Origin of the sequence: Leisingera sp. S232 (genome assembly GCF_049800895.1) — a bacterium.
GTDB lineage: Bacteria > Pseudomonadota > Alphaproteobacteria > Rhodobacterales > Rhodobacteraceae > Leisingera.
This window is the reverse complement of sequence record NZ_JBNAFX010000034.1, coordinates 1-48,144: the sequence shown is the minus strand read 5'-3', so window position 1 is coordinate 48,144 and position 48,144 is coordinate 1. Positions and strand designations below refer to the sequence as shown.

The following is a 48,144-nucleotide window of genomic DNA, read 5'->3' as shown; positions in this document are numbered from 1 at the left end:
CGAGATACTGCGCGCTTCGCAACGCTTCGGCAGGGCGCTGTGGAAACGATGGAGTGGTTATCACATCCGAAGTCGCGTGGAGGCCAAAATGCTATGCCTCAAGGCATTCGGCGAACGCATCATGGCGAGGGACCCAGACAGACAAACCGCCGAAATCCACATCCGCATCGCTCTCATGAACCGATTCTCGGCCCTCGGCACCGCCGAGATCGTGTGTGATGGATGAATCCGCCGCGGAAAGGGGAAGCTCGTCCTCAAAACGAGTTGCGCAACAACGCCGCCCCGATGTCTCGTTGCACGCGCGGGCCGCCGGACCGTCCTTCTTTCACAACCGTCCATTCCGCCGGCCAGGTCCAGGAGGCTGACGATTTCACCCTCTTTCACGTCCTGGGCAATGCCTATCAGCGCGAGAAAAGCTTCCGAAAGCTTTCCAGAAGTCGCAAATATTCAGGTAGGACTCATTTGGCACGGTCAAAGTAAGGCACGTCACTAGACCGTTTCTTATGCCGACATGCGCCCAGTGAATGCGGCCACCGGAGACGGCATATGGCAAAAGGCCGCCCCCTTTAACACCGCTGCTGTGAACCTCTCCTTTGGGCTGCGCCTCCTGTCTTCAAGGTGTTGTCCGCGCAGTTTTCCTGCAATTTTTTCCCCAAGCTTCCCGCCGAGGCCTGAAGGAGCAAAAGACAAAAGCCCTTTGTTGCGTCATTCGCGCGATTGCCTTCCGGGCGCAGCCATGCTGAGGTGCGCGCAATAGACGTTTTTCAGGGAGACATACTGATGACCGACGCCCCTTCCTATGGCTTTGATACCTTGCAAATCCATGCCGGCGCCAAACCGGACCCTGCCACCGGTGCGCGGCAAACGCCGATTTACCAAAGCACGGCATATGTTTTCCGGGATGCCGAACACGCAGCCGCACTGTTTAACCTGCAGGAAGTCGGCTTTATCTATTCACGCCTGACCAATCCCACTGTTGCAGTGCTGCAGGAACGCCTGGCCACGCTGGAAGGCGGCGCTGGCGCTGTCTGTTGCTCGTCCGGCCACGCTGCGCAAATCATGGCCTTGTTCCCACTGATGGGACCCGGCTGCAATGTTGTGGCTTCGACCCGGCTTTACGGCGGCACCGTCACCCAGTTCAGCCAAACCATCAAGCGCTTCGGATGGTCTGCCAAATTCGTCGACACCGACGACCTGGACGCGGTCAAGGCAGCCATCGACGAAAACACCCGTGCAGTATTCTGCGAGTCCATCGCCAATCCGGGCGGCTATGTAACGGACATCCGGGCACTGGCAGATGTTTCTGACGCGGCGGGAATTCCGCTCATTGTCGACAATACGTCTGCAACGCCCTACCTGTGCAATCCGATTGCGCAGGGTGCCTCTTTGGTCGTCCATTCAACCACCAAATACCTGACCGGAAACGGGACAGTAACCGGCGGCTGCGTGATCGACAGCGGCAATTTCGACTGGTCTGCAAATGACAAGTTCCCGTCCCTGTCGGAACCTGAACCTGCCTACCATGGCCTCAAATTCCATGAGACTTTCGGCCCGCTTGCCTACACATTCCATGGCATCGCCATCGGGCTGCGGGATCTTGGCATGACAATGAACCCGCAAGCCGCGCATTACACGTTGATGGGCATTGAGACACTGTCTCTCAGGATGCAGCGCCATTGCGAAAACGCCCGCAAGGTTTCGCAATGGCTCGAGAATGACGACCGGGTCGACTACGTGACCTACGCCGGTCTGCCATCGTCACCATATTTCGAACGCGCCCAAGCCTGCTATCCTAAGGGTACCGGCGGATTGTTCACCTTTGCCGTCAAGGGGGGTTATGAGGCCTGCATCAAGCTGGTGGATTCGCTGGAGATCTTCAGCCATGTGGCCAATCTCGGCGATACCCGTTCGCTGATCATCCACTCTGCATCCACGACCCATCGCCAGCTGACACCGGACCAGCAAGAGGCGGCAGGCGCCAGCCCGAATGTTGTGCGCGTGTCAATCGGGATCGAAGACGCGGACGACCTGATCCGCGACCTGGATCAGGCGCTGGCCAAGGCCTGCGGGTAAACACCCGCCGCATCAGCAACAAAAAGCCCGGGTGACCGCCCGGGCTTTCTTCATTTCCACCTTAATCGCCGCCTGGAACCAGCAGGTCGAACACGACAGTGACATTCTGGGAGAACGTCAGTTCCCCGGCCTCTATTGGCATCGCATCGCTGCGTGCCATTTCCATTGCCATCATCGGGCGCCCGCCGCCGCCATGCTCTGAGATTGAGCGTACCGGCCCCAGCTCCATGCCGGCTGCTTCAGCCAGCTGCTGTGCTTTGCGAATGGCATCCCTGACCGCTTCGCCCCGGATTGCATCTGCTGCGGCTTCGGGATCTTTGACGTCGAATCTCAGACCATGGAAACGGTTCGCCCCGGCCTTCAGAACCGCATCAAGCACCGGTCCCAATTCCCCAAGTTCACGAACCCGCACCATCAAAATATTGGACGCCTCGAACCCGGTGATCTCGCGCCGGTTGCCGCTGTCATATGAGCGGTCCTGCGACCAAACCGGATGCATGGCTATTTGCTGGGTCTGCATGTCCTCTGCAGCAATGCCCGCATTTTTCAACCGGGCAATCACGGACCGCATGCTGTCAGCCACCGCCGACATGGCAACGGCAGCGTCTTCAGCCTCTTCTGTCACACCCAAGGTGATGGCGGCCAGTTCGGGCGCCATTTGCACTTTGCCTTCTCCAGTCACGGTTATCTGGCGCAGGTTTGCCGCTTCGCTGGCCACCACAGCGCCTGCGCTCATGGACAGCATGAGGGCGGCTGCCAGCAGTATCCTTGCCTTCATACGCAAATGCTCCTTTTTTCGAATGCTTGTTACATGGGGATGGCGCACTGCTGCCCGCAAGACCTGTGGTCTGTCTTTTCCTTTAACTCGGCGGGTTCCTGCTTTAAGGTTCGCGGCAAAACACCGGGCGCAGCAGCGGCCCCGGGCAGTATGGATTTGGATGGTTTGACCCAAAGCATGAAACCCGCTTTTGCTCTTTTACTCTCCGCTGACGGCATCGGCCTCCTGCACCGCGCCCCAGACGGCTGGCGAGACGTGGCAACTACGCCATTTGATACCGAAGATCTGCCCGCCGCGCTGGCCGGCATGCGCGCCAACGCATTGCTGCTGGAACCCAGCGGCATCCACAGCAAGCTGGTCCTGCCAGACGACCAGATCCGCTATCTGAGCCTCGAAACCGGCAACATACCTGCGGATGAGCGGATAGAAGCAGCACGTCAGGCTCTGGATGGCGCAACGCCTTATCCGGTGGACGAACTGGCCTTTGATATCTGCGCCCAGGACAAAGTGACCCACGTTGCTGCCGTTGCACTGGAGACACTCGACGAGGCCGAGACCTTTGCCGCAGAGCACGGCTTCGGGCCGGTCAGCTTTGTTGCAGCACCGCAGGATAGCGATTTTCAGAGGGAGCCGTGCTTTGGCACCACCCGGTTGATCCGGGGAACCGAGGTCGAACCAGACAGCGCCGTGGTCAAGGCGATTGGCCCGGCACAATTGCCAGCGGCCACCGCCGGAGATGTGTCTAAAGAGGAGGCCTCAGTCTCCGCGCACCCGGATCTTCAGGACCCGCAAGCCCGGCAGGAACCGCAGGACGCTGAACTTGAACCAAGCCACCCAAGGCCGAAACCCGCGGCCGTGCCACCAGCCCCGCCTGCAACCTCCAGTCAAGCTGCAGCCCCGAAACCGGAAACGCCCTCCGACACCACAAACGAAAAGCCGGGAACCGCTGCCGCCGCAATCCAACCCGCAGCGCCGCCGTCCCCTGAGCCGCTGATTGCTGGCCCGGCATCCTCGGAACAAAGTGGACCTGTAAAACCGCTGGGCACCGCCAGCCCTGCATTGGCAAAGGATGAGGCTGGTCAGCAGCGGGCCATTCCGCCCGCACCCGCAGCCCTGCGCGCGCACGCGCCTGCGGCCGCCGCTTTGCCACCGCAGGCCGATCCTGGCCATCAGCCGATGCCCTCCGGCAAGCCGCGCACCTATGGCTGGGCCCTGGCAGCAGTAGTTCTGCTGAGCCTCGCTGCAGTTTCGGGCTGGGCTGTTTTTGGCGAGGATGGCTTTCTTGCCGCCCGCAAGGATGCAGACCGCAATCTTTCCGCTGCCCCCGACGTTGTTGCCGACGACGCATCGCCGGACATGTCCGCCCCCCCTGCTCCGGCTCAATCTGACACCCAGGCTGAGGAAATCGCACCTCAAGTCAGCGTGCTGGCCGATCAGCCTGACCCGGTTTCCGGCGACGCTGACGGGACAGGGATGGAACCGACAGTAGAAGATGAAGCCGCCGCCGACGGCGTCGACCCACCCGAGGAAGGAACGGATACTGCCTTTCTTGATCCTGCGGCCTTGCAGCCAGGTGCCACAGAAATACGCACAGCAGACCCGCAGGATGAACTGGCGCAGGCGGCACGCTATGCGGCCACCGGTATTTGGCCTGTCGCCCCGGAACCGGATACCATTCCAACGGCCACCGGGCTGGACGAGCTTTACACCGCCTCCGTTGACAGCACCGAAATTGCGGCTGATGCCGTGGCTCTGCCGAAAGCGGAAACCTTTGCTGGCGACGAAGCTCCCGGCGTCATTGCTTCGCCCGCTCCAGCAAGTTCCACCTTTGACCTTGACGAGCGCGGATTGGTCAGGGCGACGCAGGAAGGCGCGATCAATCCCGATGGCATCACGGTCTATCTTGGCCGCCCCGCGAAGGTGCCGCCACCCGCACCGGGCCGCCGCGACCCTGCTGCTGCGGCACTGGAAGAGGAAGCGGCCCGCAATCAGGTTCTGTCGCGCAAACGACCCAAGGCCCGGCCTACGGACTTTGCAGAACAAGTGGAGAGGGCTCAGAACGGCGGCTTCAGTCGCGCCGAATTGGCAAGCCTTCGCCCGCGCAAGCGTCCGGCCAGCCTGAAACCCGCTGAGAATGAGCTGCCAGTCACCGCTCAGGCCGTCGCGTCGTCGGTTGTGCCCCGGAACCGGCCAGCGAATTTTGCCAATCTGGTAGACCGTGCCCGCCGCAACTCACAAAATCAAACGCAAACGCAAACGCAAACGGCCGCTGCTGTGCCCGCAGCCGCTGCAGCCGCTGCGCCACGCATTCCGACCAGCGCCTCAGTCGCCCGCCGCGCCACGGTCAATAATGCCCTCAACCTGCGCAAGCTCAACTTGATCGGCGTCTATGGCACCGCTGCCAACCGCCGCGCACTGGTGCGCCTTCCCTCTGGCCGCTACAAAAAGCTGCAAGTCGGCGACCGCATCGACGGCGGACGTGTGATAGCAATCGGAGAAGGCCAGCTGCAGTACCAGAAGGGTGGACGCAACCGCACTTTGACAATGCCCAAAGGGTAAGCTCTCCTGCAAAGCCTTTGCCCTCACGGTGCCTGTTGAGGGCCATCCTCTTCTGCGCAGGGGCAGTCAAAAAATGGCCGGGCCTGCATAGCAGGTCCGGCTTTGGTCAATCCAGCTGCAGCGCTTACTCTGCAGCCTGAATCTCACCGCTTTCGATCTGTTCGCGTTCGATCGATTCAAACAGCGCCTTGAAGTTTCCTTCGCCGAAACCGTCATCGCCCTTACGCTGGATAAACTCAAAGAAGATCGGCCCGATCACGGTTTTCGAGAATATTTGCAGCAGGATGCGGGTTTCGCCGCCGTCCACCACGCCTTCGCCGTCAATCAGGATGCCATGTTTCTTCATCCGGTCCACCGGTTCATCGTGCCCTCGCACCCGCTCCTTGGACAGCTCATAATAGGCGTCATTGGGGCCCGGCATGAAGTTCAGGCCTTTTTCGGCAATCGCATCGGTGCTGGCATAGATATCCTCGGTGCCGACCGCGATGTGCTGGATGCCCTCTCCGTTATATTTCTTGAGGTAGGACACGATCTGCCCGGTCTCGCCACGGTCTTCGTTGATTGGGATGCGGATGCGACCGCAGGGCGAGGTTAGCGCACGGCTGAAAAGGCCGGTGTACTTGCCCTGGATATCGAAAAAACGGATCTCTTTAAAGTTGAACAGCTCTTCGTAGAACTTGAACCACTTGTCCATGTTGCCCGTGTAGACGTTGTGTGTCAGATGATCGAGGTAATAGAACCCCTCGCCGCGCGGCTTTGACTGCTTCAGCCACTCAAATTCTTCATTGTAAGGCGAGGTGTCGTAATACTGGTCAATGAAGTAGATCAGCGAGCCGCCAATGCCCTTGATGGCAGGCACATTCATAACCTTACCTTCCCCCTCATAGGCCTCAGCCCCTTTTGACACAGCATGGTCAAACGCCAATTGTGCATCCGCAACCCGCCAGCCCATTGCCGGAGCGCAAGGGCCATGCTCCTCGACGAATTTTGCTGCAAAACTTTCGGGATCAGCGTTCAGGATATAGGTGACATCGCCCTGCTGCCACAGCTCTACCAGTGGCCGGCCTTTGCGATGGCCCACCAGCTCATAGCCCATACGGGTGAACAGCGCCCGCAGCTGCTCAGGCTCCGGGCTGGCAAACTCAACAAATTCAAATCCGTCAGTTCCTGCAGGGTTTTCGAGGGTAATTTCGGATTTCGGGGCGTTATGCGGGAAAGGACCCATTGCGTGTCTCCTTGACGTCATTCCGGGAATAATTGAATTCTTGCATCAAGAATACCGCATATATCCTGCAAACTATCCGCATTGTTTCGCAGATTTCCGTTGATGGGCGCGAAAGATTCGCGAAAATATGCCAAAAAAGGATCATTTCACGCATGCTGGACCCTACCGACACCAAGCTGCTGGCGGCTCTGCAGAAGAACGCCCATCTTACGGCTCAGGAACTGAGTGAAGTCCTGAACCTATCCCCCAGCCAAGCCGGGCGGCGGCGGCAACGGCTAGAGACGGAGGGCTATATCGAAGGCTACGCTGCCCGATTGAACCCAGCCAAGCTGGGGCTCACCGTGCAGGGGTTTGTGCAGGTGCATCTGGCCAGCCACGGCCCGGAACAATCCAAAGGATTCGCCCGGCTGGTGGCCAACCAGCCAGAGATCACCTCGGCCTGGACCATGACCGGAGAAGCCGACTATCTGCTGCGCGTCTACTGCGCCGATTTACAGGCGTTGAACACGCTCATTCATGAGGTTTTACTACCGCACCCCGGTGTTTCCAGGGTTCAGAGCCAAATCGTGATGGCACAATTAAAACGCGATGCGCCGCTGCCGACTTAACCAAGCAGGAAGGATTTGAACGTACAGATTAGGGCAGCAAAATTCTGTAACCCAAAGTGGAATTGTTACGTGTCCTTTGTAGACCGCCGTGTTGAACCCCGCCCAACCAGCGGCGAGGCTCCGTTTGGCCTCAATGAGGTGTTCTTTTCCCGCACCGACAGCCGGGGGGTGATCCGGGCCGGCAACTATGTTTTCCGCCGCGTCGGCGCCTATACCTGGGAAGAGCTGATCGGCGCTCCGCACAAGGTGATCCGCCACCCGGACATGCCCAAAGGCGTGTTCTCGCTGTTCTGGGAGACGATCCAAAATGGCGAAAGCATTGGAGCCTATGTCAAGAACAAGGCCAAGGATGGCTTGTATTACTGGGTCTTTGCCGTCGTGGTGCCGTGCCAGGACGGCTACTTGTCAGCCCGCATCAAACCCAGCAGCAAGCTGTTCGACGAAGTGCGCGCGGTTTACGGAAACCTCCTGAAGCGAGAAAAAGAAGAGGGCATCAAGCCGGAAGAAAGCGCACAGCATCTGCTCGACTGGCTCAAAAGCCAGGGTTACGAAGACTACCATCAATTCGCTGCTCACGCGCTCAGCCAGGAACTGATCGCGCGCGACGAAGGCTTGGGCAACCAGCAAAATGCCAGGATTCAGGAACTGCGGCGCATGCTAAGCGACGCCGAAACCCTGGCGGGCGAAACAGACGGTCTGATCGCAGATTTCGACGCCATGCACACAATCCCGCATAACCTGCGGGTGCTGGCATCGCGCATCGAACCTTCGGGCGGTCCTGTCACCGTTCTGTCACAGAACTATGGCGCCATGTCCCGGCAGATGTCTGACTGGTTCGGCGCTCATGTCATGGGTGAGAACAGCAATTTTGCCAAGATCAAGTCGTCGGTGAACGGCAGCCTGTTTGTCGAAGGCATGGCACGCATTCTGATTGAATGCGATAATCAGCTGCAGAAAGAACGCCGAGACCTGGGCAGCGCCGACATGGAAAATGAACGCCAGATCCTCAGCGAGCTGGTGAAGGATCAAGTCAAACGGTCTGAGGAAGGCATGAAGGAAGTGGACGACGAAGCCATCCGCATCACCAATGCCTGCCAGATCATGCACCGCCATTTCCTGGGCCTCAGCTCGACTCGCGTTCTGCTTAAAATCGAAAGCGCGCGCCTGACCGATTCCGGCGAAACCCTGGCCGATATCATCGATCAGCTTGGTGGCTTTCAGGAGCGGATCTCGCAACGGCTGGACCGGATTGGCAAGCTCAGCGAAGACATCCGGATGCTGGAACAATAAAGCCCGAGCGAGCGCTCTTTTGCCGCAGCAATTGACCCTGCCGCCGTAAAGCCATTGCCAAAGCCCGGGCAGGCTTGCGATACCTGTTTCATGGAAGAGTTTTTCTATCAAGCAACCATTTACCTTGGCGCCGCAGTCATCGCTGTGCCGCTGGCTGCACGTCTCGGCCTGGGCTCGGTTCTGGGATATCTTGCGGCAGGTATCGCCATTGGCCCGGTGCTGGGGCTGACCGGGTCAGAAACCGAAGAGTTACGCCATTTCGCCGAATTCGGCGTGGTGATGATGCTGTTCCTGATTGGCCTGGAACTGGAGCCACGCGCGCTATGGGCGATGCGGGACAAGCTGATCGGCCTGGGCGGCTCGCAGGTCGCCGCCTCAACTGTCGTGCTGATGGGGGCCGCAATAGCCGCGGGCGAGCCTTGGCATGTCAGCCTCGCTGTCGGACTGGCGCTGTCCTTGTCCTCCACCGCAATTGTCCTGCAGACATTATCTGAAAAAGGGCTGATGCAGACCGGTGGCGGCCGCGCGGCTTTCTCTGTGCTGCTGACCCAGGACATCGCTGTTATTCCGATCCTTGCCTTCCTGCCGCTTCTTGGCGTCTACGCCATCCCGCAATTTGCGTCTGACGGCTCCATTAGCCGGGAAGGTGCATCCGGTCATGGCGGCGGCCATGGTTCGCTGTCACTGGTCGACGGATTGCCCGGCTGGGCTGTCGCATTGGTTACGCTGGCCACGATTGCCTTCATCATCCTCGCCGGCATTTACCTGACCCGTCCCTTGTTCCGCTTCATCCATGCCTCCAACCTTCGCGAAATGTACACCGCACTGGCGCTGATGATCGTGGTTGGCATTTCCTTTCTGATGACACTGGTCGGCCTGTCACCGGCGCTCGGCGCCTTTCTGGCAGGTGTGGTGCTGGCCAACTCTGAGTTCAGACACGAGATGGAAAGCGACCTGAACCCCTTCAAAGGGCTGCTGCTGGGTCTGTTCTTCATCACCGTGGGCGCCGGTATTGATTACCGCCAGTTCCTGGCCGATCCAGGTGATCTGATTGGCCTGGCGCTTCTGGTCATTCTCGCCAAGGGAGCTGTGCTGTATTTCGTTGGGCGGGCCTTTGGCCTACGGCGTCGCCGGCTTTGGCTATTCACCCTTAGCCTCGCACAAGCCGGAGAATTCGGTTTTGTGCTGCTGGCGTTTTCCACTCAGCTTAGTGTCATTCCCGCTGCCCTGTCAGAGAAGCTTTTGCTGGTGATCGCGCTGTCAATGCTGATCACGCCCCTGCTGTTCATCGCCTACGACCTTCTGTCCAAACGCATGGGGGAACCGCTGCAAGCCCATGAACCGGACGAAATCGACGAAGAAGGACCGGTGATCATCGCAGGCATCGGCCGCTTCGGACAGATTGTGAACCGGCTGGTGCAGGCCAGCGGCTTCAAGACTGTGGTACTGGATCACGACATGGAAGCTGTGCAGCTGATGCGGCGCTTCGGGGTCAAGAGCTTTCTTGGCGACCCGACACGTCCCGAACTCCTGAAGGCTGCAGGCATCGCCAAAGCCAAGGTGTTTGTGGTGGCGCTGGATGACCCGGAAGGTGTGGTCAAAATGGTCACTTATGTGCGCCGCTCTTACCCTGACTTGCACATCATTGCCCGCGCCAAGGACCGCAATCACGTCTATGAACTGTTCAAGGCCGGAGCGGACGACATTGTGCGGGAAATGTTCGACAGCTCATTGCGCGCTGGCCGTTACGTGCTGGAGAATGCCGGGCTCAGCGAATATGAAGCCGCCCAGGCAGCGCAGACTTTTTACAGCCACGACCGTCAGAACCTGCGCGACCTGGCCCAGCATTGGATACCCGGCGTGCCCGCCAGCCAGAACCCTGCCTATATTCAACGCGCACAGGAACTGGAGAAATCCATCGAAAGTGCAATTTTTGACATGGCCGAGCGCAAAAGAAAGAGATCTTCGGAAGCAGCAGAGTAAAACACTCCCTGCCCTGCAGATCCGGCCTGCTCCATGGAGGAAGATTTTCAGGCAAAAGCTGTTTTGCGAACAAAGCACATCTTTGTCCGCAAACTCCCGCACCAGCATCGGCCGCCCTTTGCCCTGCCGCCCCACCCCGGAGCGCCGAAAACTGGCGTTTTCCAGCTCTGTCACGATGGCGAATTGGTGGCGCCACCTGGACAATGCATGGCAACCGGGACGTTCTTTCCAGTTGGGCTGAGGGCGCTGTCCTATTTGCAGTGCCGACGCAGGTCCCCCGGCTTTTCACAGGTCTCCGTATGGCTCATGAACAAATGCGCGCTCAGGGCTTCTGCCCGAAACGCGCTGTTAAGCGCCTCAATAAAGCCAGTGTCCTCGGGGTTTCCGGAGCGTGAGAACACGAGGCTAACGCCGTTGGCGCAGGCCCACAAAGCCTAGCCCCGCGTGATGAACGCGCTGCGGTTATCAGCTCTGATCAGCTTCCCGAAGGAATTTCACAGCTCTTTGCATCGAACCAGAAGGACAGAGCGATTTTTTCAGATTACGCTTGCCGATCCGCTGCAGGCAGCGCAAGGCTCGGGAACCTCGGCCATTTTTCGGCACAGCCGCCACGCTGCGTCGCACAAAGCACCGACACACTTGGCGCAACAGGAAATGGCAAATCGTCAGGACAGGCCAGCCTGTTGCCCCTGCAGCCAATTTGAAAACGCTGTGACACTGTCCCGGGACGCAACCTTGCGCGGGCGGACAAGAAAGTAGCCGTAATCCTGCAGGCTATCCGGTGAGAGGCGGAACAGCTTGCCCTCTTCCAGCTCTTGTTCAACCAGCGCGTCCATCAGAGCCACTCCCTGCCCGTTGACAACCGCCTGAACCCGCACGTTGGGGTCAGGGATGATCAGCGTGTCTCGTCGGGTCTGATGCGGCAATCCCGCGACAGTCAGCCAGTCCGTCCAGGCGTCGCTGTCATCGTGATCCCGCAACAAGGTAAAGGTTGAAACCGCCTGCTCCCAGCCGAGCCGCTCTACCGTTTCCAGTGCCGCAGCATTGCCTGCGGGAAATGCCGGGCACGGCAGGAACGGCGTAACGTCGCCATCCCCCCATTGCCCGCTTCCCCAGCGGATGGCGAGATCAACACCTTGCGCCTCAAGGTCGATCAGCCGGATCATCGGCTGCAACCGCAATTGGATGTCCGGGTGTTCCTGCATGAAGGACATCAGCCGCGGCGACAGCCAGCGGGCCGCGAAATACGTGGAAACACCCACTGTCAGGGTTCTGGTGGACAGCCCCTTGAGGGCCAGAATTTCGCCCTCGATTTCTTCGTAGTGGCTTTGGCAGGCGGCCAGCAGCTTGAGCCCGCCGGGCGTCAGCTCCACCCCACGGGCGCTGCGTTGAAACAGAGAAAACCCAAGATCCATTTCCAACGTTTTGACCTGATAGCTGACCGCGCCTTTGGTCATATTCAGAGCTTCCGCCGCATCAGAGAAACTCCGGTAGCGGGCGATCTCGGCAAACAGGCGCAAGCTGTCGTGGTGGCGAAATTCTACAGGCATGAGGTCAAGCGTATAATTTTCCTGAACATCGTGAGCAAATAAAATCGATTGCTGGCGGAACGAATTCCCAAAATATGGAGTCCGGGAAACACTTCAGGAGCCGCAACGTTGGGAAATATGAACGCTCAAACCCATATCACCCAGCGCGGCAGGTCGCGCCGGGGCAGGCTGACCCGGCATAATGCGCCGCAGGTCATACCGGTATACCAGCGCCGCAAGATCCCGGCCTACACTCTGCTGGACGAGGCCGCCCTTGTACGCATCGAAGCCCAGGCGGACTGGATCCTGGAACATGTCGGGGTCGAATTCCGTGGCGACGACACGGCGCTGGCGCTCTTTGCCGAAGCCGGCGCGCAGGTTGACGGCGTCCGGGTCCGGTTCGAACCGGGTCATGTCCGGCAGCTGTGCAAAACCGCCCCGACGGAGTTCCGGCTGCACGGTCGCGCACCGGCCCGCAGCGTCACGCTCGGCGGCGATAATCTGGTGCTGATGCCCGGCTATGGCTCACCCTTTGTCAGCGACCTGGAGCAAGGCCGCCGCTATGCCACGCTGGAGGACTTTGAGAATTTCGTGAAGCTTGCCCATATGTCGCCCGCGCTGCACCATTCGGGCGGGACTGTGGTCGAGCCTACGGACGTGCCGGTGAACAAGCGTCACCTGGACATGATGCTGGCCCATCTCACCCTGTCGGACAAACCCTTCATGGGCGGCGTCACCTCGGCGCAGGCCGCAGAAGACAGCGTTGCGATGGCGCGGCTGGCATTTGGCGGGGAATTCCTGGATCAAAACGCGGTGCTGCAGGCCAATATCAACGTCAACTCGCCACTGATCTATGACGACGTGATGTCGACATCCTTGCGCATCTACGCGGCGGCGAACCAATGCGTCTGCATCTCGCCCGCCATTTTTGCCGGCGCCATGGGGCCGCTTTCGCCAGCGGCTGTCGCCGCCCAGACGCTGGCCGAGGCGATGGCAGGAATTGCGCTGTCGCAGCTGGTGCGCCCTGGCTGCCCGGTTGTGTTCGGGAGCTTTCATTCTTCCATGAACCTGCGCACCGGTGCGCTAACTTTCGGCTCGCCCGAGGCGAACCTGACCACCATGGCGCTGAGCCAGCTGGGTCGCAGGCTGGGGGTGCCGGTGCGCTCCGGCGGCGGCCAGATCACGGCCTCGAATGCCGCTGACGGTCAGGCGATGCAGGACAGTGCAGACGCCATGTGGGCGACGCTGCTGTCTGGCGGCCATCAGATCTGGCACGCGGCAGGCTGGCTCGAAGGCGGGCTGGTGATGTCCTATGAGAAGTTCGTGATGGACCTCGACCACTGCGGAGCCATGCTGAAGATGCTGCAGGGGTTCCCCACCGATGATGAGGCCTTTGGCCGCGACTCCTACGCCGAGGCGGGACCGGGTGAGAACTTTCTCTCTACCAGCCACACCCTGCGCCACTACACGACCGCCAATTTCGAACCGCAGGTGCCCAGAGGCGGGCCCTTTGAAACCTGGGACGAAAACGGTCGCCGGGCCGCTGATCAGCGCGCCACGGCCCGGTGGCGGCAGATGCTGGCAGAGTATCAGCCACCGGACATGAACGACAGCGTACGCGCAGACCTGAACACCTATGTGGCAGAGCGCAAAGCCGCCATGCCTGACGAATGGTATTGAGAAAGGACCAACGAGAATGGCAGAAGAACTAAGCCGCACATCGGCACTTGCTTCCCGCCACACCGCCCTGGGCTCGGGGCTGGAGGACTGGAACGGCATGGGCACCGCCTGGAGTTACAGCACCGATCCAAACGACGAACACGACGCGGTGCGTGAGCGCGCCGACATGTTCGACATGTCGCCGCTGAAGAAGGTGTTTGTCCGCGGCAAGGACGCGCAGGCCGTGCTGGATCACCTGACCACCCGCGAGCTTTGCGCAGGTGAGCGTTTGCTCCGGACGCTGTTAGTAGCAGGCTAAGCAGCCAATGTCGGCGCTCACATGCGGATCTGCGGTTTCCAGCTGAGGAAAAGCTCGCCCGCACCGGTGCAGAGGCGGCCGCATTGAAGGCAATTCTCAAGCGACGCGGCGCTCTTTCTTTTTTGCCCATGCAATGAAGTCTTTGACACTGAGAGGTCGGGAAAACGCAAAGCCCTGGAGCGTATCAGCGCCGACTTCCGCTGCCGCATCTGCTTCTCCAAGGGTCTCGACACCCTCTACGATTGTGCTAACGGAAACGCGATTGGCCATATCAACGATGCCGCGAAGAAGGTCTTTGCGCTGGTCATCCTTGTCGACGCCGGTCACAAACATTCTGTCAATTTTCAACCGGTCCGGTTTCAGCGCCAGAACCGAGGCAAAGCTTGCGTGGCCCGTCCCGAAGTCATCGACTTCGATTTTTATCCCCATGTCCTTGAGCGCAGTTATGGTCAGTTCCAGCTCGCCTGAAACGTCATCTAGAAACGCTGTTTCGAGAACTTCAAAGGCCAGTCCGCTTTGCGGCAGATCAGGGCGCCGTCTGAGTTCTTCAAGCAATGTTGGCGACGTCAGCCGGTTTGCGGAAACATTGACAGACACCTGCGGTGCGCGCCCCAGTTCAGCCTCTATGGTCTTGCGGGCTTCAAGAGCCAGGTCCAGCACGCGGCGGTCAAGGTCCGCCTGCAGCTTCAGCTCCTCGGCGATTTCGACAAACACAGCAGGTGATTGACGGCCTCTTTTGGGGTGATCCCATCGCGCCAGCACTTCAACGCCTTGCAGCGCATAGGTTTTGGCACAAACTTGGGGCTGCACTTCGATGCTGATTTCATCCCGTTCCAGAGCTGTCTTAAAATCGTTGATGAGCTTCAGTTTGGCGTCATGCGCGGCCCCAAGAGTTGCGCTGAAAGCAACGGCCTGATTGCGGCCTCTGTGCTTTGCCTCATACAATGCCAGATCGGCGCGTTTCAGAGCATTCAACAGCTGCTCCCCCGGAGACAGCAGCGCCAATCCTATTGAAGCCCCAACACTCAATTCGACTCCTTTGTATTCCGTGGGGCACAACAATTCGTCCAGAAGCTGATCACAATACCACTGCGCATGCGTTTCGCTTCCGTCAAAATCGAGGACCAGAACAAACTCATCACCCCCGATGCGGAAGGCAGAACTTTGACCGGATACGGCACGGCTGATCAATCGCTGACCACAGGCTGTCAGAACGGCGTCCCCGGCCGCATGACCATACGTATCGTTGACGTCCTTGAAGCGGTCCAAATCGATCGCAAGCACCAATGTTCCGGAACTGTCCGGCTGGTGCCCCGCCATTTTTTGGGACAGTTCTTCAAGCAAAGTCCGGTTGCCCAGCCCGGTTAATGTGTCATGACGCGCAGCCAGAGCAGTTTCCTCTTGTGCTTCGCGCACAGCGTCCAGAGCGTCCCTGGTGCGCCGCTCCGCTTTGCGGGCGTGATCGGCGGCTTCCTGAGCCTTGCGATTGCTTTGTTCAAGCCGGGCGGCTTTGTCGGCAACCTCGTCAAAGGCCGTAATCAACCGGTTCTGCATCTCTGCAAACTCCCGCCCAAGCTGCCCAAACTCATCCGCCCTCTGCCAGGCCTCTGCGCTGAGAGGCTGCTGCAAAGTTGCGCCCGCGACATCATGGGTCAGATCTTTCAAAGGCCGCAGCGCTGCTTTGCGAAAGCCCAGCCAAAGCAGGGGAACCCCAAGTATCAGCAAGCCGATGGTTGTCCAGACGGATGTTTGAAACACGCGGGCAGCCTGGCTGCGGCTGGCGGCTGAATTTTCAACCAAACGATCCGCCAGTTCAGTCATTTGCTGCAGTTTGGCAACCAGCCGCCCGATCTGAATGCGCCGGAGCTGCGGCGACGTGCTGCCGCCGTCAAAGGTTATCTTGGAAAACGCTTTGGAAAGCTCGGTTGTGATCAGTTCCAGCTGTTGAGCATCCCCCCCCGATACCGCCTCTCTGTCCGCAAGCATGTCACGGACCCTATGAGTTTCATGGAGCCATTGCTGCTGGATTCTATCCGACGGGCGCTGCATCGCTTCCATCGCAAGCGCACCAAACGCTGTAACATGGCTCTTGATCACATTTGCCCGGTCATAAGCTTTGTAGGCAGAGGCCTGCTTCAGGTCACTCCACAATAAAAGCCCAATGACCGACGTCAGCAGGCAACCGCACAAGACGGCGACAATGCTGGACTTGTCGACGAGACGCATATCAATTCAAGCCAATAATGCTGATCGCAGCCGGATCTGCCTCTTTCAGTGCGTCTGCCGCGATGAGGTCAAGATAGTTCGGAACAGTGCCCTCGGATAACCCCAGATCGATCCTGAACCAGGCTTCATCCTCCATCAGGCGCAAAAGCGCCTGTGACAAAGTCAGTTTCAATGTGTGTTTGGGCCAAAGATATTCCATTGTCCCGGCATCCAGATCCAGCTGCCTGCCAACGATCTTTTTGGCTGTCTGAGGGTCAGAATCCGCAAGCTGCGCAGCCTGGAAAAGCATGCCCACGATATCATTTGCAACCTGCTGATTGGCAGATATCCAGCCGCCTGCGCCGTGCAGGACAAATTCGTAGTCATGCCATTCCTGATGCGGCAGCGGAATGAATTGATCGCCCAGTGCCGTTGCGGCCTTGCGCAGATAAGGATCCCACACGACCCCGGCATCAATGGAACCATCTGTAATTTCCGAAACGATCTCCGGCGGCAGCAGCGGCTTCATTGCACCTAGCTTGACACCGCTTTCCAGAAGTGCGCGGTGCAGTACGAAATGGGCAAAGCTGTTCTGAACAACACCCACCGTTTTACCTGCCAGATCCGCATAGCCCCGGATACCACGATCCGCGCGTGCAAAGACATCAATGGTCCGCGAACGCGACAAAGAGGCCAGAATTCTAAGGTCCGGACGGTCAAAAGTGACCGACACAAAGGCGAATTCCGAGCTTGTCGCAAGGTCGAGCTTGCCGCTGACCAGATCCTTTGCGGTCTTGGTTCCAGAAGTGTATTTAACGAGCTCGATGTTATGGCCACTGTCGCGGAGCAGGCCCATACCTTCTGCCAGCCAAACCAGCACCGCCGTCGGCGTCGCCCCGAGCCGTATGGGTTGGGCGGCGCTCAGCAAGCCAGGTGAAGACAAAGCAAGCGCGGTGCTGCCAGAGAGAGCAATTGCTTTCCTGCGAGTAAATCCAGACATGGCGAAACCTCCAAACCGTTGGCGCCGACAGCCACGAAGGCCCGCAAACCAAAACAACCTATGGGAATGCAAATTACCTGGATAGCGTACCGGATTGGTAAACCGATCTGGCATACAGCCGCCACAACCCGTTAATTCACCATAATTCCGGGCCTCATTTTGATTTTCCTTTTAACAACACCCTATAGGTGTTTTCCCACTGCCGGTGTGGATGCGGGATCGGGCGACCGGGTTCTTTCAGATGGGGAAACTGCAAGTTCATTTCCCTGCGGCGTGCCGTTACGGGCCATGCAAATGTTTTCCAGCCCCACCCGATCGGGCAAAAGTCTCCCTTGCCACAGGTAAGATCAGATCGTCGGCATCAAACAATGCCGCCCCGAGAAGGGATCCGCACGTCGGGGAAATGGACACAACATGCCGGCCAAGCGCCGTGCACAGGCCGCACGCCGGGGCCCGTGGGAACCCGGGGCAATTCAACCATTCGGAAGATACTGGCTGCCCCAGCTGCGATTTGGGCCAGCGGCGGCCCCAACAGCGCCGGAACGTTCAGCCGTCGGTCACTCCTGCCTCAGCAAAAGTGGCCATGCCGCTGTGGCAGGCAACGGCCCCCTTCAGCACTTGGATTGCCAATGCCGCCCCGGACGCCTCTCCCAGCCGCAGCCCAAGGGAAAGCAGCGGCTCCTTGCCCAGTTTCTCCAGCAATGCGGCATGCGCTCCTTCGGCACTTTGATGGCCCGCAACCGTATGGTCCAGCGCACCGTCTGCGGTCTGCAACAGGCACGCAGCCGCTGCACAGCAGATGAACCCGTCCAGGATCACCGGGATACACAAAACCCGTGCCGCTGCGATCGCACCCGCCATAGCGGCAATCTCGCGGCCGCCGAGACAAGCCAGCGCATCCAGGCCATCGCGGACCACATCACGGTGCAGGGCAACGCCTTCGGTGACCACCCGGGTTTTGTTTGCAAGCCCCGTATCATCTACACCTGTGCCACGCCCGGTCCAGTCTGCTGCCTCGCCGCCGAACAAAGCGCACGCCAGCGCGGCAGCAGGTGTCGTATTGCCGATGCCCATCTCTCCGACCACCAGCAAATCCGCACTCGGATCAACTGCATCCCACCCCGCCTTCAGAGCCGTCAGGAGTTCCTCCTGGCTCATGGCAGGCCCTTGGGTGAAATCAGCGGTGGGGCGTTCCAGATCAAGCGCATGCACATCCATGCGGGCGCCAGCCAGTTTGGCCAGCTGGTTGATGGCCGCACCACCATGTTCAAAGTTGATCACCATCTGCGCGGTGACTTCCGGGGGGAACGCGGACACCCCCTGCGCTGTAACTCCATGATTGCCAGCAAAGACAATCACCTGCGGCGCACAGATTTCAGGCCGTTCGCTTCCGCGCCAGCCTCCATACCAGACAGCCAGGTCCTCCAAACGCCCCAACGCTCCCGGCGGTTTTGTCAGCTGGCCATTGCGCGCAGCAGCACCGGCAACAGCCGCCGGGTCCTGTACAGGCGCGCCGACCAGTGCGGCGCGAAAATCATCTAGAGAGGAAAGCTGGGGCAGCATGTGAAAGCCTCGTTGCATCTGAGTGGCGGACGCGGATAAAGCGGGTTGTCCCTGTTTACCCGCTGGCGCTCCTGCCGCAAGCACCGCAATAGGCCCGTTATGCAAAAAAACGACATCCAGGCAAGAGACTTTCTGCTGGCGCTGGTTCTGCTGACCCGGCTGCCGCTGCCGCATTTGCCGCCGCAAGCATTCCAGCGCCAGGCCAAGTCTGTCTGGGCCTTTCCACTGGCGGGTCTTGCAGTGGCTCTGCCTGCCGCGCTGTGCGCGGCCTTGGCGTTGACCGTCGGCCTCCCTGCCGCAATAGCGGCCGGTCTTGCTCTGACGGCACAGGTTCTGCTGACCGGCGCCATGCACGAAGACGGGCTGGCCGACACTGCCGATGGCCTGTGGGGAGGATTCACCCGCGCGCGGCGCCTGGAAATCATGAAGGACAGCCGCATCGGCGCATACGGGGTTATTGCATTGATTCTAGGGCTAGGGTTGCGCTGGAGCGCATTGTCAGCACTGCTTGCAACGGCTGGCGTCTGGCCGCTTTTGGCGCTGGCAATGCTAAGCCGGGCAGTGATGCCGGTGCTGATGGCTGCGTTGCCCAACGCCCGCACCACGGGGCTGTCACAGGGCGTAGGGCGCCCCCGCGCCCTGCCCTGCCTGCTGGCCTCCGGACTGGCCATCCTTCTTTCGCTGCCACTGATTGGCAGCGCAGTCTTCGGCACGGCGCTGGCGATGGCCGCAGCCACCCTTGGCCTCGGCGCCCTTGCCAAGGCCAAGATCGGAGGCCAGACCGGTGATATCCTAGGGGCGTCGCAGCAAGTGGCCGAAATTTCCGGGCTTCTGGCTCTGCTCATCATCTGCGGCTAACCGGCCCGCCAGAAAAAAGGCCGCGCCCTAACAGGCACGGCCTCTCGAACTTGGTTCTGCGCCAGGATCAGGCAGCGCGGGAGGTCAGGACCTCATCCACCTGCTTGGCAGCGGCGATCTCATCGTGGCCGGACACAGCAGCCACTTCACGTGTCAGACGCTCCAGTGCGGCTTCATACAGCTGACGCTCGGAATAGCTCTGCTCGCGCTGATCGTCGGTACGGTGCAGGTCGCGCACCACCTCCGCAATCGAGATCAAGTCGCCGGAATTGATCTTCTGCTCATACTCCTGCGCGCGGCGTGACCACATGGCGCGCTTGACCTTCGCCTTGCCCTTGAGCGTTTTCATCGCTTGGGCGATCACGTCCGGAGAACTGAGGGAGCGCATGCCCACCTCGGTTGCCTTGTTGGTCGGCACCCGAAGGGTCATCTTGTCCTTTTCAAAGGTGATCACGAAAAGCTCCAGCGCAAAGCCAGCCACTTCCTGCTCCTCAATCGAAATGATCTGGCCAACGCCATGCGCCGGGTAGACCACATATTCATTGGGGCGGAATTCGAGCTTCTTCGATTTGGTCATACAGGTTCTTCCTCACTCATAACCGGGCGGCACCGGCGTTATGGCAAACAAACATCCAGATCCGGTCACATGAGTCTGACCAGCCTTCAGGACATTTTCTCTGCAGAAACACCGCCCATTACGCGCGCCACTGCTACGGCGCGCCGGGGGCGGACTCCGATTGTTTATGTCATTTGTCGGCTAAGTATATCATAAAAAAGGGCCGCCCGAAAGGCGGCCTGCTGGCAGTGCTCTGAAAAAACCCAGAACATTGCGGCAGATTTCCGCAAGAATGCGGCACCGCCGTGGAAGGTAGAGAATCAGCCGCCTTCGCCTGGCGCCTCAGAGAAATACTTCTCCATTTTGCCCTCTTCGCCATCACGCTCTTCATAACCCGGCATCGGGTCTTTCTTAGAAACAATCACCGGCCACAGCTCGGAGTACTTGCGGTTGAACTCAACCCATTTATCCATGTCCGGCTCTGTATCCGGACGGATCGCATCGGCCGGGCACTCCGGCTCGCAAACACCACAGTCGATGCATTCGTCAGGATGAATGACCAGGGTGTTCTCACCCTCATAGAAACAGTCCACCGGGCATACCTCGACACAGTCGGTGTATTTGCAGGCGATGCAGTTTTCCGTCACGACATAGGTCATAGTACCGAGTCCCGTTTTCCGTTTGCGCCTAGCTAATCCAGACGCGGCAACACTTCAAGGCGTCAAAAGCCCTGTGACTTGCGGGTAAGATCAAGCGCCCTGCGGGCTTTTTTGTCCGGGCGGCCTTTTCCTTCGAATTTGGGATTGGCTGGAATTTTTTCCTGCTTTTCCGTCATATCGAAGTACAGTTCCTGCGCTTCCGGTGCCGGACCGCGGCGCTCGCCGATGGCTTCAACCCGCACCACGCGGATCACTTTGCCTTGAGCAAAGGTCAGAACGTCGCCGGGAGTGACGTTCTGAGCCGGTTTCAGAGCCTTGGCACCATTGAGGCGCACATGACCCGCACTGACTTGTTTGGCGGCCAGGCTGCGGGTTTTGAAAAACCGTGCATGCCATAGCCACTTGTCGATGCGGATCTTGGGCGCCCCATCAGTCATGGCGGAATCAGTCGCCCTGCTTCAGCCCCATCAGCGCTGCAGCAAAGGGATTATCCGGGTCGATCTGCTTTTCCTTCTTGGCAGGACGCGAAGAATAGGTCTTGGCCCCCTGATCCTGGCGCGGACCGCCTTTGCGACCCGGCTTGCCCCGACCACCATCACGGTCACCGCCTTTGGCACCGCGCGGCTTGCCCTTGCCGCCAGGCTTACCGTCGCCCTGCGGACGGCGGTTTTGCTGGCGCTGGCCGCCGCCTTGGCGTCCGCCGCGGTTGCCACCCCAGGTAAAGGTGTAGAAGATCTCAACCTCAGGCTCCGCATCGGCAGGCGCTTCGGATGTGGCCTCAGCAATCTCTTCTGCAGGTGCTGCTTCCACTTCAGCAGCAGGAGCTTCCGCAACGGCGTCTTCAGCAGGAACTTCCGCAGTTGCATCCGCAGTTGCATCCGCAGTTGCATCCGCAGAGGTCTCCTGCGCGGGTGCTTCGGCCGCAACCTTGTCTGCCGCGGGTGCTTCCTCTGCAGTTTTGGCGGGTTTAGCTTCGGGGTCAGCCGCTGCCGGCTTTACCTTCTCGCGCTCCCCCTTTTCGGCCTTGTAGCCTAGCCCCTGCATCAGGTCTGCAAACTGCTCCAACGTCATGCCGGTGATCGACAGCATATCCGCCTTGGCTTCAAAACCGCCACGGCTGTCTTCACTGCGCAGCATATCGGCAAGACGCTCCAGCATATCGATGCGGATCATCCGCTCGCCCGCTGCACGGTAGCCCGACATAGTGTCGTAGCCCTCAGGCGCATCCTTGACAGACGGTACAGTGACCAGACCCGGCGGTGGTGATTCCGGGAAATCCTGCAAGCCGTTTGCCAAAGACCACAGCACCAGACGCAGACGGGTCGGCGCGGGCTTCAGCAGCAGCGGCATGAAGATAGTGAACTGGCCAAAACGGATGCCATGCTTACGCAGCGCGCCACGGGCGTCCTGGTCCAGGTCCTTCACCTCTTGCACGACGCTCGCACGGGGCAGCACGCCAAGGTTCTCGACCATCCGGAAAGCAAAACCGCGCGCAAGACCGCTCAGTTCTTCATCCTTCTGCAAATTCAGCAAAGGCTCGAACAGCGCATTGATCTTACGGGTGATAAAATGCAGCAGGCGGCGCTCGACCTTCTGGGCCACATCCGGTCCGGCGGCATCATCCACAAAGACCTCGATCTGCGGGTTCAGCGCGTCCGAGCCGGCAACCAGCTTGCCGATCGCATGCTCACCCCACATCAGGCCGCCTTGCTCGGTAAAATCGATCTCGGTATCAGGCGCATTATAGAACCGGTCCGCACGCAGATGGAATTGCGGTGCCAAAGCCTGCAACGAGGCGGCCTTGAGAGCTTTCGCCTCAGTGCCTTGCGCAGCTTTGTCCGGGCTGAACCGGAACCCTTCCAAACGGCCGACGAATTCACCTTCGACCGTCACTTCACCCTTGTCATTCACTTCGGCCAAAAGGGCCTCCTTCTGTTTGAGCCGGCGCAGCAGCACAGACGTGCGCCGGTCCACAAATCGCTGAGTCAAACGCTCATGCAGAGCATCCGACAATCTGTCTTCTACAGCGCGCGTCTCTCCGCGCCAATGGCTTTCGTCACGAAGCCAGCCATTCCTTTGCGCGACATATGTCCACGTGCGGATAAATGCCAATCTTTTCGACAATGTGTCGATGTTGCCGTCGGTGCGGTCAATTCGCTTGATCTGGCGAGCCATCCAGTCGTCCGGAACCACGCCGCCGCCGTGCAGATGCTCAAAAATCACCCCCAGCAATGACGCATGTTCCGCATGAGAAATGCCCCGGAAATCCGGGATCCGGCAAACATCCCACAAAAGCCTTACCGACTGCGCATTGGTCGTGCGCGAGATGATGGCAGATTCGCGCGACAGCATTTTCAGAGCACCCAGATCATCCGCCTCACGTGCCTTGACCAAATTCTCATTTGCGGGACTTGCTTCGAGCGAGTTGATCAAGGCCTCAACCGTGCCGAACTGCAAATCTGCAGAGCGCCAGTTGAGCTTTTTCAGCGGCGTGAACTGGTGGTTCATGATGGCTGACGCGGTGCCCTCGTCCAGCGGCCGTGCGTCGCCGGTGACCCCAAAGGTACCATGGCTCATCCCGCGGCCAGCGCGGCCTGCGATCTGCGCCAGCTCGTTGGGCGCCAAGGGCCGCATGCGCCGGCCGTCGAACTTGGTGGTGGAGGAAAAAGCCACATGATCAATGTCGAGGTTCAGCCCCATGCCAATGGCATCGGTGGCCACCAGATAGTCCACTTCGCCATTCTGATAGAGTTCCACCTGCGCGTTACGTGTACGCGGGCTCAGGGCCCCCATCACCACAGCAGCTCCCCCTTTTTGGCGGCGGATCAGCTCAGCAATGGCATAGACATTATCAACAGAAAACCCGACGATCGCTGACCTCGGCGGCATTCTGCTTATCTTTTTCGAACCTGCATACGCCAAGTCGGACATCCGCTCGCGCCGAACGAATTCGACCCCCGGCGCCAAGGCCGCGATCGGTCCGCGCATCGTGTCTGCGCCCAGAAACAGCGTCTCCAGCGTTCCGCGGGCGCGCAGCAAACGGTCGGTGAAGACATGGCCGCGCTCGGGATCGGCACAGAGCTGGATTTCGTCGATCGCCAGGAAGTCGCAGCCCATGCCTTCGGGCATCGCTTCCACAGTACAGATCCAGTACTGCGCCCGCGGCGGCACAATGCGCTCCTCGCCGGTGACCAGCGCCACCACCGACGGCCCGCGAGCCGCCACCACCTTGTCGTAAACCTCCCGCGCAAGCAGGCGCAGCGGGAAACCCATGACACCAGTGCGGTGGCCCAGCATCCGTTCGATGGCGTAATGGGTTTTGCCCGTGTTGGTCGGGCCCAGAACGGCCACGATCCGCGATGCGTTTGCCATTGCTTCAGCCCCCGCCCCCAAAAGAGGGGTTTACAGTTCCCTGCCCTCGACAGAGGACCTCAGACGTTCGAGGGCGCTGCTTACTTCTTCATGATGCGGATGTATAGCCTTGGCGCGCTGGTAGACCTCAAAGGCGCGTTCTGGCTGGCGGAACTGCTCAAACACCACGCCCAGCGCGTAGATGGCATTGTAATCCTGCGGGTTCAGCGCCAGAGACCGCTCCAGATCCGCAACCGACGGGCCGAAAAGCCCGATTTCAAAATAGACCCGCGCACGTTCGTACCAGCCCCGGGCAAAACCAGGCGCATGATCTGTCAGTGCGGTCAGATGCTCAACCGCCTCCTGCAGGTCGCCCCGTTCCACCGCGTCCCGCCCCCGTCGCAGCAGCAGGTCCATCGACGCAGAACCGCTCCTGGCCCACAGCGCCTGCAGCTCGCGGTCAATTGCCGCGGCCCCGGACGCATCAGACTGAGCCAGGTCCCGCAGCAGCACATCAGCAGACAGCGCCTGCGCAGCACCGCTGCCAGGCAAAGAAACTGTGGCAATAACAGCCGTTGCCGCCACGATAGCTTTGAGCTTTGGAAATTTTGCAACCATGATACCCCCAGTTTAAACCTGCGCGCCGCATTTACCAGTAATAGCTGCCATAGCTTCACAGGTTTGTGCTAAAGACGCGCGAAACAGATTGAGGATCAAGATGAGCGTAACCCTTGAACAGGCGGCAGAAGCCCTGAACGGCAAACTGGATGCCGGTGACTTCGCCGCAACTGCCAAATTCCAGATCGAAGGCCTGGGCGCCATCATGCTGGACAGTTCCGGTGCCCGTATTGCCGACGAAGAGGCTGATGTCACCATGTCCGCAGATGCGGATACGTTTCAGTCGATTCTGGCGGGCGAACTGAACCCGACCGCAGCCTTCATGTCCGGCAAGCTGACCATCGACGGCGATATGGGCTCGGCGATGCAGCTCGCTTCAGCGCTAGCCTGATGGACGGCGCTCCGGTGGAACTGCAGCCCGCCCCCCTGTTTGCGGATATCGCGCAAGGGCCGGCCAACGGTGCAGCTCACTGGGTGCACACGTCCGACGGCCTGCGCATCCGTGCAGGCCACTGGCGTCCAAAGGGAAAAGCCAAGGGAACAGTTCTTCTGTTTCCTGGACGCACAGAATACATCGAAAAATACGGGCCAGCCGCGGCCGAGTTTGCTGACCGGGGCTTTGCCACTGTGACCGTAGACTGGCGCGGCCAGGGACTGGCCGATCGGATGCTGGCAGAGCGCCGATTGGGCCACGTTGAAAAGTTCACAGATTTCCAGAAGGATGTTGACGCTGTCGTCCGTCTGGCAAAACAGCTCGATCTGCCCCGGCCCTGGTTCCTGGTCGGCCATTCCATGGGCGGCGCCATCGGCTTGCGCGCCTTGATGCAGGGGCTGGATGTAAATGCCTGCTGTTTCACTGGCCCGATGTGGGGCATCCAGATCCCGGCCTTGCTGCGCCCGCTTGCCACATTCCTTGGCAGCATTGCCCCCTATCTGCGACTGGATGACAGGCTGCTGCCGACCACCACGCTGGAACAATACGTTCAAACCACCCCGTTTGAAGGCAACACGCTGACCACCGACCCTGGGATGTACAAACTGATGCACGCTCAGCTGGCAGCCCAGCCCGATCTTGCACTTGGTGGGCCCACCATCCAATGGCTGCGGGTCAGCCTTCAGGAATGTGCCGATCTGGAAACGATGCGCTCGCCCGCTCTGCCCTGCGTCACATTCCTGGGCACAGACGAGCAGATCATCGACGTTGATGCTGTTCACACCCGAATGGACCGCTGGCCGGGCAGCGAGCTGGAGCTGATCAAGGGGGGCCAGCACGAAGTGATGATGGAAGCCCCGGAAATCCGCACCCAGGTGTTTTCCCGCATGTGCCAGCTGTTTGATCAGCACCCCGGATAAGACCCTCTGTTGCGTGCCAGGCGCCCGGTATCTTTACGTCTCTCTCACGCTCATTTGAGAAACTGCCGACGACCTTCCCCCGGTTGGCTTGTGATCCCGCGGGCTGCCGCTTAGATGTTGGATCAAAGCATTTCTCATGACAGGAGCCCCAATGTTCCAGCTTCCCTTCCCCGTCCGCGACGCAAACGCCACTGCCGGTTCCGGCGGTCTTGGCAATCTGCCGGAATGGGATCTCAGCGATCTCTATGCGTCTGACGACGCCCCCGAACTGGCCCGCGATCAGGACTGGCTGCAAGAGGAATGTGCCGCCTTTGCCGCCGATTATGAAGGCAAGCTGGCCGATCTGGATGCGAATGGTCTGCTGAACTGCGTCCAGCGCAACGAAAAGATCAACAATATCGCCGGTCGCATCATGTCCTTTGCGGGCCTGCGCTATTACCAGCTGACCACTGACGCGGACCGTGCTGCCTTCCTGTCCAATTGCCAGGAAAAGGTCACAGTGGCCACCACCCCGCTGGTGTTCTTCACACTGGAGCTGAACCGAATCGAAGACAGCGCGATGGACGCGCATCTGGCTGCCAACGCGGAACTGGCGCGATATGACAGCGTCTTCCGCCGCATCCGCGCAATGAAGCCTTATCAACTGTCTGATGAGCTCGAAAAATTCATGCATGACCTCGGTATCGTCGGCGATGCCTGGGAAAAGCTGTTTGATGAAACCATTGCCGGCTTGCAATTCACCGTCGACGACAGTGAGCTGAACATCGAAGGCACCCTCAACCTGCTGACTGACCCGGACCGGTCCAAACGTGAAGCGGCTGCCCGCGAGCTGGCGCGCGTTTTCTCCGAGAACATCAAGACCTTTGCCCGCGTTCACAACACGCAGGCAAAGGAGAAGGAAATCATTGACCGCTGGCGCGGTATGCCCAGCCCGCAGACTGGCCGCCATCTGTCAAACGACGTCGAACCTGAGGTGGTAGAGGCGCTGCGCGAGGCGGTGGTTGCCGCCTACCCCAAGCTGTCGCACCGCTATTACGAGTTGAAGCGTAAATGGCTGGGGCTTGACGTGATGCAGGTCTGGGACCGCAACGCGCCGCTGCCGCTGGAAGACACCTCTGTTGTCAGCTGGGAGGACGCCGAAAAGACGGTGATGGATGCCTATAACGCCTTTGATCCCCGTATGGGCGAGATCGCCGCGCCTTTCTTCTCCGACGGCTGGATCGACGCAGGCGTGAAGCCCGGCAAAGCCCCCGGTGCCTTTGCTCACCCAACCGTTACCAACGTGCACCCCTATGTGATGCTCAACTACCTGGGCAAGCCGCGCGACGTGATGACGCTGGCGCATGAACTGGGACATGGGGTGCATCAGGTGCTGGCAGCCGAACAGGGCGAGATGCTGTCCTCCACCCCGCTGACACTGGCGGAAACCGCGTCTGTGTTCGGCGAGATGCTGACCTTCCGCAAGATGCTCGACACTGCTGAAACCAAGGAGCAGCGCAAGGTGCTGCTGGCCGGCAAGGTCGAGGACATGATCAACACGGTGGTCCGCCAGATCGCCTTTTACGACTTTGAATGCAAACTGCACGCCGCCCGTGCCGAAGGCGAGCTGACGCCGGATGACATCAACGCCATCTGGATGTCAGTACAAGCCGAATCCCTGGGTGAAGCCTTTGAATACATGGAAGGTTATGAAACCTTCTGGGCCTATATCCCCCACTTCGTGCATTCGCCCTTTTACGTCTACGCCTATGCTTTTGGCGATGGTCTCGTTAACGCACTTTACTCGGTCTATGCCGAAGGCGGCGAAGGGTTCGAAGACAAGTATTTCGAAATGCTCAAGGCTGGTGGCTCCAAGCACCACAAGGAACTGCTGGCGCCCTTCGGACTGGACGCCACCGACCCCAAATTCTGGGACAAGGGCCTTTCGATGATTTCCGGCTTTATCGATGAGCTGGAAGCAATGGAGGACTGATGCCAATCAGCCTGCGTCCGGTGGCCCGCAGCGAATTTGATCTGGTTTCCCATATTCAGGTGGAATCGGATCAGATCCGCTTTTCCGGCACCGTGGCGCAAGCCTTTGAAGAGAACGAGGACGGCGTGGATTTTCACGCCATCCTTGACGGCCCGCGCCCGGTGGGGTTCTTCAAGATCGACCGGCTGTATCACGAAACCTATGCCTTTGCCGCACCCAGCGAGCTGGGCCTGCGGGCCTTCATGATAGACCGCCGTGCACAGGGCAACGGTTACGCCACCGCGGCAATAGGAGTGCTGCGAACCTATCTGACCGGGACTTACCCGGACCGCACCGCTGTACTGCTGACGGTCAACATGCAAAACACTGTTGCAGCCCGTTGCTACCGCAAGCACGGGTTTCAAGACACCAGCGGCATTCACCCGCACGGTCTTGCCGGCCCGCAGTTCATTCTGCGGATGGAGCTTCCCAACACACATTGACCTCTAGCTTCGCAGGCAATGTTCCTTGGCCCAAATGAATTGATCAACATCTTGGTGCTTTTCATTGCAGGGACTGCTCTTTACTGGAGCAAATCAGGCCAAGGAATGCACAGCCGTCAGCTTCCATGTGCACTGGCCGTCAATATCAAAATAATCTGCAGGTCTGTTTTATTGGTGAGGCCGCAGGTTTTCTGACCTGCCCCGCAAAGTCCGCAGTTCGCAGTACGCTCTGCTCAGGGTCTGATCCTCTCTTGGCCTTTGGCGTTCACCAAAGGCTTCGCGCAGTTTGCCGGTATCAGCCGAAACATATTCCCCCCTTATGCCGTCCCCAATGTCGAGAGCCGACGCAGGTCACCATTGCGGCAACCGGGGCTGCAGCTTGGAAAACAACTCCAGAAACTTTCAGCACTGCTGCTTTGGCACATCGCGAGGTCATGAGAGGCGTCCGCCTCATCGGTTTCTCCCGTGCCTTCAGCCCTGCAAACTGATCGCCTTGGCTTCAACGTGACGCAGACATCTACGTGCAGTTTTCGAAAATCCGCAAATGTTGCTACGCAACTCCGGGAACACTGCAAACATCTCCTCGCGGGATGCGTCATCCAGTGCTTTCAGAGCAGTGTCTCCGGGAAAGAAGCTTTCAGTTGCCGCACCGTTGGCAAAGATGATTTCATGCTGATCAAACATGAGATGGACGTAAGTAATCTGACCACAGAGGTGGCGGGACAGGCCTGCATTGCCAATCAAGTGCCTTGCAGACACGAGAACTTCAGATTGACCAAAATAGTATTCTGCCTGCCACCCCGTGACCAGCATCTTATGCTGGGGGGAAACAAGGAGCCGTTGGGTGTTTCCCAGAGTACCTTTTGAAATCGCTATCGGAGCCAGAGAACCTCTGCCGGTTACCGTCCTCTTTCCAATCCAGCGCAAAGGCTGCAGCCCGTGATCACGGGTCACAACCAGGTCATCGATCATAAGGTCTTCCACGGGGCGGCTTCCCTGCTCCGTCAGGATTTCCGTTCCGGCGGCAAAACAGATGATAGTTTCGATTCCGCTGAAGTTGACAAGCGTACCATCCAGAAGCAGCGCGTTGCCGGTTTGACCCCCTGTTATCGGATCTGTCGACGTTATGGTGACACTGCCCAGCTGCAAATTGCCGTTAAAATCCAAGGTGTCGCCTGCGGTCTGGTTCGTTCCGCCACCAGTGATCGTGATCGTGCTACTGCCACTCTCGCTGTAGTCCTGGATCACAAAAAGATCATCACCGCCGCCCCCGGTAGCGGTATCGCCTTCTGCAACATTCAGCGTATCATCGCCTTCGCCACTGGTCAGACTGTCTGCGCCGGTGCCGCCATCAAGGAGATCGTCGCCGTCTCCGCCGATAAGCGTGTCATCGCCTGTTTCACCATACAGTTCATCCGGGCCGCCGGCGCCATCCAGGTAATCGTTTCCGCCTCCGCCATAGAAAATATTAGTCCAGCTGTCGCCTGGCGTTGTGCTGTGAGTGTCATACCCGACCACAGTGTCATCGTAGGCCGACCCATAGAAACCATCCATGCCCCACAGCGTGTCACCGGTGGCATGGCCGCCCGTCACAGTGTTTGCATCGAGATCAAGATTTACTCCAGCGTTCGAAGCCGTATAGTCCACATAATCCAGGCCGTCGCCGCCATCAAGGTAGTCCCCGCCAGCGCCACCGTGGATCGTATCATCACCAGTTTCGCCATAAACAGTATCACTTGCATTTCCACTGTTTATGTAGTCTCCGCCGGTGCCGCCGTGAATGGTATCACTGCCATAGCGGCCGAAAATCGAGTCGTTGCCTGCCCCGCCGGTGATATAGTCGTCCGTGTTTCCAACTATGTCCCCTTCCGGGTCGCCAACGTAAGTATTGTCAATGTAGTCATCACCGGTGGTGCCGGACACGACACCTGGAGAATACGCCGGAGGAGAAGTCGCCTCGGCAGATGTCACCGTATCCGGGAAGCCAAGATCAGGCACAAAATAGACATTTCCGTCCGTTGCCTCGTAGTAATGGCCCGTTTCCACCTCATCTGTGTAGGGAGTTCCGCCATGGGTTCCCGTCCAAATCCAGCTTCCAGAACCAAGCCACTGGCTGCCGGTGAAGCTCCACTGCGAAGTTGAGAGGATATCACCTTCATCCAGCGAACCGTCCGAAAGTGTAACCCGGTAACCTAACATACTCTTTCTCCAGACAAACTAGTCCAGGGGCGCCAGACGTTGGCAAATGAGACTAACGTCAAAATGAGAAAATTCCGTGAACTGTTGCGACTGCAATTGAAATGAGGTGAACAGCCCCTTCGCCAGCATTCAAAACAGAACTGAAGATCCTGTCGGCAAAGGAAATTCTGCGAGCCAAACAGAAAGATATTCACTTCTGCAATTGGGATGCTCCGGCTGCTTCAACCAGCAGGTTAAGCTTAGCCTGTTTCACCTGACTGGCGTTGATATTGATGGTCGGCATGTGTTGCGCAAAAAGGCAAACGGATGGTGGTGACTCCGGTGTTTGAAAAGCGGACATGTTGCAGGGTCGGGACGACAGCCTGTCTGAGCGCGCATCTTGTCAGCCCCAACCTGCGCAGCCTAGGGGCGGGTGAGCCCGGATCAGCGCACCTTGTGGCGCGGCGGATCACAGCAATCAATCAGATCCGTGCCGATTAGATTGAACAGGCCTTCAAACCACCCCCAAGGGCTCTCTGAACTGAAGGAAACGAGGGCTCAGGTCGCAGCCGCAGCGCATGAGCAAGGAGAGCCCAAAGTCATGAGCACCGTGTATCAGATCGATGGCAACTGAACAGGCCCGTAGAGTGCTGATGGCAGCTTACGGTACCAGGCCCACACCCAATTCCCGTAGTCGAAGTGCCACCACTCACTGGGCAGATTGGTGAAGCCGGCCTCAAGCATTGCATCCAAGAGGATTTTCCTGCGTTCGCCTTGGTTGTCTGGCACTGGTGTAGCGGTCCAGCTTCGTTCGCTTGCCTCGTCAAAACTGCTGCCCATGTCCAGAAACCGGCCATCGGCATCTGCCAGCGTCACATCCACGGCGCCACCGGTGATATGCGGACTGGGAGACGCGGGGTCGTCGCTGGGGCGGGCTGCATATAAAAGCACCCGGTGGTCAAGTTCGCTGGCCGGAAGGTCAGGATGCTGCAAGGCCAGCTTGCTGCGCATGCCTTCAAACAAGCAATTTTGCACGGATTTGGGGCGCCAGCCATCCAGCAACACCAGGCGGTAATTGGGCGGCAGATGTTTTGCGGCTTGGATCAGCCGGTCATAGACTGTTTCGCGCACCCAGATCTCGGGCAACGCGGTCTGGATACCGTTGTGGTGATACACTGGCCAGGTAATCCAATGCGGACAGGGAGAGGCCGGAACAAGCTGCTCGGTGCTTGTTCCGGCTGAAATGGACTGCGCGGCCTGCCAGTCGAGAGCCAGTTGAGGTCTTAAAGTCATTCTACATCAGTTGCTGTGGCAGCCAGACAGTCAGTTCCGGCACCAGGATCACAATGAGCAGCACCCCAAGGGCAACTGCGATGAAGGGCCAAATGGCAACAAAGAGACGGGCGATATCAACTTTTCCCACTGCAGCTGCAACAAAGATGCAGGCCCCCATGGGCGGGGTAATCAATGCGATGGTGATGTTCAGAGTGACCACAATCCCCAGGTGGACCGGATCCACACCTGCCGCCTGCGCAACCGGCAACACAATGGGTGTCAGCAGCATCAGTGCCGACACCTCTTCCATAAACATGCCGGTCACAAAGGTGATCCCGGAAATGGCAATCAGGGTCAGTGCAGGGCTGTTTGCGAAAGGTTCCAGCAGGCTCACAAAGGCTTGTGGCGCGTTGGCATAGGCAAGCTGCCAGGACAGGATCGATGAAATCGCAATGATGACAAAAACCGCAGAGGTCAAAGTGGCCGTTTCTCTCAGCGAGAGCCACGCGCCATGCAGGCTCAGATTCCTGGACCACAGTCCCCAGACCAGAACGTAGGCCACGGTCAGGGCGCCGGACTCTGTTGGCGTGACAACGCCAAGGACAATGCCCGCAACAATGATAACCGGTGCAATCAATGCTGGTAGTGCAGAATAGGCAGCACAGGCGATCTCGCGCAGTTTTGCCCGGCGATGGTTCTTCTCGACATTGTAAATGCGCGAGTAGACAACATTCATCGCCATGAAGGCGACGCCAAGCGCAAGCCCCGGCAAAATGCCGCCAAGAAACAGGCTGCCGACAGAGGTGCCTGTCTGGCTGGCAAACAGGATCATGAAGATTGAGGGCGGTACAATGGGTCCGATCAGCGAACTGGCGGCTGTCAGTCCGGCGGCATAAGTGCCGGGGAACCCTGCCTTGCGCATGCCCGGAACCAGCAAGGTGCCCAGTGCGGACGTATCCGCCACAGCTGAGCCGTTGATCCCTGCAAAGAACACACTGGCAGTCACATTGACATGCCCAAGTCCGCCGCGCAGGTGGCCTACCAAACGGTCAGCCAGCGCCAGCAGCCGCGGGGTCATCTGACCATTGTTCATCAGGTTGCCGGCCAGAATGAACAGCGGAATGGCCATCAGTGAGAAAACGTCAATGCCACCAAAGGCCTGTTGCGGCATGATCCTGGCCATCTGGTCAAAACCCACAAAGGCAAACCCAACAACAGCCGTGGCCATCAGGCTGAGAAACAGCGGCACGCCGATCAACACGTTGATCAGCATGACAAAGAGCATTGCAGCAATCATTCGTCACTCTCCACTGTTGGTTGGCGCAAGGCCTTGGGCCCGTTCATCAGCACCATCAGGAACAGCAGCCCAAAACCGACCGGCAGCAGTGCAACCGGCAGCGAACGGGACACCTGCAGCCCTGGCGTTTTGAAAAAGCCGACCTTTCCGACGTATTGCCAGGAAAACCAGGCCATGGCGCCAGCCAGCGCAAGCGTCAGCAGCCATTGGTACAGGATAATGGCCGTCCGAACGCCAGGCGAAACCCGTGTCTCCAAGACCGAGACCCGCATGTGCGCGCCGTCAACCCAAACGGCACCGATACCGATCATGGCGGCGCCGATGATCACATAGCGCGCCAGCTCATCAAACCAAATCGGGGAGGACCCAAAGAAGTACCGCGCCCCTACCCCGTACAGGATGAACAACGCCACCCATGCAATGAGAAGGGCTGACACACCCAAAGTAAGGCGTGCCAGCCAGCGTTGTGCTGTTGCGATCATTGCAGCAGGTCGGATTTACCCAGGTCACTGAATGCAGCTTCGATGAAGCTTTGGTCAATGCTTTGCGTACCCAGCCATTCAACAAAGCTCGGCTGACCGATCTTCTGGAACTCGGCGAGCTGCTCCGCAGTCGGGTCGATGACTTCCATACCGTTTTCCGACAGCCACTTAACACGGCTTTCGACTGTCTCCTGGACTTTTTTGCGGGTCATCGCGTTTGCTTCCACCACTGCATCTTCCAGCACCTTGCGGTCAGCATCGGACAGCGAATTCAGCCAAGCTCCGTTGCCGACCAGAAACTGCATGGAATACTGCACGTTTGCCCGTGTCATGTATTTCTGCACTTCGTTGAGCGAGCCGAGGATGATGTAAAGCGGCGGGTTCATCTGGCCTTCGACAACACCGGTTTGAAGCGCTGAGTAAACTTCGGTCCACGGGATCGGCGTGCCCGATGCGCCCATGGCTTCGTACAGGGCCACCTGCGACGGGTCCATCGCGCGGAATTTCAAGCCATCGAAATCAGCCGGCGAATGAATGGCGCGCTCAGTGCTCGTGAACGCCAGAAAGCCGCCATCCTCAACAACCGCCAGGATCTCCGAACCGCCTGTGCGGTCTTTGAATGCGGCTTCGACCATCTTCCAGTATTCGCCTTCATCAAAGAAGCTGCGCGCCTCTTCGGCAGTGCCGAACATGAAAGGAGTATTGGAGACAAAGCTTTCGGGAACGACCGGGGAAAGCCCGGCAAAGCTTGCGACGTTCAAGGACGGGCCTGCCAGAGTGTTTTCCATACGCTCTTGTTCATTGCCCAGCTGCGAGTTCGGGAACAGCTCGATCTCGATGTCGGACTTTTCCTCGACAATCCGCTCAAGCGCTTCGGCAAAGTAATGCACCGAGTTCTTCTTGGCGTCAGGTGCGCCATTGTACCCCAGTTTGATTGCTTCTGCCTGTGCGGTAATGGCGGTGCTCATGAGCAAAGCTGCGGCTGCCAGGATTCTCAATTTCACGTTCAGTTCCTCCCAATTGGAAATGTTTTCAAGTGTCAGCCATGCGAAGATTTCCCATGATCCAACACTCGCTGCCTTGATCGCGGAACACCCGCGAATCCTCTCCTGCATCCACGCTAGATCAATCCTTAAATGTTATCAATAGAACAGTTCACAATGCGATGTTACACTACTAACGTTGCAAAAACTGTAGCTTGAAGCAGCAGCTAGACGGTAAACACTAGGCGTAGTGGCGGGACACCGCGACCGGAATAGGGAGAGAAGATGCAACAGACTGATTTGCTCGCGAACGCGATCGCAAAGGCTGAGGCAAGCTTTACCCTCATGGAGAAGCGCATTGCAGCTTACTTTCTGGCACGCCCGGAAGCTGTGGTTGTGGAAAAAAACTCAGAGATTGCGCGGAAGCTGGATCTCAGCCCGATGACACTGACCCGGTTTTTCAGAAAACTGGGTTTTGAGGACTCTGCCGATGCCCGCAACCGGATTGTCCAGGACACCTATGGCCCGGACAATTACCGGGTAGATCGCCGCTTTGAGACCAGTTTCTCCCGCAGCCAGTCCGAACAATCTCAAAGGGATCTGGAACTGAGCCAGGCCTCAGTGGCCGCGGCGTTTGCCTTTCGTGAGAGCGAGATATGGCAGAACATCGTCGAGCTGGTCGCTCGGTCAAATGCCGTCTATGCGACTGGCTTTCAGACAATGTACTACCTTGCCGACGGCTTTTGCCGCCGCCTGTCGTACCTGCGGGACAGGGTGCATATCGTTGACGGGATTGATGGTGTCTACGCCGGGCTTTTGCCGGAACCCGATGAGCAGGTGACGCTCATCATGATGGATATGTTTCGCTATGGTGCGCATGGTCCGATCCTGGCCAGGCTTGCGCGCGAACGCGGAATTGAAGTGATCATTCTGGCGGATGAGTTCTGTGACTGGGCAACCGGCATAACACCCTATGTGCTGCGATACCCGGCTGAAACACATTTTTTCCTGGCAATGCCACAGGGGATTTCAACGGGGCTAAACCTACTGCTTCAGGATGTCAGCAGCGCGTTGGGAGACACAGCACGCCAGCGCGTGCAGAAACTCTCAGAGGCGCAGGACCATTTCGGACTGTTTCTGGATTAGAGGCGCCCCCAGCCAGCAAATACCCTTTGCAGTCACTTGAAAGGGCGCATTGACCGGCAGGGCAGCAAAGCAGAACGTCAAGCAGGGCGCCGCGCGTTTTCATTTGCCGAAGGGTTTTCGACGCGAGCCACTGCGCATTGATGGCAAGAGAAATCATCGACCCTTCCTTTCACAAACAGCTCCCTTGGATATTTGCGCGCTGCTCGGCTCTCGGCGCTTTTGCTTCAGCGTAAGATCTCCCGCTTCAATTGGAGCCACAGCCTGTCCGCTATGCTCGCCCCCTGTTGGCAAAGATACGCGCTGCCGTTTCGGCGGCGGCTGTGGAAAACGACGCATCAGAGCAAGCTGCTGTGAGATCAAGCTCTGGAAACCGGCCTACAACCTCAGCCGTGCCGCGACCGGTCCGAAGCGCTTCGGTCACAACGCGTGAGGCCTCTACCCTGCCCAGCGCTTGAGACAGAGCAAAGACAATGGCCTCGGCCTTGACGTCGGGCAAGGCATCTATCCTGGACTTCATTGCATCCGCATTCACGACCATCTGATCAAGCAGATTGAGCGCATGCGCCAAAGCTGCTCCTGTCGTTTCAAAAAGCATGGGCATCATGACCCATTCCACCGGCCAATGGGCGCCGTCGCGTTCCTCGGCATGGACACTGCTGGCGGTCAGGGACGCCTCGCAGGCCGTTGCCATCGGAACCAGCGATTGCAGGGCTTCTGCCAAAACCGGGTTGGATTTATGCGGCATAGTTGAAGATGTGCCGCCTTGCGAAGGCCGGAGCTCTCCAATCTCACCACGTGAAGCGATGGCAAAATCGCGTCCGATCTTCGCCGTGGCTGAGACAATGCGCGACAGCCAGTTGGCCAGTCTGCGCAGGCTGCTTCGATCTGTGTGCCAGGGGGCGCTGTCTTCCAATCCAAGCCGTGCTGCGAGGGATCTCGAGACATCCGCCCCCTTGCTGCCAAATGCGTTCTGGCTCCCTGAGGCGCCGCCCAATTGCACGCGCAAGGCAGCGGCACGGACGGTGTCAGCTTCCGCTTCGAGCGCAATCAAAGGCTGCGCCCATTGCCCGAACCGAAGCCCCAGGGTGATCGGGGTTGCCAATTGGCCCCGCGTCCGGGCCAGCATCAGCGTGTCTGCGTGCCGGGACGACAGCTTCTCCAAAAGGTCGAGCAGCCGGGCCAAATCGCTTTCGATGTGGGAAAGGCTGGCCTTGAAGCACAAGCAATAGGCTGTATCCACGATATCCTGACTGGTCGCTCCGAAGTGCAGCCAGTCGGCGTCTTCGGCCTTCAGCTGCGCGCGCAATGACTTGACCAAGGCAGGCACCGGAACACCCGCGCTTGCGACGCCTGCCTGTAAATCGGCAGGATCAACCTGAACGGTCTTGAGGCTGCTTGCTATTGCCACCGCCGACGCCACTGGAACCAGCCCATGATCCGCCTGCGCTTGAACCAGCGCGACTTCAACGTCTGTCATCGCGCGGCAGATAACGGTGTCGTCAAAATGCGCACGGATATCGTCGCATCCAAAGATCGGATTTGCCATGAACCCTGAGACGCCCACCATGACTTAATGCGCCATGAAAACTGGCACGGCAGCATCCGCGATGATATCAGTGGTCACGCCTCCAAAGAGATCATGCGAAAACTTCGAATGCTCGAAGGCTCCGGTGACAATGAGCTTTGCGCCGTCACTTTGCGCCGCCGAAAGGATGGTTTCTGCAATACTGCCGCTGCGCTTTACCGTACGGGCGTCCACCTCGACGCCTTGCCTTTGCATATTGGCAACCATGCGATCTGTCCCGCGCGGCGTGTTTCCAACGCTCAACAAGGTGACATGAGATTTTTCAGCAAGAATGGACATTGAATCCCCGATTGCGCGCGTCGCAGAACGCTTGCCATCCCACGCAACCAGGGCTCGGTCTGCAAGACCGGTCGCATCATACGCATCCGGGACAACCAAGACCGGACGGCCCGACTTCAAGGCCAATATATCCGGATTGGCCGACAGATGTGCTTCGGTTGCAGCTTCGGAATGAACGCCCGCGACAATCAGGTCAAACCCATGAGCGAATTCGGAAAGCGGGCCGTCCTTGGCCGGGTCCAATTCCACGAATTCAGCACGATCCGGGATGCCTTCGGCCTTGACGGCGCTTTCAAAGCGCCGCCGCACGTTCCCAATATGCTTGGCGTCGGTCTCTCTGATGTAGGACAAGAGAGCATTGGGCACATGCGCTGCGTACCGGTTCGCCAGGGTAGACGTGCCATGTCGCAAAACACCGGTCAAATGAGCACTATGATGCTTGGCCAATCGGATGGCATGCCTCAACCCGCTGCCTTTGGCCTCATCGCCGCTGTACGCACAAAGTATCGATTTGATTGTCATGGTTGCAAACCCTTTCCGCGCTGGCGCATGGCCATTGTCGGGGCACTGAAACAGATTTTCGTCATTCCACCTCTCTCAATCCCAGGATGCTGCGGGCAGTCGCGTAATCGGCGACGGGGCGGTTGTGTTTCTCGCAAATCTCGACCACTCGCTTGACCAGCGCAGCATTCGAAGGCGCAAGGGTCTCACGATCGAGCCTGACGTTGTCCTCCAGCCCGGTGCGAGCATGGCCGCCCGACGAAACCGCCCATTCGTTCAACATCAGCTGCTGCGCGCCGATGCCGGCGGCGCACCATGGCGCGTCCTCGCCAAACAGTCGCTTGACCGTTCGAACATAGAAATCAAACACTTGACGATCGACAGGCATGGAGTTTTTAACCCCCATGACAAACTGCACATAAGGGGTATCTGCAATCTGGCCTGCGGCGTGCATCTTCGCTGCCTGGAAAATGTGGGACAGATCGAAAGCCTCGATTTCGGGCTTCACATCATGGGTCCGCATTTCACTTGCCAACCAATCAATCAAATCCGGCGAATTCTCGTACACCCGGGTTGGAAAATTGGTTGATCCGACCGATATCGATGCCATGTCCGGGCGCAGCGGCAGCATGCCGCCACGTTCCTGTCCTGCACCGGACCGTCCGCCGGTCGAGAACTGGATGATCATCCCGGGACAGTGTTTTTCCAAACCCTCCTTGAGCCGTGCGAATTTTTCGGGGTCAGAGGACGGCGTCTGGTCTTCATTGCGGACATGGGCGTGGACGATGGACGCACCGGCCTCAAATGCCTCCTGCGTGCTTTCGATCTGTTCAGAGACCGAGATGGGCACGGCAGGATTATTTGCCTTGGTCGGCAACGAGCCGGTGATTGCGACGCAGATGATACAGGGCTCAGACATCGAAAAAGACCGTTTCATTCTCGCCCTGAAGACGAATGTCGAACCGATAGACCGCAAGGCCGTCTTGTTCCGTACGGGTCGCAATCAGCGTCGGCCGGCGTGCTTCCCACTCGATCATGTTCAGCACCGGATCCTTCGCGTTGGCCGCCTCTTCATCGCTAAAATACATGCGGGTATTCAGGCCGACATTGATGCCACGCGCAACGAGCCAAAGGTTGATATGCGGGGCCTGCGTACCGACATTGCCGCCGCCGGTCGGCCCAGGCTTGACCGTTTCGAACGCCCATTCGCCGGTCTCGAAGTCGGTGATGACCCGCCCCCAGCCGCGAAAGCCGTCCTCGACTTCGCCGCCGCCTTCCGGGTGGGCATAAATGCCCTGCGCATTCGCCTGCCAGACTTCCAGCAGCACATCCTTGACCGGGCTGCCGGTGCCGTCGATCACACGGCCCTCGACGCGAATGCGTTCGCCTTTGGCATTTGGCCCGACGATGTCGTGGCCCAGTTCCTGTTTGTAGATATCGAAACCGGCAGCACCGGGAGCCAATCCGATATGGACATAGGGACCGGCGGTCTGTGAGGCGGTTTCTCTCAGATATTGGAGTTCCTGTGGCATCGGTCAGTTCCCCTCCAAGCGGTTTTCAAACAGCGTCGAACGACGCCCGCGCAAGACGATGTCGAATTTGTAGGCAATCGTATCCAGCGGGATGGTCGCATTCAGATCCAGCTTCGCCGTCAATTGCTCGATCGCGTCCTGATCCGGGATCGTCTGCACAATCGGGCAAATCGGGATCAGGGGATCACCTTCGAAATAGCACTGTGAAATCAGACGCTGGTTGAAGGCCGAGCCAAACACCGACACGTGAATATGCGCTGGCCGCCAGTTGTTCACATGATTGCGCCATGGGTAGGCACCGGGTTTCACTGTGCGAAAGTAGTAGTACCCGTTTTCATCCGTGATCGTGCGCCCGCAACCACCAAAGTTGGGGTCGATTGGTGCCAGATAGGTGTCTTTCTTGTGCCGGTACCGCCCGCCCGCATTGGCCTGCCAGATCTCGACCAGCGTTTCGGGAACGGGACGCGCGTTTTCATCCAATACGCGGCCATGAAGAATGATGCGCTCGCCAATGGGGTTTTCACCCGGGCTGGCGTAGTTGTTCAAAAGATCGTTGTCGAGCGGATCGATGTCATTGTGACCGAAAACCGGCCCGGTGATCTCACCGACAGAATTCTGGAGCGAGATCAACGCGTATCGCGGCGACCGTGCGACCGAGGTCTTGTATCCCGGCGTCAGCGCAGGCGGATGCAGAGTTCTGTCCCGTTGATAGTAGTCCCCATTCGGTTTCATGCTGTTCCCTCCATCTCGGCAAAGGTCTGTTTGGCAAGCTTGATCGCGTGATTTGCCTTTGGCACGCCTGCGTAAATCGCCACATGCAGGAAGGCCTGGAGGATCTCTGCTTTTGAAGCTCCGGTATTCGCAGTGGCACGGATGTGCATCGGGATCTCTTCGAAGTTTCCAGTGGCCGCCAGCAGCGCCAGCGTCAGCAGAGAACGATCCCTATGGCTGATGGTGTCATCGGACCAGACAGTGCCCCAGGCACCCTCGGTAATCAGGGTCTGGAACGGCTGATCAAATTCAGTCTTGTTCGCCTCGGCCCGGTCCACATGCGCGTCACCCAAAACCGCGCGACGTGTTTTCATTCCGGTGTTGTAGCGTTCAGTCATCGGCGATCTCCGTCAGAAACGAGGTAACGTGGTCGGCAAATTGCCGAGGTGCTTCGATGGGCGGCAAGTGCCCGATGCCATCGAGTTCGATATAGCGTGCCTGAGCAATCCGTTCGGCACCTGACCGGACAAGGTCGGGTGGGCTTGCGCCATCATGACTGCCGCCAATCACCAGAGTTGGACAGGCAATCTCGGCCACGCGGTCCGTCAGATCCGCAGTGGCCAATGCCCCGCAGCAGCCAAGGTAGCCGTCTACTGGCGTGCGGCACAGCATCGACCGCCATGGCCCGTTTGCACAGCGCACGTCAGGATCGGCAAACCAGCGATCCAGAATCTGATCCGATATCGCCTCCAACCCATTCTCACGGATCGTCGCCATCCTTGCGCTCCACATCTCGCGGCTTCCCATCCGGGGGGCGGTATTGGATAAAACAAGCCCGCGAACCCGGTCTTTGGCTTTCAGCGCAAGGCTCATCGCCATCATCCCACCAAGAGAGATCCCCACGACAATGGCCGCGTTGATCCCCGCCTGATCAAGCACGGCCTCGGCATCCTCGACCAAAGCTTCCAATGAATAGGCGCCCGCCGGTGCGTCGCTTAGCCCGTGTCCACGGGTGTCCAACCGCAGAAGGCTGTGCCCCTGCGGCAAGCTTTCCAGCACGGCATCCCACATGCGCAGATCCGTCCCAAGCGAGTTGAGGAACAGGATCGCCGACCCATTCGGATCACCGTCCCGGCGCCAGTGCAGTCCAACCCCATTATGAGAGAGCCAATTCATATCTTACGCCCTCCCGGTCGGCATGGGCGCCTGGTCGACATGGGCCATCTCGGCCTGGGCTAGCTGCTCCAGAAGCCGCAGCTTGACGGATGCCATTCCCGCATCGTCCCACAGGTTCACGAACTCACCGGGGTCGGCCTCAAGGTCGTAAAGCTCCCCCCAGTTCATACCCTGAAAGACGCTCATCCGGTACTGCGCATCGCGGACTGAATGTACGTGCGGCCGGACCGCGAGACCATCCATCGGTTTCTGGTGGGCATATTGGATAAAGGCAACGCTGCGGTCCTTGCCGTCGATCAGATCAATGCCTTGCATGCCCCAGGGCGCCTCAATGCGCGCACGCTCAAGAATGGTTGTGCCGATGTCCTGGGTCTGGCCAATCGCGTCCGTGCGCAGACCGCCTGTCGCCTGCGGATCCGCCCAGATGAACGGGACACGGGTGATCTGCTCGTATTGCTCGGCCCCCTTAAAGAGAAGCTGATGATCGCCCAAATGTTCGCCGTGGTCGGTTGTGAAAATCTCGACGGTGTCTTCCGCACGACCGCTTTTCTTTAGCGCCGCCTGCACCCGCCCGACGCAATCGTCGATCATGGTGATCATGCCGCACGTCAAAGCCTGCGCTTCCTGCGCCTCGCGCGCCGAGCAGCCAATTGCGTTCATACCCTGAAGGGCGGCTTTGCCCGCATTTCGCTCCTCGATCACCCCCCCGACATGCGGCGGCGGGGTCCAGTCGTTGCGTGTAAACGCCTCGGGCACTGGCATGCCGTCCGGATCATACATATCCCAGTACTTGCCGGGCGGGTTGAACGGATGATGCGGGTCCGGCCAGCTGACCATCAAAAAGAACGGCTGATCGCCTTCGGCCTGCTCGGCCAGCCAGGCCTCCGCACGCTCGGCAATATAGGTCGTCGAGTATAATTCGGCCGGAACCGCCGTTCGCACTGCCTGTGGGCAGCTGTAATCGTGGGACAGTTGGTTTTCCGCGCCGATCAGCTTTGCAGCCTCTGGTTCGCGCTCCAGCAGCCAGGCCGTGTAATCGCCGCCAATGTGATCGCCATGCCCGGTGACAAGCTCGACATGGTCAAAGCCGTAAAAAGGTGTCGGAACCTTTGGCTGCGGCCCGGACCAGAAATCTGGTTCTTCCACCTTATAGACCGCTTCAGCCAGGTCATGGCGAACGGCCTCGCTGAGGGGACCGTTGGGTTGGAAATACCCCTCGCGCGCTTTTGGAATCTTTTGTGTTGCCGCCATGCCGGTAAAGGTCTGCAGGTGGCTCTTGCCGATCAGCGCAGTCTTGTAGCCTGCCTCCTTTAAGACCTCGACGAAGGTCACGTTGCGCTTGGAAAGCGGCACACCGTTCATGCGAACACCGTGGTTGGCAGGCATCCGGCACGTCATCAGGCTTGCGCGGTTGGGCATGCAGACGGGGCTTGCGACATAGAACTTGTCGAAGGACACGCCCCGTTCTGCCATCCCGTCGATATTAGGTGTCTGCACAATCGGATGGCCATAGCAGCCCAGGTAGTCGGCCCGATGCTGATCGGTGATGAACAGGATAAAGTTCGGACGTTTGGTCATACCGCTGCCCCTTCTGCCTTTGATCCACCGATATAGCGGAATGCGACCAGGGCAATCCCGACAACCAGCGCCGCGATCTCAGCCCAAAGAACCGGCGACAGCAGCGTCACCATCACAGCGAACCTCAACAGGCGTTCGATCAGGCTCAGCTTGCCGCGGTCATGACCGATCAGCGCACTGGCGCAGAAGTAAAGCGCAGCCAGGAGGAACAGGATCGACGGGATCACCTTGGTCCAGTCCGTTTCGCCGATCCCCAGCAGCAAGGCATCATCAAACGCCCAGGCAAAAGGGATCAGGAACATCATTGCCCCGATGCGGGTCGAGGCGATGGCTGTCGCAATCGGCCTCCCGCCGGACACCGAAGCTGCGGCAAAGGCCGTCAGGGCCACGGGAGGTGTGATGCCTGCGGCCACACCGAAGAAGAAAACAAACATATGCGCGGCCAGAAGATCCATACCAAAGCCCTGCAAGGTCGGACCCATGACCGAGATAATCGCGATATAGGCGGGGAGCGTCGGCATCCCCATGCCCAGAACGATACATCCCATTGCCGCAATCATCAGCGCGACCAGCAGCGAATTGCTTGAGGCCGTCGACAGAAGGACGGCGAATTTGGTTGGCACACCCGTCGCGGCCAGCGTGGACACCACGATGCCGACAATCGCGATTGCTACAGCCAGCTGCCCAACCACCTTGCCACCATCCGCCAGCGCCGCAATCAGCTTTTGGGGCGCCCTGCGCACTTCGGGATTTAGAAAGCTCATCGGCACCAGAAGCAGGATCGCCGCGATGGATGCGCCCGCTGCCGACAGGCCGCCAATCAGCAAATAGACGATGATTGCGATGGGACCAAAGACCAAGAGCATGTTGATCCAGTCCTGTGCGACCGGGGCCGGCACGCCCACGTCTTCATCCGTGACCTGAATGTCGAGTTTCTGCGCTTCGAAATACACCGCCAGAAACAGCGAGGCATAGTAGGCCAGCGCCGGAATGATGACTGCAAGGATCACCGTCAGATAGCTGACTCCGACGATATCGGCCATCACAAGCGCCGCTGCGCCCATGATCGGCGGCAAAATCTGCCCGCCAGTCGAGGCTGCGGCCTCAACCGCGCCTGCGAAATTCGAATTGAACCCGCGCTTGCGGATCATCGGGATCGTCACCACGCCCGTGCCGACCACATTGGCAACCGCCGATCCCGAAACCGTACCGAACAGAGCCGAGGCCAGGATCGCAGCATAGGCCGGTCCGCCTTTGAATTTCTTCATCAGATGGAACGAGATACGGATCATAGAGCCGCCCGCGCCGCACCCTTCGAGGATCGCGCCCAGGATGATGAAGGGCAGAACTGTGGTCAGCACCACGCCCATGATCGAGCCCAGGATGCCCTGTGCGCTATCATACCAGACATTGGCCGGGATCGTGTCGTAGACGTCGGTTGGCGCTGTTGCCAGGACGCCAGGCCAATGCTGGCCCGTGCCGAGGTAAAGGAGTGCGATGGCGCCGATGATGGCGATAGGCGCACCCCATAGGATCCAACAGGCCCAAAGCGATATGGCGGCTGCAACCAGAGACAGGTAAAGCTCACGCGGACCAAAGAACATGACCGAATTGGCGATGATCTGGCCGATCCTGTAATAGTCCCAGCACACATAGGTGATCGCGACAAAACCTACAGCATAGGCAGCCAGGTGAAACGCGTTGAGTTTCCCCGCAAGCGCCTTTTTCTCGGCGTCACCGGCAAAGAAGACCAAAATGCCGAGCCAGTAAAACAGAGGCCGGAACCACTCAACCGGGAAAGGCCCGATCCGTGGCAGGACGTTGTAGGTCGGCATAACATTTGCCAGCCCCATCAACGCGATGACCAGGCCGATGGCAAAAACTGAAAAACCCGCGATGCGTGGCGCACCTGTTGCGTTGCCAGACATGCTCCAGCCCTCCCATTAAGATGTCAGTTCCCGTGGCGCGTAGTTTTGCAGCGGCGCTTCAATCACGCCGCTGCATGGGTTCGCCTTAGTTCGGCAAAAGGTCCTGAGGAACCTCGACCCCTGCTTCCTGGTAATAGCGAATTGCACCAGGATGTAGTTTTGCGTTCATGCCGGCAAACGGCAGGTCGGGGTCGATCGAACGCATCAGCGCATTTGCATTCATCATCGCATCAAGGTTTGTCCAATAGGCCTTGGTCAGCGCGTAGGCCTGATCGTCGGACATGTCCTTGTGAACGGACATCATCATGGCAGAGGCCGCGGATGTTAGAGCGCTGTCACCATTGACCTGACCTGAATAGGTGCCCGCGGGAATAGTGGACTCAAACTGTGCCGCTTCGACCAGGAAGGTGCTCCAGGCTTCGGAACCCAGGACATCCTCAGGCACACCCAAAATCCGGATCTCGCGCTGGAGGCTCAACTCGTTGAGAACCTGGCTTCCAACCGCTGCAGAGGCGACATAGACATCAAACTGGCCATCCTGAAAGGACTGCGCCGCTGCGCTCCAAGGCGCGCGAATGCCTTCGTAATCCGCGTCTGTCACACCGCCTGATCCAAGTGCAATCAGTTTTTTGATCTGCCCACTCGCAGCTCCGGCCGGCGGCCCGATGTAAACACGTTTTCCGACCACATCCGCCCAGTTTTCGATGCCGCTGTCAGCCCAGGTGATGCCGTGGAACGTGCCGGCTGGAAAGCCAAACAGAGCGCGGATGTTTGGCGCAACTTGCTTGGCCTGATCACCCTGTTGCGCATAGGGACCAACCCCGCGCGACATTGCGCCATAGGCCCCCGGAGGAATGACCGCCATGTCAATCCGCCCCGCAGCCAGCTTCAACGCGGAACGCGTCAGCGTTTGGCCCAGGACCACCTGTAAATTCAAGTCTTCCTCAGCCGCGAATTGCGCATAAGTCTGAGGCACAATGCCCGTCAGAGACGCCGCGCCGCCGCCTTCAAGGCTGAGCGACTGCGCGTTGGCAGAAACACCGGCGACGCCGATGACAGCAGCAGCGATAAATGTCTTGAAGTGACCCATTTGTGAATGTCCTCCCTTGGATATACCCTCGCAAGAACATTTCATTTCTTTTTCGAAATGTTAAATGAAATTGCAAGCTTTTACTATACCATTTTAGGTATCTCGATGCCGCCGAATTTGGCTAAGTATCTCAACAACAGAACTATTCGGCGTCAGCATCGGATTTGTTGTCAACCCGACCGGCCCTTTGAGCTCCCCTTCGCCAATCGGCAATTCGACAAGCGAACCAAGGTTGAGATCGCTCTGAACAACCCCTTTCGGAATAGCCGCGATGCAATCGGTCGCCATCAGATACGCCCGCTGAAAATCCGAAGACGTGCTCTCGACAAGGTTTTGCGGCTTCGTCAGACCGTTGCCAGCAAGATACCTGTCAATCTCCTGCCGAATGATCGTGCCCTTTGGCGGCAGTATCAAAGGAAAGCGCTGCAGATCATCCAGCGATGGGGTGCGTTTGATCACTGGATGACCATCGCGCACAACAAACACTAAGGGTTCATCAAACAGAGCCTCAAAGGCCAACCCGCGCATATCTTCACTGGAAGACAGCCGGCCAATGACGAAATCCGTCTCGGCCCGCCTGAGGCCATCAAGCAATCCTGCATTTGCTCCCGGATAGATTGTGACGGTTGTGGTTGGGTGACCTTCTTTGAACTTTCGCACAAGGCCGGGCAAAAACTGCGAACAGACATTCGGCAGCGCGCCAATGCGAACCTGTTCCGCCGGTTGATCGCCACCAAAGAACGACTGGAGCCCTTGATTGATCTGCAGGATCGCGGCCTCGGCTGCATCCAGAAAACCCACCCCCTTTTCCGTCAGCGTCGCCCCACGTGTACTGCGATCAAACAGAGGCTCCCCAAGGATAAGCTCCAGTTCCTTGATACTGCGGCTAACGGCCGGTTGGGTTAATCCCAATTCTTCCGACGCCAGCACAAAGCTTTTCTTGCGGGCCACCGCAACAAAACAACGCAACTGGCGCAGTCTGATCTTGGTTGTCAGGCGGGAGCTGCTATCCATAGTTGATATGATTAGGCCCAAATGTCAGGTCATAAAATACCAAATCCGCCAACTGGTGTTCAATTTTCCCCTCATGCAGCATTTTGCAATATCATCATGTCCTGACCTCCTAACTCATCGAATCGAATTGAAAATTTGGTGTTCAAAAAGCCGTTGTCCCGACTTTAGTGAACAGGCTCTATAAACACCAAACGAAGCACAACTTTTCCCAACTCGAAACCGCCGAATCTTCAAACTTTGCAAGGGCTTGAGAGGAACTTCATGGAGAGTCCAAACAATTGCTGAAAGCTGTATCGCGTTCGACCGGGATTCTTGAGCTTTTCCTGTAGAACCAGCTTCTCAGCTTCCAGGCAACCATCCGGCCTGACCGCACTGACGGTGATCTTAAGTGAGGGGTTTTGTCCATTAGCGAACAAGTAGACATTATCGAGGTCGGGCATGGAAAAGCGGCGCAGGCGCCGGAATTGGTCGGACGACGAGAAGCGGATGATCTGCGCTGCAGCAAAGTTCTGGCTGTTTCGCCTGCTTTGATAATCCTATCGCCCGGTCATTGCTGAGATGCTGAAGGCAGCCGCAGCTGCAAGAGATTGGGCGGGGGAGCAGTTCCAGGGTTGATAGCAGCTATCTGGTTTCAATGCGTTCGCGCTGCAAACCACGCTGCACCATTGTCGCAACCTGATGCGCCATGTCTGACGTCAGCGCCTATGGGTCCAAATAGCGATGTTTGATAAGGGAGTGTTCTTGGCTCA

Annotated in this window: 40 protein-coding genes and 1 pseudogene; 14 read left to right on the top strand and 27 right to left on the bottom strand. The window is 58.7% G+C overall.

The window, feature by feature from the left end:
* Positions 1-226: pseudogene (locus tag ACP151_RS17385) on the top strand (IS5/IS1182 family transposase); the annotation flags it as partial.
* A 554-nt stretch (positions 227-780) separates the two neighbouring features.
* Positions 781-2,073 carry an O-acetylhomoserine aminocarboxypropyltransferase/cysteine synthase family protein gene (locus tag ACP151_RS17380; RefSeq protein WP_424980164.1) on the top strand — a complete coding sequence of 431 codons (1,293 nt, stop codon included), beginning with the start codon at positions 781-783 and terminating at the stop codon, positions 2,071-2,073.
* A 61-nt stretch (positions 2,074-2,134) separates the two neighbouring features.
* Here the strand turns inward: ACP151_RS17380 and ACP151_RS17375 are convergent, their stop codons facing one another.
* The gene (locus ACP151_RS17375) at positions 2,135-2,851 is read right to left on the bottom strand and encodes an SIMPL domain-containing protein (RefSeq protein WP_424980163.1); all 717 of its coding nucleotides are present in this window, start codon (positions 2,849-2,851) and stop codon (positions 2,135-2,137) included.
* 255 nt (positions 2,852-3,106) lie between these two features.
* Here ACP151_RS17375 and ACP151_RS17370 point away from each other — a divergent pair, with 255 nt between their 5' ends.
* Complete coding sequence (locus tag ACP151_RS17370) at positions 3,107-5,410, top strand: hypothetical protein (protein ID WP_424980162.1); 2,304 nt, start codon at positions 3,107-3,109, stop codon at positions 5,408-5,410.
* Between the two features lie 124 nt (positions 5,411-5,534).
* Here ACP151_RS17370 and hppD read toward each other — a convergent pair whose 3' ends face one another.
* Positions 5,535-6,635: a 4-hydroxyphenylpyruvate dioxygenase gene (gene hppD / locus ACP151_RS17365; RefSeq protein WP_424980161.1), complete on the bottom strand. Its 1,101-nt coding sequence runs from the start codon at positions 6,633-6,635 to the stop codon at positions 5,535-5,537.
* A 152-nt stretch (positions 6,636-6,787) separates the two neighbouring features.
* Between hppD and ACP151_RS17360 the strand changes: the two genes are divergently transcribed.
* The 3 genes from ACP151_RS17360 (at position 6,788) to ACP151_RS17350 (ending at position 10,516) form a co-directional block, all read left to right on the top strand.
* Positions 6,788-7,243, top strand: a complete 456-nt coding sequence (locus ACP151_RS17360; protein ID WP_424980160.1) for an Lrp/AsnC family transcriptional regulator — start codon at positions 6,788-6,790, stop codon at positions 7,241-7,243.
* Between the two features lie 69 nt (positions 7,244-7,312).
* Positions 7,313-8,533, top strand: a complete 1,221-nt coding sequence (locus ACP151_RS17355; protein ID WP_424980159.1) for a PAS domain-containing protein — start codon at positions 7,313-7,315, stop codon at positions 8,531-8,533.
* A gap of 90 nt (positions 8,534-8,623) precedes the next feature.
* Entirely contained in the window at positions 8,624-10,516 is a 1,893-nt protein-coding gene (locus ACP151_RS17350) for a cation:proton antiporter (RefSeq protein WP_424980158.1), read from the top strand.
* Positions 10,517-11,181: 665 nt separating this feature from the next.
* Here the strand turns inward: ACP151_RS17350 and ACP151_RS17345 are convergent.
* A complete protein-coding gene (locus tag ACP151_RS17345) occupies positions 11,182-12,066 on the bottom strand; it encodes a LysR substrate-binding domain-containing protein (RefSeq protein ID WP_424980157.1) in 885 nt (294 codons plus the stop codon).
* A gap of 117 nt (positions 12,067-12,183) precedes the next feature.
* Between ACP151_RS17345 and ACP151_RS17340 the strand changes: the two genes are divergently transcribed.
* The gene (locus ACP151_RS17340) at positions 12,184-13,725 is read left to right on the top strand and encodes a trimethylamine methyltransferase family protein (RefSeq protein WP_424980165.1); all 1,542 of its coding nucleotides are present in this window, start codon (positions 12,184-12,186) and stop codon (positions 13,723-13,725) included.
* Positions 13,726-13,741: 16 nt separating this feature from the next.
* A complete protein-coding gene (locus ACP151_RS17335) occupies positions 13,742-14,023 on the top strand; it encodes a hypothetical protein (protein ID WP_424980156.1) in 282 nt (93 codons plus the stop codon).
* Between the two features lie 96 nt (positions 14,024-14,119).
* On the opposite strand, the gene ACP151_RS17330 is transcribed toward ACP151_RS17335, so the two are convergent.
* The 3 genes from ACP151_RS17330 to cobT all read right to left on the bottom strand — a co-directional run bounded on the left by ACP151_RS17330 (position 14,120) and on the right by cobT (position 18,791).
* Positions 14,120-16,249 carry a putative bifunctional diguanylate cyclase/phosphodiesterase gene (locus ACP151_RS17330; RefSeq protein ID WP_424980155.1) on the bottom strand — a complete coding sequence of 710 codons (2,130 nt, stop codon included), beginning with the start codon at positions 16,247-16,249 and terminating at the stop codon, positions 14,120-14,122.
* A 1-nt stretch (position 16,250) separates the two neighbouring features.
* On the bottom strand, positions 16,251-17,228 hold the full coding sequence (locus ACP151_RS17325) for an ABC transporter substrate-binding protein (RefSeq protein WP_424980154.1): 978 nt from the start codon (positions 17,226-17,228) through the stop codon (positions 16,251-16,253).
* A gap of 546 nt (positions 17,229-17,774) precedes the next feature.
* Positions 17,775-18,791, bottom strand: a complete 1,017-nt coding sequence (cobT, locus tag ACP151_RS17320; RefSeq protein WP_424980153.1) for a nicotinate-nucleotide--dimethylbenzimidazole phosphoribosyltransferase — start codon at positions 18,789-18,791, stop codon at positions 17,775-17,777.
* Positions 18,792-18,890: 99 nt separating this feature from the next.
* Between cobT and cobS the strand changes: the two genes are divergently transcribed.
* Positions 18,891-19,649 (top strand): adenosylcobinamide-GDP ribazoletransferase, encoded by a 759-nt coding sequence (cobS, locus tag ACP151_RS17315; protein ID WP_424980152.1) that lies wholly within the window; start codon positions 18,891-18,893, stop codon positions 19,647-19,649.
* Positions 19,650-19,716: 67 nt separating this feature from the next.
* Here the strand turns inward: cobS and ACP151_RS17310 are convergent, their stop codons facing one another.
* The 5 genes from ACP151_RS17310 to ACP151_RS17290 all read right to left on the bottom strand — a co-directional run bounded on the left by ACP151_RS17310 (position 19,717) and on the right by ACP151_RS17290 (position 24,833).
* Positions 19,717-20,226, bottom strand: a complete 510-nt coding sequence (locus ACP151_RS17310) for a CarD family transcriptional regulator (RefSeq protein WP_424980151.1) — start codon at positions 20,224-20,226, stop codon at positions 19,717-19,719.
* 299 nt (positions 20,227-20,525) lie between these two features.
* Entirely contained in the window at positions 20,526-20,864 is a 339-nt protein-coding gene (gene fdxA / locus ACP151_RS17305) for a ferredoxin FdxA (RefSeq protein WP_024090808.1), read from the bottom strand.
* Between the two features lie 62 nt (positions 20,865-20,926).
* Positions 20,927-21,301, bottom strand: a complete 375-nt coding sequence (locus tag ACP151_RS17300) for an RNA-binding S4 domain-containing protein (RefSeq protein WP_424980150.1) — start codon at positions 21,299-21,301, stop codon at positions 20,927-20,929.
* A gap of 7 nt (positions 21,302-21,308) precedes the next feature.
* Entirely contained in the window at positions 21,309-24,236 is a 2,928-nt protein-coding gene (locus ACP151_RS17295; protein WP_424980149.1) for a helicase-related protein, read from the bottom strand.
* Between the two features lie 30 nt (positions 24,237-24,266).
* Positions 24,267-24,833 carry a tetratricopeptide repeat protein gene (locus ACP151_RS17290; protein ID WP_424980148.1) on the bottom strand — a complete coding sequence of 189 codons (567 nt, stop codon included), beginning with the start codon at positions 24,831-24,833 and terminating at the stop codon, positions 24,267-24,269.
* A 100-nt stretch (positions 24,834-24,933) separates the two neighbouring features.
* Between ACP151_RS17290 and ACP151_RS17285 the strand changes: the two genes are divergently transcribed.
* From ACP151_RS17285 to ACP151_RS17270, 4 genes are all read left to right on the top strand, one after another.
* Positions 24,934-25,224: an SCP2 sterol-binding domain-containing protein gene (locus ACP151_RS17285; RefSeq protein ID WP_424980147.1), complete on the top strand. Its 291-nt coding sequence runs from the start codon at positions 24,934-24,936 to the stop codon at positions 25,222-25,224.
* The gene (locus ACP151_RS17280) at positions 25,224-26,186 is read left to right on the top strand and encodes an alpha/beta hydrolase (RefSeq protein WP_424980146.1); all 963 of its coding nucleotides are present in this window, start codon (positions 25,224-25,226) and stop codon (positions 26,184-26,186) included. The genes ACP151_RS17285 and ACP151_RS17280 overlap by 1 nt, the downstream gene beginning before the upstream one ends.
* Before the next feature lie 151 nt (positions 26,187-26,337).
* The gene (locus tag ACP151_RS17275; RefSeq protein WP_424980145.1) at positions 26,338-28,158 is read left to right on the top strand and encodes a M3 family oligoendopeptidase; all 1,821 of its coding nucleotides are present in this window, start codon (positions 26,338-26,340) and stop codon (positions 28,156-28,158) included.
* Positions 28,158-28,640, top strand: a complete 483-nt coding sequence (locus ACP151_RS17270; RefSeq protein WP_424980144.1) for a GNAT family N-acetyltransferase — start codon at positions 28,158-28,160, stop codon at positions 28,638-28,640. The genes ACP151_RS17275 and ACP151_RS17270 overlap by 1 nt, the downstream gene beginning before the upstream one ends.
* 471 nt (positions 28,641-29,111) lie before the next feature.
* On the opposite strand, the gene ACP151_RS17265 is transcribed toward ACP151_RS17270, so the two are convergent.
* From ACP151_RS17265 to dctP, 5 genes are all read right to left on the bottom strand, one after another.
* The gene (locus ACP151_RS17265) at positions 29,112-30,839 is read right to left on the bottom strand and encodes a Hint domain-containing protein (protein WP_424980143.1); all 1,728 of its coding nucleotides are present in this window, start codon (positions 30,837-30,839) and stop codon (positions 29,112-29,114) included.
* Between the two features lie 594 nt (positions 30,840-31,433).
* The gene (locus ACP151_RS17260) at positions 31,434-32,111 is read right to left on the bottom strand and encodes a M15 family metallopeptidase (protein ID WP_424980142.1); all 678 of its coding nucleotides are present in this window, start codon (positions 32,109-32,111) and stop codon (positions 31,434-31,436) included.
* Position 32,112: 1 nt separating this feature from the next.
* Positions 32,113-33,390 carry a TRAP transporter large permease gene (locus tag ACP151_RS17255; RefSeq protein ID WP_424980141.1) on the bottom strand — a complete coding sequence of 426 codons (1,278 nt, stop codon included), beginning with the start codon at positions 33,388-33,390 and terminating at the stop codon, positions 32,113-32,115.
* Complete coding sequence (locus ACP151_RS17250) at positions 33,387-33,872, bottom strand: TRAP transporter small permease (protein ID WP_424980140.1); 486 nt, start codon at positions 33,870-33,872, stop codon at positions 33,387-33,389. The genes ACP151_RS17255 and ACP151_RS17250 overlap by 4 nt, the downstream gene beginning before the upstream one ends.
* Positions 33,869-34,840: a TRAP transporter substrate-binding protein DctP gene (gene dctP / locus ACP151_RS17245; RefSeq protein ID WP_424980139.1), complete on the bottom strand. Its 972-nt coding sequence runs from the start codon at positions 34,838-34,840 to the stop codon at positions 33,869-33,871. The genes ACP151_RS17250 and dctP overlap by 4 nt, the downstream gene beginning before the upstream one ends.
* Positions 34,841-35,140: 300 nt before the next feature.
* Between dctP and ACP151_RS17240 the strand changes: the two genes are divergently transcribed.
* Positions 35,141-36,001 carry a MurR/RpiR family transcriptional regulator gene (locus tag ACP151_RS17240; protein WP_424980138.1) on the top strand — a complete coding sequence of 287 codons (861 nt, stop codon included), beginning with the start codon at positions 35,141-35,143 and terminating at the stop codon, positions 35,999-36,001.
* Positions 36,002-36,269: 268 nt separating this feature from the next.
* Here ACP151_RS17240 and ACP151_RS17235 read toward each other — a convergent pair whose 3' ends face one another.
* The 11 genes from ACP151_RS17235 to ACP151_RS17185 form a co-directional block, all read right to left on the bottom strand.
* The gene (locus ACP151_RS17235) at positions 36,270-37,547 is read right to left on the bottom strand and encodes a lyase family protein (RefSeq protein WP_424980137.1); all 1,278 of its coding nucleotides are present in this window, start codon (positions 37,545-37,547) and stop codon (positions 36,270-36,272) included.
* 24 nt (positions 37,548-37,571) lie between these two features.
* Positions 37,572-38,387 (bottom strand): universal stress protein, encoded by an 816-nt coding sequence (locus ACP151_RS17230; RefSeq protein WP_424980136.1) that lies wholly within the window; start codon positions 38,385-38,387, stop codon positions 37,572-37,574.
* Between the two features lie 61 nt (positions 38,388-38,448).
* The gene (locus tag ACP151_RS17225) at positions 38,449-39,285 is read right to left on the bottom strand and encodes a 3-keto-5-aminohexanoate cleavage protein (RefSeq protein ID WP_424980135.1); all 837 of its coding nucleotides are present in this window, start codon (positions 39,283-39,285) and stop codon (positions 38,449-38,451) included.
* Positions 39,278-39,898: a protocatechuate 3,4-dioxygenase subunit alpha gene (gene pcaG, locus ACP151_RS17220; protein WP_424980134.1), complete on the bottom strand. Its 621-nt coding sequence runs from the start codon at positions 39,896-39,898 to the stop codon at positions 39,278-39,280. Before pcaG ends, ACP151_RS17225 begins: the two co-directional genes overlap by 8 nt.
* A 3-nt stretch (positions 39,899-39,901) precedes the next feature.
* Positions 39,902-40,630 carry a protocatechuate 3,4-dioxygenase subunit beta gene (gene pcaH / locus ACP151_RS17215; protein ID WP_424980133.1) on the bottom strand — a complete coding sequence of 243 codons (729 nt, stop codon included), beginning with the start codon at positions 40,628-40,630 and terminating at the stop codon, positions 39,902-39,904.
* Positions 40,627-41,007 (bottom strand): 4-carboxymuconolactone decarboxylase, encoded by a 381-nt coding sequence (pcaC, locus tag ACP151_RS17210; RefSeq protein WP_424980132.1) that lies wholly within the window; start codon positions 41,005-41,007, stop codon positions 40,627-40,629. The genes pcaH and pcaC overlap by 4 nt, the downstream gene beginning before the upstream one ends.
* A complete protein-coding gene (pcaD, locus tag ACP151_RS17205) occupies positions 41,000-41,785 on the bottom strand; it encodes a 3-oxoadipate enol-lactonase (protein WP_424980131.1) in 786 nt (261 codons plus the stop codon). Before pcaD ends, pcaC begins: the two co-directional genes overlap by 8 nt.
* A 3-nt stretch (positions 41,786-41,788) precedes the next feature.
* The gene (locus tag ACP151_RS17200; RefSeq protein ID WP_424980130.1) at positions 41,789-43,363 is read right to left on the bottom strand and encodes a sulfatase family protein; all 1,575 of its coding nucleotides are present in this window, start codon (positions 43,361-43,363) and stop codon (positions 41,789-41,791) included.
* The gene (locus tag ACP151_RS17195; protein ID WP_424980129.1) at positions 43,360-45,291 is read right to left on the bottom strand and encodes a TRAP transporter permease; all 1,932 of its coding nucleotides are present in this window, start codon (positions 45,289-45,291) and stop codon (positions 43,360-43,362) included. Before ACP151_RS17195 ends, ACP151_RS17200 begins: the two co-directional genes overlap by 4 nt.
* Positions 45,292-45,376: 85 nt before the next feature.
* Positions 45,377-46,381 (bottom strand): TAXI family TRAP transporter solute-binding subunit, encoded by a 1,005-nt coding sequence (locus ACP151_RS17190; protein WP_424980128.1) that lies wholly within the window; start codon positions 46,379-46,381, stop codon positions 45,377-45,379.
* Between the two features lie 93 nt (positions 46,382-46,474).
* Positions 46,475-47,395 (bottom strand): LysR substrate-binding domain-containing protein, encoded by a 921-nt coding sequence (locus tag ACP151_RS17185; RefSeq protein ID WP_424980127.1) that lies wholly within the window; start codon positions 47,393-47,395, stop codon positions 46,475-46,477.
* Between the last annotated feature and the right edge of the window lie 749 nt (positions 47,396-48,144).

Excerpts from the sequence above, each read along its gene's own strand:
- ACP151_RS17380 (WP_424980164.1), top strand. The coding sequence starts at position 781 with ATGACCGACGCCCCTTCCTATGGCTTTGATACCTTGCAAATCCATGCC.
- ACP151_RS17375 (WP_424980163.1), bottom strand. The coding sequence starts at position 2,851 with ATGAAGGCAAGGATACTGCTGGCAGCCGCCCTCATGCTGTCCATGAGC.
- hppD (WP_424980161.1), bottom strand. The coding sequence starts at position 6,635 with ATGGGTCCTTTCCCGCATAACGCCCCGAAATCCGAAATTACCCTCGAA.
- ACP151_RS17360 (WP_424980160.1), top strand. The coding sequence starts at position 6,788 with ATGCTGGACCCTACCGACACCAAGCTGCTGGCGGCTCTGCAGAAGAAC.
- ACP151_RS17350 (WP_424980158.1), top strand. The coding sequence starts at position 8,624 with ATGGAAGAGTTTTTCTATCAAGCAACCATTTACCTTGGCGCCGCAGTC.
- ACP151_RS17345 (WP_424980157.1), bottom strand. The coding sequence starts at position 12,066 with ATGCCTGTAGAATTTCGCCACCACGACAGCTTGCGCCTGTTTGCCGAG.
- ACP151_RS17340 (WP_424980165.1), top strand. The coding sequence starts at position 12,184 with ATGAACGCTCAAACCCATATCACCCAGCGCGGCAGGTCGCGCCGGGGC.
- ACP151_RS17335 (WP_424980156.1), top strand. The coding sequence starts at position 13,742 with ATGGCAGAAGAACTAAGCCGCACATCGGCACTTGCTTCCCGCCACACC.
- ACP151_RS17330 (WP_424980155.1), bottom strand. The coding sequence starts at position 16,249 with ATGCGTCTCGTCGACAAGTCCAGCATTGTCGCCGTCTTGTGCGGTTGC.
- ACP151_RS17325 (WP_424980154.1), bottom strand. The coding sequence starts at position 17,228 with ATGTCTGGATTTACTCGCAGGAAAGCAATTGCTCTCTCTGGCAGCACC.
- cobT (WP_424980153.1), bottom strand. The coding sequence starts at position 18,791 with ATGCTGCCCCAGCTTTCCTCTCTAGATGATTTTCGCGCCGCACTGGTC.
- cobS (WP_424980152.1), top strand. The coding sequence starts at position 18,891 with ATGCAAAAAAACGACATCCAGGCAAGAGACTTTCTGCTGGCGCTGGTT.
- ACP151_RS17310 (WP_424980151.1), bottom strand. The coding sequence starts at position 20,226 with ATGACCAAATCGAAGAAGCTCGAATTCCGCCCCAATGAATATGTGGTC.
- fdxA (WP_024090808.1), bottom strand. The coding sequence starts at position 20,864 with ATGACCTATGTCGTGACGGAAAACTGCATCGCCTGCAAATACACCGAC.
- ACP151_RS17300 (WP_424980150.1), bottom strand. The coding sequence starts at position 21,301 with ATGACTGATGGGGCGCCCAAGATCCGCATCGACAAGTGGCTATGGCAT.
- ACP151_RS17295 (WP_424980149.1), bottom strand. The coding sequence starts at position 24,236 with ATGGCAAACGCATCGCGGATCGTGGCCGTTCTGGGCCCGACCAACACG.
- ACP151_RS17290 (WP_424980148.1), bottom strand. The coding sequence starts at position 24,833 with ATGGTTGCAAAATTTCCAAAGCTCAAAGCTATCGTGGCGGCAACGGCT.
- ACP151_RS17285 (WP_424980147.1), top strand. The coding sequence starts at position 24,934 with ATGAGCGTAACCCTTGAACAGGCGGCAGAAGCCCTGAACGGCAAACTG.
- ACP151_RS17280 (WP_424980146.1), top strand. The coding sequence starts at position 25,224 with ATGGACGGCGCTCCGGTGGAACTGCAGCCCGCCCCCCTGTTTGCGGAT.
- ACP151_RS17275 (WP_424980145.1), top strand. The coding sequence starts at position 26,338 with ATGTTCCAGCTTCCCTTCCCCGTCCGCGACGCAAACGCCACTGCCGGT.
- ACP151_RS17270 (WP_424980144.1), top strand. The coding sequence starts at position 28,158 with ATGCCAATCAGCCTGCGTCCGGTGGCCCGCAGCGAATTTGATCTGGTT.
- ACP151_RS17265 (WP_424980143.1), bottom strand. The coding sequence starts at position 30,839 with ATGTTAGGTTACCGGGTTACACTTTCGGACGGTTCGCTGGATGAAGGT.
- ACP151_RS17260 (WP_424980142.1), bottom strand. The coding sequence starts at position 32,111 with ATGACTTTAAGACCTCAACTGGCTCTCGACTGGCAGGCCGCGCAGTCC.
- ACP151_RS17255 (WP_424980141.1), bottom strand. The coding sequence starts at position 33,390 with ATGATTGCTGCAATGCTCTTTGTCATGCTGATCAACGTGTTGATCGGC.
- ACP151_RS17250 (WP_424980140.1), bottom strand. The coding sequence starts at position 33,872 with ATGATCGCAACAGCACAACGCTGGCTGGCACGCCTTACTTTGGGTGTG.
- dctP (WP_424980139.1), bottom strand. The coding sequence starts at position 34,840 with ATGAGCACCGCCATTACCGCACAGGCAGAAGCAATCAAACTGGGGTAC.
- ACP151_RS17240 (WP_424980138.1), top strand. The coding sequence starts at position 35,141 with ATGCAACAGACTGATTTGCTCGCGAACGCGATCGCAAAGGCTGAGGCA.
- ACP151_RS17235 (WP_424980137.1), bottom strand. The coding sequence starts at position 37,547 with ATGGCAAATCCGATCTTTGGATGCGACGATATCCGTGCGCATTTTGAC.
- ACP151_RS17230 (WP_424980136.1), bottom strand. The coding sequence starts at position 38,387 with ATGACAATCAAATCGATACTTTGTGCGTACAGCGGCGATGAGGCCAAA.
- ACP151_RS17225 (WP_424980135.1), bottom strand. The coding sequence starts at position 39,285 with ATGTCTGAGCCCTGTATCATCTGCGTCGCAATCACCGGCTCGTTGCCG.
- pcaG (WP_424980134.1), bottom strand. The coding sequence starts at position 39,898 with ATGCCACAGGAACTCCAATATCTGAGAGAAACCGCCTCACAGACCGCC.
- pcaH (WP_424980133.1), bottom strand. The coding sequence starts at position 40,630 with ATGAAACCGAATGGGGACTACTATCAACGGGACAGAACTCTGCATCCG.
- pcaC (WP_424980132.1), bottom strand. The coding sequence starts at position 41,007 with ATGACTGAACGCTACAACACCGGAATGAAAACACGTCGCGCGGTTTTG.
- pcaD (WP_424980131.1), bottom strand. The coding sequence starts at position 41,785 with ATGAATTGGCTCTCTCATAATGGGGTTGGACTGCACTGGCGCCGGGAC.
- ACP151_RS17200 (WP_424980130.1), bottom strand. The coding sequence starts at position 43,363 with ATGACCAAACGTCCGAACTTTATCCTGTTCATCACCGATCAGCATCGG.
- ACP151_RS17195 (WP_424980129.1), bottom strand. The coding sequence starts at position 45,291 with ATGTCTGGCAACGCAACAGGTGCGCCACGCATCGCGGGTTTTTCAGTT.
- ACP151_RS17190 (WP_424980128.1), bottom strand. The coding sequence starts at position 46,381 with ATGGGTCACTTCAAGACATTTATCGCTGCTGCTGTCATCGGCGTCGCC.
- ACP151_RS17185 (WP_424980127.1), bottom strand. The coding sequence starts at position 47,395 with ATGGATAGCAGCTCCCGCCTGACAACCAAGATCAGACTGCGCCAGTTG.